Source organism: Wohlfahrtiimonas sp. XWW7, assembly GCF_056716055.1.
In genome coordinates this window covers 555,001-612,671 of the sequence record NZ_CP168032.1, presented here as the reverse complement: position 1 = coordinate 612,671, position 57,671 = coordinate 555,001, and the positions used below count along the sequence as shown (strand labels likewise).

Annotated in this window: 53 protein-coding genes (2 of these 53 only partly in view); 23 read left to right on the top strand and 30 right to left on the bottom strand. The window is 38.4% G+C overall.

Annotated features, from left to right (window positions below; translation table 11 throughout):
• The 6 genes from nusA to ACA100_RS02990 all read left to right on the top strand — a co-directional run.
• A protein-coding gene (gene nusA, locus ACA100_RS03015) for a transcription termination factor NusA (protein ID WP_481078531.1) crosses the window boundary here: on the top strand, positions 1-114 show its end. The gene continues 1,377 nt to the left of window position 1, outside the view; 114 of the gene's 1,491 nt are visible here — the last part of the coding sequence; its start codon lies beyond the left edge, outside the window; it ends in the stop codon at positions 112-114.
• Positions 115-125: 11 nt separating this feature from the next.
• On the top strand, positions 126-2,813 hold the full coding sequence (gene infB, locus ACA100_RS03010; protein WP_481078530.1) for a translation initiation factor IF-2: 2,688 nt from the start codon (positions 126-128) through the stop codon (positions 2,811-2,813).
• A gap of 12 nt (positions 2,814-2,825) precedes the next feature.
• Positions 2,826-3,203, top strand: a complete 378-nt coding sequence (gene rbfA / locus ACA100_RS03005; protein WP_481078529.1) for a 30S ribosome-binding factor RbfA — start codon at positions 2,826-2,828, stop codon at positions 3,201-3,203.
• A complete protein-coding gene (gene truB, locus ACA100_RS03000) occupies positions 3,196-4,110 on the top strand; it encodes a tRNA pseudouridine(55) synthase TruB (RefSeq protein ID WP_481078528.1) in 915 nt (304 codons plus the stop codon). The genes rbfA and truB overlap by 8 nt, the downstream gene beginning before the upstream one ends.
• Before the next feature lie 73 nt (positions 4,111-4,183).
• Complete coding sequence (locus ACA100_RS02995; RefSeq protein WP_481078527.1) at positions 4,184-4,462, top strand: hypothetical protein; 279 nt, start codon at positions 4,184-4,186, stop codon at positions 4,460-4,462.
• A 21-nt stretch (positions 4,463-4,483) separates the two neighbouring features.
• Positions 4,484-4,888 (top strand): hypothetical protein, encoded by a 405-nt coding sequence (locus ACA100_RS02990; protein WP_481078526.1) that lies wholly within the window; start codon positions 4,484-4,486, stop codon positions 4,886-4,888.
• Positions 4,889-4,938: 50 nt separating this feature from the next.
• Here ACA100_RS02990 and ACA100_RS02985 read toward each other — a convergent pair whose 3' ends face one another.
• From ACA100_RS02985 to ACA100_RS02915, 15 genes are all read right to left on the bottom strand, one after another.
• Entirely contained in the window at positions 4,939-5,514 is a 576-nt protein-coding gene (locus ACA100_RS02985; protein ID WP_481078525.1) for a GNAT family N-acetyltransferase, read from the bottom strand.
• A gap of 81 nt (positions 5,515-5,595) precedes the next feature.
• Entirely contained in the window at positions 5,596-6,882 is a 1,287-nt protein-coding gene (eno, locus tag ACA100_RS02980) for a phosphopyruvate hydratase (protein WP_481078524.1), read from the bottom strand.
• Between the two features lie 81 nt (positions 6,883-6,963).
• Positions 6,964-7,971 (bottom strand): aspartate carbamoyltransferase, encoded by a 1,008-nt coding sequence (gene pyrB / locus ACA100_RS02975; RefSeq protein ID WP_481078523.1) that lies wholly within the window; start codon positions 7,969-7,971, stop codon positions 6,964-6,966.
• Between the two features lie 71 nt (positions 7,972-8,042).
• A complete protein-coding gene (locus tag ACA100_RS02970; protein ID WP_481078522.1) occupies positions 8,043-9,323 on the bottom strand; it encodes a citrate synthase in 1,281 nt (426 codons plus the stop codon).
• Positions 9,324-9,477: 154 nt separating this feature from the next.
• On the bottom strand, positions 9,478-9,720 hold the full coding sequence (locus tag ACA100_RS02965) for a type B 50S ribosomal protein L31 (protein WP_077926535.1): 243 nt from the start codon (positions 9,718-9,720) through the stop codon (positions 9,478-9,480).
• 100 nt (positions 9,721-9,820) lie between these two features.
• Entirely contained in the window at positions 9,821-11,080 is a 1,260-nt protein-coding gene (gene rho, locus ACA100_RS02960) for a transcription termination factor Rho (RefSeq protein WP_481078521.1), read from the bottom strand.
• A gap of 161 nt (positions 11,081-11,241) precedes the next feature.
• Positions 11,242-11,901, bottom strand: coding sequence for a DedA family protein (locus ACA100_RS02955; protein ID WP_481078520.1), 660 nt, complete (start codon positions 11,899-11,901; stop codon positions 11,242-11,244).
• Positions 11,902-11,903: 2 nt separating this feature from the next.
• Positions 11,904-12,587, bottom strand: coding sequence for a lipoprotein-releasing ABC transporter ATP-binding protein LolD (gene lolD / locus ACA100_RS02950; RefSeq protein ID WP_481078519.1), 684 nt, complete (start codon positions 12,585-12,587; stop codon positions 11,904-11,906).
• On the bottom strand, positions 12,580-13,833 hold the full coding sequence (locus tag ACA100_RS02945; RefSeq protein WP_481078518.1) for a lipoprotein-releasing ABC transporter permease subunit: 1,254 nt from the start codon (positions 13,831-13,833) through the stop codon (positions 12,580-12,582). Before ACA100_RS02945 ends, lolD begins: the two co-directional genes overlap by 8 nt.
• Complete coding sequence (locus tag ACA100_RS02940; protein WP_481078517.1) at positions 13,826-15,091, bottom strand: lipoprotein-releasing ABC transporter permease subunit; 1,266 nt, start codon at positions 15,089-15,091, stop codon at positions 13,826-13,828. The genes ACA100_RS02945 and ACA100_RS02940 overlap by 8 nt, the downstream gene beginning before the upstream one ends.
• Positions 15,092-15,673 (bottom strand): SMC-Scp complex subunit ScpB, encoded by a 582-nt coding sequence (gene scpB / locus ACA100_RS02935; protein ID WP_481078516.1) that lies wholly within the window; start codon positions 15,671-15,673, stop codon positions 15,092-15,094.
• Positions 15,670-16,701, bottom strand: a complete 1,032-nt coding sequence (holA, locus tag ACA100_RS02930; protein WP_481078515.1) for a DNA polymerase III subunit delta — start codon at positions 16,699-16,701, stop codon at positions 15,670-15,672. Before holA ends, scpB begins: the two co-directional genes overlap by 4 nt.
• Before the next feature lie 65 nt (positions 16,702-16,766).
• On the bottom strand, positions 16,767-17,234 hold the full coding sequence (gene secB / locus ACA100_RS02925) for a protein-export chaperone SecB (protein WP_481078514.1): 468 nt from the start codon (positions 17,232-17,234) through the stop codon (positions 16,767-16,769).
• Positions 17,235-17,276: 42 nt separating this feature from the next.
• Positions 17,277-17,528 (bottom strand): glutaredoxin 3, encoded by a 252-nt coding sequence (gene grxC / locus ACA100_RS02920; protein ID WP_481078513.1) that lies wholly within the window; start codon positions 17,526-17,528, stop codon positions 17,277-17,279.
• A 9-nt stretch (positions 17,529-17,537) separates the two neighbouring features.
• A complete protein-coding gene (locus tag ACA100_RS02915; protein WP_481078512.1) occupies positions 17,538-17,960 on the bottom strand; it encodes a rhodanese-like domain-containing protein in 423 nt (140 codons plus the stop codon).
• A 156-nt stretch (positions 17,961-18,116) separates the two neighbouring features.
• Between ACA100_RS02915 and ACA100_RS02910 the strand changes: the two genes are divergently transcribed.
• Positions 18,117-22,097: a tetratricopeptide repeat protein gene (locus tag ACA100_RS02910; protein WP_481078511.1), complete on the top strand. Its 3,981-nt coding sequence runs from the start codon at positions 18,117-18,119 to the stop codon at positions 22,095-22,097.
• Positions 22,098-22,153: 56 nt separating this feature from the next.
• Here the strand turns inward: ACA100_RS02910 and ACA100_RS02905 are convergent, their stop codons facing one another.
• From ACA100_RS02905 to ACA100_RS02895, 3 genes are all read right to left on the bottom strand, one after another.
• A complete protein-coding gene (locus tag ACA100_RS02905) occupies positions 22,154-23,341 on the bottom strand; it encodes an amidohydrolase (RefSeq protein WP_481078510.1) in 1,188 nt (395 codons plus the stop codon).
• Between the two features lie 27 nt (positions 23,342-23,368).
• Positions 23,369-24,901 (bottom strand): AbgT family transporter, encoded by a 1,533-nt coding sequence (locus ACA100_RS02900; protein WP_481078509.1) that lies wholly within the window; start codon positions 24,899-24,901, stop codon positions 23,369-23,371.
• 159 nt (positions 24,902-25,060) lie between these two features.
• Positions 25,061-25,912 carry a DMT family transporter gene (locus tag ACA100_RS02895; RefSeq protein ID WP_481078508.1) on the bottom strand — a complete coding sequence of 284 codons (852 nt, stop codon included), beginning with the start codon at positions 25,910-25,912 and terminating at the stop codon, positions 25,061-25,063.
• 93 nt (positions 25,913-26,005) lie between these two features.
• Between ACA100_RS02895 and ACA100_RS02890 the strand changes: the two genes are divergently transcribed.
• From ACA100_RS02890 to ACA100_RS02875, 4 genes are all read left to right on the top strand, one after another.
• A complete protein-coding gene (locus ACA100_RS02890) occupies positions 26,006-26,641 on the top strand; it encodes a pentapeptide repeat-containing protein (RefSeq protein ID WP_481078507.1) in 636 nt (211 codons plus the stop codon).
• Between the two features lie 158 nt (positions 26,642-26,799).
• Entirely contained in the window at positions 26,800-28,140 is a 1,341-nt protein-coding gene (gene gdhA, locus ACA100_RS02885) for an NADP-specific glutamate dehydrogenase (protein WP_481078506.1), read from the top strand.
• 117 nt (positions 28,141-28,257) lie between these two features.
• Positions 28,258-28,719, top strand: a complete 462-nt coding sequence (locus ACA100_RS02880) for a hypothetical protein (RefSeq protein WP_481078505.1) — start codon at positions 28,258-28,260, stop codon at positions 28,717-28,719.
• A 50-nt stretch (positions 28,720-28,769) separates the two neighbouring features.
• Complete coding sequence (locus ACA100_RS02875) at positions 28,770-29,510, top strand: alpha/beta hydrolase (protein WP_481078504.1); 741 nt, start codon at positions 28,770-28,772, stop codon at positions 29,508-29,510.
• Here the strand turns inward: ACA100_RS02875 and ACA100_RS02870 are convergent, their stop codons facing one another.
• The gene (locus ACA100_RS02870) at positions 29,511-30,461 is read right to left on the bottom strand and encodes a DMT family transporter (protein ID WP_481078503.1); all 951 of its coding nucleotides are present in this window, start codon (positions 30,459-30,461) and stop codon (positions 29,511-29,513) included. It abuts the gene before it with no gap.
• 213 nt (positions 30,462-30,674) lie between these two features.
• Here ACA100_RS02870 and ACA100_RS02865 point away from each other — a divergent pair, with 213 nt between their 5' ends.
• Positions 30,675-32,063 (top strand): toxin-antitoxin system YwqK family antitoxin, encoded by a 1,389-nt coding sequence (locus tag ACA100_RS02865; RefSeq protein ID WP_481078502.1) that lies wholly within the window; start codon positions 30,675-30,677, stop codon positions 32,061-32,063.
• 56 nt (positions 32,064-32,119) lie between these two features.
• Here ACA100_RS02865 and ACA100_RS02860 read toward each other — a convergent pair whose 3' ends face one another.
• The 7 genes from ACA100_RS02860 to ACA100_RS02830 all read right to left on the bottom strand — a co-directional run bounded on the left by ACA100_RS02860 (position 32,120) and on the right by ACA100_RS02830 (position 39,982).
• Entirely contained in the window at positions 32,120-33,337 is a 1,218-nt protein-coding gene (locus ACA100_RS02860; protein WP_481078501.1) for an aminotransferase class V-fold PLP-dependent enzyme, read from the bottom strand.
• A gap of 14 nt (positions 33,338-33,351) precedes the next feature.
• On the bottom strand, positions 33,352-34,443 hold the full coding sequence (locus ACA100_RS02855; protein WP_481078500.1) for a SufB/SufD family protein: 1,092 nt from the start codon (positions 34,441-34,443) through the stop codon (positions 33,352-33,354).
• Positions 34,444-34,453: 10 nt separating this feature from the next.
• Complete coding sequence (gene sufC / locus ACA100_RS02850; protein ID WP_481078499.1) at positions 34,454-35,221, bottom strand: Fe-S cluster assembly ATPase SufC; 768 nt, start codon at positions 35,219-35,221, stop codon at positions 34,454-34,456.
• Between the two features lie 25 nt (positions 35,222-35,246).
• Positions 35,247-36,695, bottom strand: a complete 1,449-nt coding sequence (sufB, locus tag ACA100_RS02845) for a Fe-S cluster assembly protein SufB (RefSeq protein ID WP_481078498.1) — start codon at positions 36,693-36,695, stop codon at positions 35,247-35,249.
• 10 nt (positions 36,696-36,705) lie between these two features.
• Positions 36,706-37,158 carry an SUF system Fe-S cluster assembly regulator gene (locus ACA100_RS02840; RefSeq protein ID WP_481078497.1) on the bottom strand — a complete coding sequence of 151 codons (453 nt, stop codon included), beginning with the start codon at positions 37,156-37,158 and terminating at the stop codon, positions 36,706-36,708.
• A gap of 219 nt (positions 37,159-37,377) precedes the next feature.
• Positions 37,378-39,579 carry a bifunctional 23S rRNA (guanine(2069)-N(7))-methyltransferase RlmK/23S rRNA (guanine(2445)-N(2))-methyltransferase RlmL gene (rlmKL, locus tag ACA100_RS02835; RefSeq protein ID WP_481078496.1) on the bottom strand — a complete coding sequence of 734 codons (2,202 nt, stop codon included), beginning with the start codon at positions 39,577-39,579 and terminating at the stop codon, positions 37,378-37,380.
• Positions 39,580-39,667: 88 nt separating this feature from the next.
• Positions 39,668-39,982: a hypothetical protein gene (locus tag ACA100_RS02830; protein ID WP_481078495.1), complete on the bottom strand. Its 315-nt coding sequence runs from the start codon at positions 39,980-39,982 to the stop codon at positions 39,668-39,670.
• Between the two features lie 49 nt (positions 39,983-40,031).
• On the opposite strand from ACA100_RS02830, the gene ACA100_RS02825 reads away from it, so the two are divergent.
• The 3 genes from ACA100_RS02825 to mfd are packed head-to-tail and all read left to right on the top strand — an operon-like array spanning position 40,032 to position 45,081.
• Positions 40,032-40,415 carry a carboxymuconolactone decarboxylase family protein gene (locus ACA100_RS02825; RefSeq protein ID WP_481078494.1) on the top strand — a complete coding sequence of 128 codons (384 nt, stop codon included), beginning with the start codon at positions 40,032-40,034 and terminating at the stop codon, positions 40,413-40,415.
• A 28-nt stretch (positions 40,416-40,443) separates the two neighbouring features.
• The gene (locus tag ACA100_RS02820) at positions 40,444-41,667 is read left to right on the top strand and encodes a hypothetical protein (RefSeq protein ID WP_481078493.1); all 1,224 of its coding nucleotides are present in this window, start codon (positions 40,444-40,446) and stop codon (positions 41,665-41,667) included.
• Positions 41,668-41,709: 42 nt separating this feature from the next.
• On the top strand, positions 41,710-45,081 hold the full coding sequence (mfd, locus tag ACA100_RS02815) for a transcription-repair coupling factor (RefSeq protein ID WP_481078492.1): 3,372 nt from the start codon (positions 41,710-41,712) through the stop codon (positions 45,079-45,081).
• A 20-nt stretch (positions 45,082-45,101) separates the two neighbouring features.
• On the opposite strand, the gene ACA100_RS02810 is transcribed toward mfd, so the two are convergent.
• Positions 45,102-45,968: a hypothetical protein gene (locus tag ACA100_RS02810; protein WP_481078491.1), complete on the bottom strand. Its 867-nt coding sequence runs from the start codon at positions 45,966-45,968 to the stop codon at positions 45,102-45,104.
• Between the two features lie 177 nt (positions 45,969-46,145).
• Between ACA100_RS02810 and fbaA the strand changes: the two genes are divergently transcribed.
• From fbaA to rlmB, 3 genes are all read left to right on the top strand, one after another.
• Complete coding sequence (gene fbaA / locus ACA100_RS02805) at positions 46,146-47,222, top strand: class II fructose-bisphosphate aldolase (protein WP_481078490.1); 1,077 nt, start codon at positions 46,146-46,148, stop codon at positions 47,220-47,222.
• 26 nt (positions 47,223-47,248) lie between these two features.
• Positions 47,249-47,572, top strand: coding sequence for a hypothetical protein (locus ACA100_RS02800; protein WP_481078489.1), 324 nt, complete (start codon positions 47,249-47,251; stop codon positions 47,570-47,572).
• A 71-nt stretch (positions 47,573-47,643) separates the two neighbouring features.
• The gene (gene rlmB / locus ACA100_RS02795) at positions 47,644-48,396 is read left to right on the top strand and encodes a 23S rRNA (guanosine(2251)-2'-O)-methyltransferase RlmB (protein WP_481078488.1); all 753 of its coding nucleotides are present in this window, start codon (positions 47,644-47,646) and stop codon (positions 48,394-48,396) included.
• A gap of 61 nt (positions 48,397-48,457) precedes the next feature.
• Here the strand turns inward: rlmB and ACA100_RS02790 are convergent, their stop codons facing one another.
• Both ACA100_RS02790 and ACA100_RS02785 read right to left on the bottom strand, forming a co-directional pair.
• Positions 48,458-48,718: a hypothetical protein gene (locus ACA100_RS02790; protein ID WP_481078487.1), complete on the bottom strand. Its 261-nt coding sequence runs from the start codon at positions 48,716-48,718 to the stop codon at positions 48,458-48,460.
• Positions 48,719-48,760: 42 nt separating this feature from the next.
• The gene (locus ACA100_RS02785) at positions 48,761-49,696 is read right to left on the bottom strand and encodes a 2-hydroxyacid dehydrogenase (protein WP_481078486.1); all 936 of its coding nucleotides are present in this window, start codon (positions 49,694-49,696) and stop codon (positions 48,761-48,763) included.
• Between the two features lie 225 nt (positions 49,697-49,921).
• Between ACA100_RS02785 and ACA100_RS02780 the strand changes: the two genes are divergently transcribed.
• The 3 genes from ACA100_RS02780 to ACA100_RS02770 are packed head-to-tail and all read left to right on the top strand — an operon-like array spanning position 49,922 to position 55,050.
• Entirely contained in the window at positions 49,922-53,254 is a 3,333-nt protein-coding gene (locus ACA100_RS02780; protein ID WP_481078485.1) for a FimV/HubP family polar landmark protein, read from the top strand.
• A gap of 60 nt (positions 53,255-53,314) precedes the next feature.
• Complete coding sequence (gene epmA / locus ACA100_RS02775; RefSeq protein WP_481078484.1) at positions 53,315-54,265, top strand: EF-P lysine aminoacylase EpmA; 951 nt, start codon at positions 53,315-53,317, stop codon at positions 54,263-54,265.
• Between the two features lie 35 nt (positions 54,266-54,300).
• Positions 54,301-55,050: an SDR family NAD(P)-dependent oxidoreductase gene (locus ACA100_RS02770; protein WP_481078483.1), complete on the top strand. Its 750-nt coding sequence runs from the start codon at positions 54,301-54,303 to the stop codon at positions 55,048-55,050.
• A 78-nt stretch (positions 55,051-55,128) separates the two neighbouring features.
• Here ACA100_RS02770 and alr read toward each other — a convergent pair whose 3' ends face one another.
• A complete protein-coding gene (gene alr, locus ACA100_RS02765) occupies positions 55,129-56,199 on the bottom strand; it encodes an alanine racemase (protein ID WP_481078482.1) in 1,071 nt (356 codons plus the stop codon).
• A gap of 153 nt (positions 56,200-56,352) precedes the next feature.
• Here alr and ygfZ point away from each other — a divergent pair, with 153 nt between their 5' ends.
• Together ygfZ and ACA100_RS02755 are read left to right on the top strand one after the other, a co-directional pair.
• Positions 56,353-57,033, top strand: a complete 681-nt coding sequence (gene ygfZ / locus ACA100_RS02760) for a CAF17-like 4Fe-4S cluster assembly/insertion protein YgfZ (RefSeq protein ID WP_481078481.1) — start codon at positions 56,353-56,355, stop codon at positions 57,031-57,033.
• A 24-nt stretch (positions 57,034-57,057) separates the two neighbouring features.
• A protein-coding gene (locus ACA100_RS02755; protein WP_481078480.1) for a 6-phosphofructokinase crosses the window boundary here: on the top strand, positions 57,058-57,671 show its 5' portion. 415 nt of this gene lie beyond the right edge of the window; the window shows 614 of its 1,029 coding nt (coding positions 1-614); its start codon is at positions 57,058-57,060; its stop codon lies beyond the right edge, outside the window.

Here is a 57,671-nt window from a genome sequence, read left to right as displayed (position 1 = left end):
TCTCTAGATGATTTAGCTGAATTAGCAGCGGATGAATTATCAGAGATGGCGTCAATGGACGAAGAACGTGCAAGCCAATACATCATGACAGCAAGAAAAAGTTGGTTTGAATAGGGGGTGAAAATATGACAGACAAGAATGAAGACAAGGCACCAAGCAAAATCACATTGAAACGCAAAACTCATACTGAGTTGAAAGTTTCAAGTGCGCCTGGCCAAACAAAAACTGTATCCGTTGAAGTGCGTAAGAAAAGAACGTATGTAAAACGTGAAACATCTCCTGTTGAATCAGATTTAGATAATAATGCAATGGAAGATATGGATGTTGAAGTAGAAGCATCTACGGAAGCACCTGAAGTTGTAGAAAAAACAGTTAAAGTTGAGCCAGAGATCACTATTGAAAAAACAGTTGCCCAAGAAGTAAAAACTAAAGCACCTGCTAAAAAAGATAATGGTCCTGATAAAGCTCAGCAAGAGCGTTTACGCGTTGCTAAAGCACGTGCTGAAGCTGAAGAACGTGCAGCTCAAGAGGTTATTGAGCGTCGTAAACAGCAAGAAGAGCGTAAACAACACGAAGAAATTCAGAAAATTGCGGATGCAGCAAGAATGGCAAGTGAAAGTACAGTTTCTAAGGTTCAAATTAGTTTTAATAATACTGATAAGACTGAAGAAAAACCTAAGAAAAAGCCTTCTGGTAATCAACAGAAGTCTAATCAAAAACCTAGAAATAATGATTCACGCAGTGATAATCGCTCAGCTAAAAAAGATGACAGACGTCCATCTAATAATGCGGGTGATAAAAGAGAAAAACCTGCAACAGTGGCTCCTGCAGAACCTGTTGTATCAACAGAACGTAAAGCGCCGCGTAAAACAGGTGCTCGTGATCTAGATGATTTGCGTGAAGATGGTAAAAAATCAGCGGGCAAGCGTGGTAAAGAAAAAGGTCGTGCAAACTTTGCTGATTATGATGAAGAAGGCAGTAGCCGCCGTGGTGGTAAAAAGCGTAAAGCAACACCACAGCAAGGCAAGCATGGTTTTACAAAGCCTGTTGCACCACAGAAAAGTGAAGTCATCTTAGGTGAAACGGTGACAGTTGCAGACTTGGCACATAAGATGTCAGTGAAAGCTGCTGAAGTGATCAAAACATTGATGAAAATGGGTTCAATGGTCACAATCAACCAAGTATTGGATCAAGATACTGCAGCAATTGTTGTGGAAGAAATGGGTCATACTTACAAAGTTGTGAGTGAGAATGTTCTTGAAGATGAATTGATGAAAGGTTTCAACGAAAGTGATTTAGTTCCTGTGACTCGTCCACCTGTTGTTACAATCATGGGTCACGTTGACCATGGTAAGACTTCATTATTGGATTACTTGCGTAAGGCTCACGTTGTACAAGGTGAAGCTGGTGGTATTACTCAGCACATTGGTGCTTATCACGTAACAACACCAAAAGGCGTGATTACATTCTTAGATACACCTGGACATAGCGCATTTACTGCAATGCGTGCACGTGGTGCAAAAGTTACGGATATCGTGGTATTGGTTGTTGCATCAGATGATGGTGTAATGCCACAAACAATTGAAGCAATTCAACATGCGAGAGCGGCGGGCGTTCCTATTATCGTTGCTGTTACTAAAATCGATAAGCCAACTGCTGATCGTGATCGCATTATGTCTGAATTGTCACAACAAGGCATTATTTCTGAAGATTGGGGCGGTGAGAATTTATTCGCATTTGTTTCATCAAAATCAGGTGAAGGCGTTGATCATCTATTGGATCAAATTTTAGTACAAGCTGAAGTTTTAGAATTAACAGCGGTTGGTGAAGGTCCTGCGCGTGGTGCGGTTGTTGAATCTCGTTTGGATCGTGGACGTGGTGCAGTTGCAACAGTTCTGGTTCAATCAGGTTTGCTGAAGAAAGGTGATGTTGTTTTAGCAGGTTTTGAATATGGTAAAGTACGTGCTTTGATCAATGAAAAAGGCGAACAAGTACCTGAAGCAGGTCCATCTATCCCAGTTGAAGTGTTAGGTTTATCTGGCGTACCAAATGCAGGTGATGAAGTTACGGTTGTTGCTGATGAACGTAAAGCGCGTGAAATTGCACTGTTCCGCCAAGGTAAATTCCGTGAAGTGAAATTGGCAAGACAGCAGAAATCTAAGTTAGAGAACTTATTTGCTAATATCAATGAAGGTTCTATGAATGTTGTGAATGTTGTATTGAAAGCAGACGTTCAAGGTTCTGTAGAAGCATTGATTAATGCATTGGAAGAGTTGTCAACAGATGAAGTTTCTGTAAAAGTTGTTTCAAGCGGTGTTGGCGGTATCAACGAATCAGATGCAAACTTAGCGGTTGCTTCTGAAGCGATTGTGATCGGCTTTAACGTTCGTGCAGATAACTCAGCGAAGAAAATCATTGAAGATGAAGGTTTAGCATTACATTACTACAGCATCATTTATGATGTGATCGATGAAATTAAAACTGCATTGATTGGTAAGTTGGCACCTGAATTCAAAGAATCCATCATTGGCGTTGCGGAAGTTCGTGATGTATTTAGATCTCCGAAGATTGGTGCGATTGCAGGCTGTATGGTAACTGAAGGCTTGATCAAGCGTAATAATCCAATTCGTGTATTGCGTGATAATATTGTAATCTACGAAGGTGCTTTAGAATCATTGCGTCGCTTTAAAGATGACGTTTCAGAAGTTCGTAGCGGTATGGAATGTGGTATTGGCGTTAAGAACTACAATGATGTTAAAGTAGGCGATCAAATCGAAGTTTATGAGCGTGTTCAAGTGGAACGCACTCTTTAAAAGGAGCTAAACATGGCTAATATCTCAAGAACTCGTCGTATTGATGAGCAATTGAAACAAGAATTGTCTATGTTGATCCGTAAGGAAATCGGTGACTCACGTATTATGATGATCTCCATCACTCTTGTGAGAGTGGTGAGAGATCTCTCTCAAGCTAAAGTTTTAGTAACGTATTTAGGACCGACAGAAGAGCGTAAAGAAATGATTACGCTTTTGAATGAACATGCCCCAATATTCCAAAGAATGTTGGGCAAGGTTTTAAAACTCCGTAAAATTCCTAAATTTGAGTTTGAATATGATGAGCAATTAGAAAAAGGTAATGAATTATCTGCTCTAATTACTGAGGCAATTCAAGAAGACGAAGCAAAAAATAAAGATCACGATGAGTAAACAAGCTAAAATCAAGCGCCGTCCTTTGGATGGCGTTTTACTTTTGGATAAACCAAAAGGTATATCAAGTAATGATATTTTACAGAAAGTAAAATGGCTATATAAAGCGGAAAAAGCTGGCCATGCAGGAACTTTAGATCCTATGGCAACAGGGTTATTACCCATCTGTTTTGGTGAAGCGAGCAAGTTTAACCATCAGTTATTGAATAACCGTAAAACTTATGAATTTACTTGCCTATTAGGCGCCTCAACTAATACTGGTGATGCAGAAGGTAGCATGGTTAAAGAGGCTACTATCCCAACTTTATCCACAGAGATATTAACAGAAGCTTTGCAGAAATTTGTGGGGAATATTCAGCAAGTGCCACCAATGGTATCAGCACTACATCACGAAGGTAAACGATTATATGAGTTGGCTCGTGAAGGTATTGAGGTAGAGCGTCCAGCACGAGATATTACAATTTATCAGCTTAATTTAATTAGCTTTAATGATGTGAGTTTTACTGCAGAAGTGACTTGTTCTAAAGGTACTTATGTTAGAGTGCTCGCTGAAGATATTGCAAAGTCATTGGGAACAGTGGGGCATTTAACAATGTTGAGACGAACAGAAGTTGCACCATATTTTAAACCCAATTTAATCACTATGATGATATTAGAGAAAGCATTAGAAGAGGGTAATGCTGATGATTTATTGTTGGTGGTAGATAGCGCTATTGCTGATTATCCCATTTTAGAATTCAGTGAAGAGGATACTTTACGTTTAAAGAATGGACAAAAAATTGCATTGCCATATCAGCTAGATGAACAGTTTTATCGTCTATATGCATATGATCAAACATTTTTGGGTTTGGGTGAACGACATTTACCTCATGTTATTAAGCCTAGTCGATTGATTCAAATTAAATGACTTGAGAGTATTATTTGTTATAATCACTGAATTAATATATTGAAAAAATAACCTAAAAATAGAGGAATTTTATATGTATAAGCAGCTATTCATTGTTGGCCTATTGTCTTTTGGCATTGCGCCAGCATTTGCACAAAGTAGCGATTCAACAATTAATAAATGTGATAATGGGAAAGATCCTATTGTTTATACAGAATTTGATTGTCCTGAAGGCTTTGAAATTGTAACAGAAGGTTGGTTGAGTGAAACTAACATGACCAGTGCAGAAAAGTTTGGTGATGAAACACGTACATTGGAACCTGAAGCTTCGCAAAACAATGATAAAAAAGTGAGAAAGCCAGTTTTAGAGTAAGTATAAAACACGAGGTGGTGAATGAATCGTTATGTTGGATTATTGATTGCAGGGGGATTGTTAATATTACAATCGATGGCTTTGGCTCAAGTTCCGATGTTAGATTCATCCACAACTATGATGCCAAAATCCAAAGCTTTGAATAAATGTATTGATGAGAATAATAGAATAATTTATACACAGTTTGAGTGTGCGGAAACGGCAACAAAGGCAGATGAAAAATGGGTTGATCAAACAAACATAACGTTTTCAACACCAGATCAAAAAGATGTCTTATCTAATGGGCAGCTCAATCCACAGTTAGATCCTAATCAAAGTGGTGTAGATATGCTTAAAAACTCTATGAAGGATAAGTCTTTAATGGAGTTATTTGACCAAGGCATTAAGACGTTGATGATGAGACAAGATGCTTTAGATTCTTTGTGATTATTTTGACATAAAAACCAATGTTTCATGTGAAACATTGGTTTTTGATTTTATTTTTGATGATTTAACCATGAATCTTTTGAGAGTTCATATAGAACATGTTCAGCCAAAGGATGATCTTTTGCTAATCTTGGATGATTAAAATGTTGAGCATTTTTAACCATATTTAATCTTGCCATTAAAGCTTGTGATGGAAGATTTGTCACAGTAGTGAAGGCAATAATTTTATCTAAATTTAATTTCGTGAAACCAAATTTGAGTGCTTCTCGAGCTGCTTCTTGTGCCAAACCCTGATGCCAAAACTCTTTGCGTAAACGCCAGCTAATCTCTACACAAGGATTAAAATAAAAATCATCCTTAGGAATATTTAAACCAACAAAACCAATCACTTCTTGTGTGGCTTTGAGTTCACATGCCCACAGTCCCCAACCATTTTGGTTCATTCTTTCTTGAATGCCTTTAAGAAAATCTTGAGCTTCAGCTTCAGATAACACTGAAGGGAAGAATTTCATCACATCGGGATCAGAAACCATTTGATATAAGCTTGATAAATTAGAATCTTGCCATTCACGCATAATTAAGCGATCTGTGGATAAAACTTGGATAAGTTTATGAGTATCATTCATAATTGAGCCTTAATTGATGCAATAAAAAAGTGATGGATATAATCCATCACTTAGTTTTCAGATGATTGTTAGAAATTTAAACTAGAATTTTACTGCTTTAAATGCAGCTTTTCCTGCATAGATTGCATTGCTACCCAATTCTTCTTCGATGCAGATCAAACGATTGTATTTTTCAACACGGTCAGAACGGCACAATGAGCCTGTTTTCAACTGTGTGCTTAATGCAGCTGCTGCTAAATCAGCAATTGTTACATCTGATGTTTCGCCTGAACGGTGAGATACAACAGATGTATAGTTCGCATCATCAGCCATTTTAATTGCTTCTAATGTTTCAGTTAAAGTACCGATTTGGTTGAACTTGATTAAGATTGAGTTAGCAATGTTTTTATCAATGCCTTCTTTCAAAATCTTAGTATTCGTTACGAACAAATCATCACCCACTAATTGGATTTTATCGCCCAATTTTTCAGTTAATACTTTCCAACCAGCCCAGTCAGCTTCATCCATACCATCTTCAATTGTGATGATAGGATAACGAGCAACCCAATCAGCTAAGAAATCAGCAAACTCTTCAGATGTAAAAGATTTACCTTCTGATTCTAAAACGTATTGACCATCTTTATAGAATTCAGATGATGCAACGTCTAAACCTAGGAATACATCTTTACCAGGTGTATAACCTGCATCTTTGATTGCAGTCATGATGACTTCTAAAGCTTCTTCGTTAGAAGACAAGTTAGGTGCAAAACCACCTTCATCACCCACAGTTGTTGCTAAACCACGAGCATTCAATACATTTTTCAATTCATGGAAAATTTCAGCGCCCCAGCGTACAGCTTCTTTGAAAGAAGGCGCGCCTACTGGCAATATCATGAACTCTTGAACGTCTACTGAGTTATCAGCATGAGAGCCACCGTTTAAGATGTTCATCATTGGTACAGGCAATACATATTGTGTTGTATCGTTTAAATGACGATATAAAGGGATACCTTTTTCGTTTGCAGCAGCATGAGCAACTGCTAATGAAACGCCTAATAATGCATTAGCACCTAAACGAGCTTTATTGTCTGTACCATCTAATGCGATCAATTTAGCATCCAATGCTTTTTGATCAGCGGCATCCATACCACGAACTGCAGTTAAAATTTCGCCATTTACATTTTCACATGCTTTCAATACGCCTTTACCACCATAACGTGATTTATCACCATCACGTAATTCGATCGCTTCTCTTGCACCTGTTGATGCACCACTTGGTACGGCTGCAATACCTTTAACACCAGATTCCAAAGTCGCTTCTACCCAAACTGTTGGATTTCCACGTGAATCAATGATTTCTCTAGCAACTAAATGTTTAATGGCTGACATAATTCTCTCCTAAAGGATGCAATAAATGAAAATGTAAATCCTAATTATAGCTGATAATCTCAGAACCGTTAACCTTTGAAATTAAGGAACGAACCAACCTGCTGGTTTAATTGTATTTTCAATACCTTCATCTACGCCTAGCACCATTGCAAATAATGCCATTCTTGCAGGCACGCCCGCATCTGATTGGCGGAAGATTGCTAAACGTGGATCATTGTCTAAATCATTGCTTAGATCATTTGCATTTTCACGGCTATCACGAGGTAATGGGTGCATAATGATGGCATCTTTCAATGCATACTGATCAATCATGGATTGATTAATACGGAAGCTTAATTCTGGCTTACGAGTTTCTTCGCCTTCCGTGAAACGCTCTTTTTGAATACGTGTTGCATAGATCACATCATTGTTGTGAATACCGTGTTTCAACTGATCTGTTTCGATCACAGTATGACCACGTTCACGTGCAAACTCAGTGATGTATTCAGGCATTTTTAAGAAATCAGGAGATGCAAAAGTGAAAGTGATGTTTTTGTATAAAGACATCAATTTAACCAAAGAGTGAACTGTACGGCCGTAACGTAAATCACCAATCATAGCGATGCGGCAATTATCCATAGTTTTACCATTCAATTTAAATTCGTTATGAATTGTATAAGCATCTAATAAGGCTTGCGTAGGATGTTCACCTGCGCCATTACCGCCATTAATCACAGGGATATCTGTCGATTGTGCCATTTTATAAATAGCTTGCTCTTCAGGGTGACGAACCACTAATACGTCGAAGTAACCAGAAATCACACGTGCTGTATCTTCGATAGATTCACCCTTAACAATTGAGGAGAATGAAACACCTGTTGTACTCGAAACTTTACCGCCTAAACGCATGAAAGCAGCGTCAAAGCTTAAGCGTGTACGAGTACTCGCTTCAAAGAATAAGCTGCCCATTACAGCACCTTCAAGTACATTTGTATAGGCTTTACCTGCTGCAACTGGTTGTAAAATATCTGCCAAAGAGAACAATTTATTCAATGTGTGAAGATCGAATTGTTCGCATGATAGTACAGATTGGCCTAGTAGAGTGTTCATAATTTTCCTTTTAAATCTGAATGGTTCCAAAAAAAACCGCCATATCTGGCGGTTTATTAAAATCAAATTAATTACATGTTTCGGAGTGTGTGTCCGATGTAACGTTGTCTTGGACGAGAGATCTTCATCTTAGGATCTGCGATCATCTCATTCCAGTGTGTAATCCAGCCCACTGTACGCGCTAATGCGAACAATGGCGTGAACATTTGTGTTGGGAAGCCCAGTGCTTTATAGATGATTCCTGAGTAGAAGTCTACATTCGGATACAATTTACGCTCGATGAAGTATTCATCTTGCAATGCAACTTCTTCTAAACGTTTTGCAACTTCCATTAATGGGTCGTTACCATATTTAGCCAATACCTGATCTGCAATGCCTTTGATTAATTTAGCACGTGGATCAAAGTTTTTATAAACACGGTGACCAAAGCCCATCAAGCGGAATGGATCTTCTTTATCTTTTGCTTTTGCAACGAATTTAGCAACATTCTCAACTGAACCAATTTCAGCTAACATAGTTAATACGGCTTCATTTGCACCACCATGTGATGCACCCCATAAAGATGAGATACCCGCAGAGATTGCAGCATAAGGATTCGCACCTGAAGAACCTGCCATACGCACTGTAGATGTTGAAGCATTTTGCTCATGGTCAGCATGTAAAATGAACAATACATCCATCGCCTTTTCAGCAATTGGATCAATTTCATAAGGCGCACATGGCGAACTGAACATCATGTTCATGAAGTTACCAGCATATGATAATGAATTCGTTGGGTAAACTAATGGCATACCAATCGAATGTTTATAAGCAGCAGCGACTAATGTTGGCATTTTTGAGATCAGGCGATGCGCTGTGATCATACGATGCTCAGGGTTATGAATATCTAATTTATCATGATAGAAGCCCGCCATAGATGCTACTGTACCCGCTAGAATAGCCATTGGGTGAGAGTCATATCTAAAGCCTTGCAGGAATACTTTTAGATTTTCATGCATTAGGCTATGCGTCATGATGATGTTTTCAAACTCTTTTGATTCAGTTAACGTTGGTAATTCACCGTTAAAAATCAAATAACAAACATCAAGATAGCTTGATCTTTCTGCTAATTGCTCAATAGGATAACCACGGTAAAGTAGCTCACCTTTATCGCCATCTAAATAAGTGATAGCACTTTCACAGCTTGCTGTTGAAACGAAACCAGGATCGTAGCTGAATAAATTTAAAGTACGATTCATTGTTGCAATATCAACAACATCATCACCATATACCGATTCCAAAATTGGGAATTCCCCTTGTTTTTGTGTACGGTTATCAATATAGGTAACACTATTTCTATTAGTAGTTGTCATTTTGTCCTCCTTTGTGATCTTTATAAGATCTATCCAATAAATATGTTATGGCTAATAACACACGGAACTAATATAAACGAGCTTGAGCAACTTAGCAAAATTCAAATGTTCAAAAAAAAAGCATCTACAATAGATGCTTTTTAATTTGAATCGATTAACGACCGTATTTCTTACGGAAGCGATCAACACGACCTTCTGTATCCACGATATTTTGTTTACCAGTGAAGAAAGGGTGTGATTGTGAAGAAACTTCGATTTTGTAAAGAGGGTATTCGTTACCATCTGTCCAAACAATAGTGTCTTTCGTTGAAATTGTTGAGCGCGTTAAAACCGCGAAATCGCTTGAGCTGTCTTGGAAAACAACTGGGCGATAGTTAGGATGACCTTCTGCTTTCATAATAAAATCCAGTAATAAGTAAAAAACAACGGCTGATAATAAGCCTACTTAGTTCAAATTAGCACGATATTCTAACAAAAAGATATTTTTTGCGCAATACTTAGCGTTTCATTGCATCAAAAAATGCTTGATTTGTCTTCGTTTCTTTGAGTCGTTCTAAAACGAACTCCATTGATTGGATCTCATCCATAGGATATAAAATCTTACGGAGAATCCACATTTTCGCCAAATCGTCAGGATCTGTTAAGAGTTCTTCTTTACGCGTACCAGAACGATTAATATCAATTGCAGGGAAAATACGTTTTTCAGATACCGAGCGATCTAAATGAAGTTCAGAGTTCCCTGTACCTTTAAACTCTTCATAAATAACTTCATCCATTTTTGAGCCAGTATCCACTAATGCTGTTGCGATGATGGTTAAACTACCGCCATTTTCAATGTTACGTGCTGCACCGAAGAAGCGCTTAGGACGATGTAATGCATTGGCATCGACACCACCTGATAATACTTTGCCCGATGAAGGTACAACAGCATTATAAGCACGAGCTAAACGTGTGATTGAGTCTAATAGGATCACAACATCACGGCCATGTTCTACTAAGCGGCGTGCTTTTTCGATCACCATTTCTGCCACTTGTACATGACGAACAGCTGGTTCATCGAATGTTGATGCGATCACATCACCATTTCTTAATAGACGTTTCATCTCTGTCACTTCTTCAGGACGTTCATCGATCAATAATACGATGAGATAACATTCTGGGAAGTTTGTTTCAATAGATTGTGCAATGTTCTGCAACATTACTGTTTTACCCGTTTTGGGAGGTGCAACGATTAAACTACGTTGGCCTTTACCAATTGGAGAAACCATATCGATTAAACGTGCTGTAATATCTTCACTTGAACCATTACCGCGTTCCATCTTTAATAATTCATTAGGATGGATGGGTGTTAAGTTTTCAAATGCAACTTTACGCACAGAGTTTTCCACAGGCTCGTAGTTGATCGTGTCAACTTTTGCCAATGAAAAATATTTTTCATTATCCTTAGGTGGACGAATTTTACCTGAAACAGTGTCACCTGTTCTTAGGTTAAACTTACGAATTTGTGATGGGCTGATGTAAACATCATCAGGTCCTGCCATATAAGAGCTGTCTGCACCACGAAGAAAGCCATAGCCATCATTTAAAATTTCAAGAACGCCATCGCCAGAGATCTCTTCACCATTTTTTGCATGTGCTTTTAAAATAGAGAAAATGAGATCGTGTTTTTTAGCACGCGCTAAACCTTCTAACTGCATTTCTTGAGCAATACGAATCAGCTCTGCAGCGGGCATTTGTTTTAATTCAGTTAAGTTCATAGATTAATTCTAGATTTAAATAAAGGATAATTAATACGACTTAGCTACCGATTAAGCCAAGTAAGATTACATTAGATGATTGATTCAGTCGGAAAGATTGACCGTTATTTGTTTGTGCCGCAAATTCTATAAGTTTTACAGATATTTTGCAAATAATCTGATCAAATTTCCGAATCTTTTTTACGGCGTTCCATCCAAGCTTTTCCGATTTCATAAACCATTGGTAAAATTGAAATAAAGATAATGCCTAATACAATGGCCGAAAAATGATCTTTGATCCAAGGGATGTTACCAAAAATGTAACCTGCACCTAGCATGGAAATCATCCATAAAAATGCGCCAAACACATTATATGTTGCGAATGTTTTATAAGTCATTTTACTTGCGCCAGCCACAAATGGTGCAAATGTACGAACAATTGGCACAAAACGAGCAATCACAATTGTTTTACTGCCATATTTTTCATAAAAATTATGTGTTTTTTCTAAATATTTTAATTTAAATATTTTCGCATCTTTTTTAAATACTTTTAATCCCACATAATGTCCAATCTGATAATTGAGTGCATCGCCTAAAATCGCCGCGATTAATAATGTGAAAAATAATATATAAATATCCAATAAACCCATGGCAGCTAAAGCACCTGCTGCAAATAAGAGTGAATCACCTGGTAGAATCGGCGTGACCACTAAGCCTGTTTCGCAGAAAATAATGGCAATTAAGATAATGTAAATCCAAACGCCGTAATTTGCGACAGCTGCTTGTAAATGTTGATCAAGGTTTAAAAACAGGTCGATGAATTGCATGAAAAATTCGGTCATGATTATTGTTCCTGAAGGAGTTGATGATTATCTAAACGAAAACGGTGATCCATTTTGTGTGCCAATTCTAGATCATGTGTCACAACCACAAGTGCAGTTCCGATCTCTTCATTGATTTCACACATTAGTTCAAAAATGGCTCGAGCATTTTCAGCATCTAAATTACCCGTTGGTTCATCCGCTAAAACTGCGAGTGGTTTTGTCACCAATGCTCGCGCAATTGCAACACGCTGGCGTTCACCACCTGATAATGCTGAAGGTTTATGATCAATGCGGTGAGATAATCCTACGCGAACCAACATCTCTTTGGCACGTTTTTGTGCTTCTTTAACATTCATGCCACCAATCACACAAGGAATTGCAACATTATCTAGTGCTGTAAATTCAGGTAATAAATGGTGAAATTGATAAATGAAGCCTAAGTATTGATTGCGCCAAATGCCACGCTCTTTTTCAGAGCCTTTGCTGAATGCTTTACCATTCAGTAATACTTCGCCTGATGTTGGTTGATCTAAGCCAGATAATGTGTGCAATAACGTACTTTTACCAGAACCTGATGCACCAATAATCGCAATGCGATCTTTAGGATGAATTGTGAAATTCAGGTTTTCAAAGACTTTGACTTCATTTTTATGGTCAAAATAGGATTTTGCTAGGTTAGATGCGACTAAAATGGGATTACTCATAACGTAAAGCCTCAGCTGGTTGCGTTTTAGCAGCTTTCCAAGCAGGATAAAGCGTTGCTAAACTTGCCAATAAAAATGCCATTAGGGCGATCATACAAATATCGTCCCAACGAATAATGGTTGGAATATGGGATAGAGGATAAACACTAGGCTCAAAAACGGTATAGCCCAATAAAGATTCAACCCAATGGATAAGATTATTCACATTAAATGTGATCAATAAGCCCAATGAAGTGCCGATTAAAACGCCCCAAAAACCGATTACAATGCCTTGAACCATAAATATAGCCATGATGGATTTAGGCGCTAAACCTAATGTGCGCAGTATTGCAATTTCAGATCGCTTATCATTCACAACCATCACTAATGTTGAAACCACATTAAAAACTGCAACGGCAATGATCAGGCTCATAATGACAAAAATTGTACGCTTTTCTGTTTCAATCATATTGGCTAAAGTGGCAAATTGATCCACCCAGCTATAAATCATCACAGAGTTATCCTCAAGGTTATCCACAATGTCCATCGCTGTTGCGCGTGCAATATTAATGTCATGCAATTTTAAGCGAATGCCTTGCGCCTCATTTTCAGGCACTTTGAACACTTGATTCGCTTCATTAATGTGAATAATTGCAGTATTGGCATCGTATTCATACATGCCAACGCTGAAGATATCCACAACAGTGAATCCTTTCACTCGAGGAATGACAGCCTCTGAATTTTCAGCAACTTCAGGTGTGACTAATGTTACATAATCACCAATGTTCACATCCAATAATGTCGCTAAATCTTTACCTAAAATGATGCCTGCTTCTTGTTGATTCAGCACATCGAAATGACTGATGATTTTTGAAACATTCGATTGATAGAGAGGATCAATGCCCTCGATGCGAACAGGGCGCATTAAACCATTGGCGCTCATTAATCCTTCACCATTGGTAAAAGGTGCACCTGCGACAACATTGTCATGGTTCGCAGCTTTGTTATACATTAATTGCCAATCGTCAAAATAACCACTGTTGGGGCGCTTTGTGATTTTAAGGTCATAAGCGATGGATTGACTGACTTCTGTAATGCCTTGTTGGAAACCATTCATGACAGACAATACAACGATGATCGCTGTTAATCCCAATGCAATGCCACCAATGGAAATGAATGAGATGAACGAAATAAAATTATTTTTACGTTGTGCTGCTGTATAGCGAAGGCCGATGGATAAACTTAAGGGCTTAAATAGTTTAATCATAACGTAGCGCCTCCGCGGGTTGAGTTCTGGAAGCTTTCCAAGCGGGATAAAGTGTTGCAATGCTTGCTAAACCAAAGGCTATTAAAGCCACCACATAAATATCGCTCCATACAACGATGGATGGAATTTCCATCACATAGAAAGCATTGCCCACATTGCCACCAAAAATTCCTTCAAAAAAATTAATGATAGGATTGACGTTTAAAGCAATTAATAAACCTAATAAAATGCCGATGATTGCACCAAAAAAGCCAATGAACACACCTTGAACCATGAATATCAGCATGATTTGGGCAGGCGACATACCTAAAGTGCGTAAAATTGCAATTTCAGGACGTTTTTCTGTCACAACCATCACTAATGTCGAAACTACATTAAAGACAGCCACTGCAATGATTAAGCTCATGATCGTGAACATTGTGAGTTTTTCAATTTCGATCATTTTGAAGAGAGTTTTAAATTCTTCAATCCATGTCATTGTGCTGTATTCATCACCCAATTTGGCTTGAACTTGATCTGCTGTTTCACGTGCGACAAAAGGATCATCCAATTTTAAACGAAAGCCTGAAACACTATTTTTAGGAATTTGATAGATTCGACCGCTGTCTTTGTAATTCATTAAAGCCATTACAGAATCGTATTCATACAAACCTAATTGAAAAATGCCCACAACTTTTAAGCGCTTCATTCGCGGAATTGCACCCGCTGCTGTGATCTGAATTTTTGGTGTGATCAATGTGACATAATCGCCAACATTTAAGCCTAAATTCATGGCTAAATCAGAACCCAAAATGGTGCCAAATTCACCTTCTTCTAAAATAGAAAAATCGGTATTAGAGATAAAATCCGCAGTAATGCGATCACTGATAGAAGAGACAGACTGCTCATACTCAGGATCAACGCCTTGAATTTTTGCGGGAAAAAATTGTCCATTGGCTGCCATTAAACCTTCACCATTATTAAATGGTGCAGCGGCTAAAATGTTGGGATTATCTTTAATATCTGAATAGGATTGTTGCCAGTTTTCCACAAAGCCTTGTGGATTACTATTGCGAATGGAAACATCATAAGCCATTGCAAGATTGCGTTGGCGGACTTCATTTTGGAAACCATTCATGACAGATAAGACAACAATCATCGTCATCATACCAAGGGCGATTCCGCCAATGGAGATAAAAGAGATGAAGGAGATAAAATTTTTCTTTCGTTTAGCGCGCGTATAACGCAAACCAATGAAGAGCGTTAAGGGACGAAACATTTAAGCTTCCTCAGTTGTGTTGAAGGATAATCCCATCTGTTCAACAGTTTTATCGAGTTTTTCTAATTCAATCAATGGCGGTAATTCACTCAATTGTTTGAGGTTGAAATCGTCTAAGAATTGTTTAGTTGTGCCATATAAGTTTGGTCGGCCAGGCACTTCGCGTTGGCCAAGCACTTTGATCCATTCGCGTTCTTGTAATGTTTTCATGATATTGCTGCTCACAGAAACGCCACGAATTTCTTCAATATCACCGCGACTAATGGGCTGACGATAAGCGATCAATGCCAATGTTTCCAAAAGTGCGCGGCTATAACGCTGTGGTTTCTCTTCATATAAACGAGAAACCCATTGTGCATATTGTTGTGGCACTTGTATGCGATAACCCGAAGCCACTTCCACTAATTCAACACCGCGACCTTCTAATTTATATTTTAAAATTTGTAAGGCTTCTTTGATATCGTCGGTGCTTGGTTGTTCATGAACATCAAAAAGTGTTTGAATATCACTGATTTTAAGCGGCGTTTGCGCAGCGCTTAAAATTGCTTCTAATAGGATATTTAACGGCGGTAAAGCATTCATAGTTTAATCTCGGCACTTAAAGGAAGAAGTCTTTTGCCTGCAAAGGCAAAGGCTGTACGCATAATAGCATTCCAAGGATTTTCGTTCAGTTGGCCTTTGATGGCATGATCAATCTGTACAACCATGCTGCTTAAATTGCGCAAACGATTGGGATTCATACGGTTTAAAGCCAAGCGATAGAGAGGCTTTTGATTTTGCCAAACATCATTCAATGCCATTTCGATGGTGGCTCCAGAATCCATTTTTGCATACATACGTTGCAGTGTTGCGATCTCTTTTTGTAAAACCCAATTGACTAAAGTCGGCACATCGCCTTCGGATCGTAAGCCTTGAATAATACGATAAATGCGGGAAATATCGCCTGTTAATAGCGCTGAACTTAAATCAAATGCTACAAAGTTAGAATTCTCTGAACTGAGCTCGGCGATCATTTCATTGGAAATCTGTTGATGTCCATATAAAAAGGATAACTGTGTTAATAACTGTTCAATCGCAAGAAAGTTACCTTCATTGTGTGCAGCAATAAACGCTACAGATTCTTGTGATAAGTTCACATGTAATTCACGTGCACGGTTTTGAATCCAGTTAGGCAATTTTGTGTGATCAGGTGGATAAATCGTGATTAAGCAACCGTTTCTCTCAACCATTGATAGCGTTTTATTCTTTAATGTATTGCTATCAAGTTTGGGCATTGTGATGAGATAAAAAAGATCAGGATTCGTTTTATCTAAACATTCATGCAATATTTTGAATGTTTTGGCATCAGGTTTGTTGGCAAATTTGAGCTGAATGAGTTTCTGTGTTGAAAATAATGAAAGGCTTTGGCCTGTATTGATAATATCTGACCAATCAAATTTATTATCCACATCAAAAATTTCACGTTCATATTCACCTGAATTCATGACTGCATCTTTGATCTTTTGCTCAGTATTGAGCACTAATGCAGGTTCATCCCCTGCGATAATGCAATAGGGAAGTTTAATAATCTTGGGTAATTCTTTGGTGACAAAGTCTTGAGCAATCCGCATAGTTTTCCATTCTCGTTATAAAGAAAAACCCTCCGAAAGAGGGTTTTTACGGAATGCATATTATATTATGCATTGCCTTCAGTTTGCATTTGTTCTAAACGTTGTGCGTAGAGCAAATCGAAGTTAACAGGTGCCAATGTTAATGGTGGGAAACCTGCTTTTAGGATCATTGCATCTAATGTTTCACGTGCATATGGGAACAAGATGTTAGGGCAGAATGCACCTTCCATGTGACCACGTTGCTCTTCATTGAAACCTTCGATTGTGAAAATGCCTGCTTGTTCGATTTCTACCAAGTACAAAATTTCTTCGCCAACTTTAGCTGTGACAGTTAAACGTAATGCAACTTCTGTTACGTTTTCTTCTACTTGTGCAGCGATGTTTGCTAATTGCACAGAGATTTCTGGTGCAGTTTCGTTTTTAAAACATGCTGGTGCGTTTGGAACTTCTACAGATACATTCTTGCTGTATAACTTGTGGATGTTAAAAACTGGACCAGTTTCGTTCGTTTCGTTTGCTGCATTTTCAGACATAATGTTTCCTTTAGTTATTGTAATGAATGACAGTGAATAAAATTATTTTTCTAACAACGGATCTAATCCACCTTTTGCATCTAATGCTAAAAGGTCATCACAGCCACCGATGTGTTGGTCATTAATGAAAATTTGTGGAACAGTATCACGACCAGAGCGCTTTTTACTTTCATCCCATAATTTTGCATCTTGATTCACATCGTAAATGGTTACATCAGCATCTTTCTTTTTCAAAAGATCCAATGCGCGTTTGCAGTATGGGCAAGAAGGTAAATAATACATTTCAACTGACATAGTGAACTCCTATTTCTTCGATGATTCAACTGGTAAATTTGTTTGTAACCAAGCATTTAATCCGCCTTGAAGCGAGAATAAATTTAAGCTTGGGTTCTCTTTGCGTAGCTTTTCAACTTTTTCTGTTGAATTGGCGCCAGAATCACAGTAAAGCACAATGACTTTATCTTTAAAGCGCGAACCATCAACTAATTTTGTTGCAAGTTGATCGGATGGCACATGAACAGCACTTGGAATGTGCGATTTTTTAAAAGTATCTGCATCGCGCATGTCAACAAAAACTGCTTCATCATTGTTGGATAATTGTAATGCTTTAGCTGAAGAGATCACGAAAGCTTTCTGTTTAACGGTTTTAATTTCATTCATAATGATCAAAATGAATACAACAGCTAAACCTGCAAACCAGATCCATTCAGCGCGAAAAAATTCCATAAAAGTCATAGTGATGATATATCCCTTGAGATCATACAAAAATCGTAAAACCGCTATTCTATCAGTAAATCTATCATAATTGTTATTCATATTTTATGACAATCATGCTATTTATTCACATCGTTGATCATTCTATTTTGAGCCCAAAGGAATTCTATGAAGCTTCCCTTATATCCGCGTAGCGCACTAGCGCTCTCTTTATTATGTTTCTCATCAGTGGCAATGGCAGATGTGGATAAAGCTTGGGATGCTTTTGATCAAGCGAACCTTTCAGAGAGTTTTGCTGAGTTTAAAATATCCGCAGAGAAGCATGAAAAAGATGCGGCTTTCATCTATGGCTCACTGTTATTGAATCGATCTTTTTCTGAGCATCATCAAAAACAAGGGCGAGCATGGTTACAAAAAGCAGCTGATCAAGGTGATGCAAGGGCTGCTTATAATCTAGCTTATGATATTTTTCAAGAGATTAAAGATAGTAGCTGGAATGATGATCATTCTCATGAGACTTCTGTATTGTCTATGCAATTGCAGCAATATATGCACATAGCTTTGGATGCGAATTTACCAGAAGCTTATTCATTCATGATAGAGCAAGGATATTTCCATCAAAAAATATTAGGGATTCAAGATTTTAAGGAGATCGCTCGATATATTCAAAAAGCCCATGAGATTCAACCTACATCGCAGACGTATTTTAATTTAGGTGTAGTGTCCCTACAAGGACCAAAACTTTCTGATCATTTACCTTATGAGCCACACAAGGCAGCTGAATATTTTGAGAAGGCTTACCAAAAAGGTGAGAATAATGCCGTCTATATTTTAAGAGATTTATATGATGGTGATTACGAAGGTTTTGCTAAAAATAAAAAGAAATATAATGATTATTCAAAAATTTACTACGAAAATTTCGCGGAGCTCAATCACAACAATGTATTGTTTGAATCTCAAGAGATATCACCGCTTAAAGCCCGTTTGGATCAAACTGAAGAACAAGTGTTGAGTAACCTTAAAAAACAATCGGAACATAATAGCGATGCTGCTAGAATTCTGGGCGCTTTTAGCAAAGATAAGGATAATGCACGAGAGTATTTTCAAAAAGCCATAGATTTAGGGGATGAAAGCGCGGTGATTGCGCTTTATTATTCAAGCAATGATCTTTATTCTTATGACGATCAACAACTGAATGATATTAAACAATTGGCAGATTCAGGTAATTTAGATGCCAATATATTATTGAGCGATATTTTCTATGGAGAAGAAGCTTTGCCTTATTTAACTGTGGCAGCAGACTTAGGCCATGCAGATTCGATGTTAAAACTTGGGCAATATTATGGTAATGAAGCCAGTTATGATCCCACGGCGATGAAAAAGGCGCTGGCTCGGTATAACCAATTGATCGAACAGTTCCCGCAAAATCATCAGGCTTATGCAGAAAAAGCATGGCTTTTATATAAAGATGTCAATTATCGTGAACGCACATGGCCAGAAATATTGGCAGGTTTTGAACAAGCTGTCGCTTTAAGTCCGAATGATACAGATATATTGATGCGTTTTGCTTATATTTATAATGATGATCACTCGCACAATGATCATCAAAAAGCTTTGGCATTGTATGAACAAGTGGCACAATTATCTAATGATCCATTGCTTGTGAATACAGCACGTTTATACCAAGCGCAATTATTGAAATATGGCAAAGGCAATGTGATCAAAGATGAAGTGGCTGCCAATGCATTATATGCTCAAAGCATCGAAGAATTTCCTGAAGATCCCGAAGCTTCATATGAATTGGCGGATAGCTATCATTATGGCAAAGGCATCGAAAAAAATATTGATCAAGCCATCCAATTATATCGAATAACAACTCTAACAGATGCGGAGTTACCTTTAGGATTATTGTTGACGCAAAGTCCTGATGAAACATTGCAATCAGAAGGTTTAAGCTTAATCACGAATATTGCGAGCTACCAAAAAACTGATGCTGAAGTTGAGACGCTATTGTTGTCTTTTAAAGATCGATCGCCTGCTGTGCAAGATTGGTTATTAAAAATGGCCATTGAAGAGCCTTATCGATTGAGTTTTGATGCTGTTGCTGTGAATAAAGATGGTTGTGATGCAGATATCATTGCATTGTGTGTGAATCATGCACGCTGGATGATGATACACAATAAAGATATTGAAACGGCTGTACAAATGCTCAATGAGGCAGCTTCAAAAGGTGATAGCAGGGCAATTCAATTACTGTTGGAGCACAATAGACTGCAAGGCAATGAATCGGCAAGAGAAGCTCTATTGTTACAATTAGTGAAGGCTAAGCCCAGTGATGAAAATTATCAGGCCATCGCTGAATGGTATTTGTTGCGTTTAGATTATGATGAAGCTGAAAAGTGGTATCAGAAAATCCAAGCGCTTTCGACACAAGCAGATTATGATCTTGCTCGCATTCAAGATGAAAGAGAGTATCTCAACGATATGATTGTGCAAGCACAAACTAAGGATCCTGAAGCGGTTCAGAAGCTCTTTTTATTCTATAAATATAATAAACGCCGGGATCTTGCTGTGGATGTTTTAGAAAAATGGGGCGATTTAGATAATGAAACAGTTTTGAGCGAGTGGATTGACCAATTGGATCAGATCAATGAGCCTGTGCAAACGGCAAAGGCAACTGAGCAGACTGTACGTGCTGTATTGACGACACAGAAGTTTGATTTTTTAAAGTTATATCAGCGCTATATGGATGGCATAGATCCTAATATCACTCGCACACAACTACAAGATTGGCTGAATCAATATGCTGTGATTAACCCTAAGGATGCGGAGAGTTATCAACATAATATGACGTATTTTGATGATCTTGTGGTACAAAGCAAAAGCGAAGATCAAGCACTGAAAATAAGTGCGTTAGAAAATTTGCTTTATGCTTATCAAAATGGTGCGAATACGCCGAAAAAGCAGGCGGAGCTTTTGAAAATTCACGCAGAATTGGCTGAGCTTGGTGATCATAGTTCTGCTTATCAAATGGGTGAATATTATCGTAAAGGTGAAAGCGTTGCCCATAATTGGGAGAAAGCAGTGCATTATTATCGACTTTTACCAGAAGATAGTTATTATTCTGCTCAGGAATATATAGAGTTTTACGATGATGTAGTTGTACCAGCGAGCAAAGGAGATCTTAAAGCTGGGTTTGAATTGGGACAATATTATTTAAAAGATTATGCTTATAAAGATCAACCTGCACTTCGTGAATCGGGTTATGATGCAGTGTTGAAAGCGGCTGATCATAATATTGTGGAGGCTCAATATTATTTAAGCACACGTTATGATTATCGTGGAACTTCAAGTTATGAGCGTGATCAATGGTTACAAAAAGCGGCTAAAAATGGTCACAAAGAGGCACAAATATCATTGGCTCAACGATTGGAAGCACAAGCGCCATTGTCTGATGAACAAGTTGCTGAAATTATTCGATTATATGAGCAAGCAGCGAAAACAGAGAAGGATGCACAATTAAAATTATTGGCATTTTATTATTCGCAAAATCGCGCTGAAGATGGTGCCAAAATTTTGGCGCAACTATCGCCACAGGATCAAGAGTATCAACATACAAGCATTGCGCTATGGTATCAATATGGTTATAAATTATTACCTGTGGATATTCATAAGGCAGTTGAGTTTTATCAAAAATCATACCAAAGCGGTGATTTAAAATCAGGTCTGAGCATTGTGGATATTTATCTCAATGATGCACTGATGAATAAAGAAGCGGATGCGATGATTCTACTTGAAGAAATCTTGGAAAAATCGTATCAATCAGATGATATTTATGTCATTGATAATGCAATGCCAATGATCAGTTATGCAATTAAAGGCACAAAAGGGTTTAGCAATGATCCCAAAACTCAGCAGTTTGGCATACAGTGGGCGGAGAAGATGCTGACCAAAGGCGATCAATATGCTGCTATGTTATTGGGTGAATATTATCAAACACAAGGCGATATTCCTAAAGCATATTTCTATTTAAAATTGGTGGATAGCTGGGCTGCTAGTGATTTGATGAGTGAAATGAGCGAAGAAGAAATTTTGCAACAAAATAAAAAAGTTCGAGCATACCAACAAAAATTGGGTTGGCGTTATTAACAAGAAAAGCAGAGCGAAGGCTCTGCTTTTTTTATGCTTTCTATGATTGATAAGGTCTATTTAAAATATGTTGGGTATTGTTCCACAACATTGATTAACAACTGTAAACCATACATCATGCCATCTTCATCAATACCAAATTTAGGGTGATGATGAGGATAATCAAAGCCTAATTTTGGATTGCCACCGCCCACAAACACAAATGTTGACGGCACAATGGATGCAAATGCACTGAAATCTTCACCACCTAACATGCATTTCTCAGCGATGATCGTGGCATCTTTAACTTCATTAGCAATGGCACGGACAAAAGCTGTTTTTTCAGGGTTATTGTAAGTTACGCCATAACCTAAAGTGTAATCAATTTCGCATGTAGCACCGTAATCTTCACACGTTGAATTTGCCATTTTGATGATGGTATTTTTAAATAGATGGCGCATCTCTTCACTAGAAGAGCGCACGCTTCCACCTAAATAACAGACATCAGGAATGACGTTAATGGCAGCTTGGCGACCTGCTTGAAAATAAGTATTGCTGATCACGCCTGCTTCTTGTGGTGCAATCATACGAGAAACAATGGTTTGTAGTTTTTGTACAATCGTTGCCCCAATTACAACAGGATCGATGGATGTATTGGGTTGGGAAGCATGCCCGCCTTTGCCTTGAATTTTGATGACATAAGCATCTGTATTTGAGCTTGCAGGCCCATCTTTGACATCAATTGTGCCGATGGGCAAACCAGACCAAATATGTTGGCCATAAATGAAGTCTAGGTCATTGAATAATCCAGTGGCAACCATCTCTTGTGCACCACCAGGCAATAACTCTTCTGCATGTTGGAAGATTGCCCAAACTTCACCTGTTAAGCTATCAAAATGATCGTCAAAATAGTGGCAGGCTGTCATTAACATGCTTGTGTGGATATCGTGACCACAAGCATGCATCACGCCTTCATTTTTAGATTTAAACGCTAATTCATCACGTTCTTCTAAAATCGCAAGTGCATCAATGTCCGCGCGTAAACCGATTTTCGGGCCAGTTTTACCTGTGACAAATTTCACTAAAACACTTGTGCCGACAGGTTTAATGATTTCTGCATGCTTTAATTGGCTCATCTTTTCAATGATGTATTTTTGAGTTTCTATTTCTTTAAAAGATAACTCAGGGTGAGCATGTAGATAACGGCGGTATTCTAGCAATTGTGTTTGGTATGCAGCGAGTGCATCTCGATGAATGATGTCCATAATCTTCTCCTAAGCAAAGGTAATGTTTTAATTAAAAGCACTTGCATCAATGTGAATCGGTCCACCTGGTCCGACTGGAATGCCTAACCAGTACCAGATTAAGACAAAAATAGTCCATGCAATCCCCAATGCAAATGTATAAGGGAATAGATTGGAGATGAGCGTGCCTAATCCCATATCTTTATCATATTTACGTGCATAAGATAGTAATAATGGTAGATAAGCCATCATCGGTGTGATTGGATTTGTGATGGAATCACCCACACGATAGATCGCTTGTGTAAAGGCAGGGTGATAACCTAAGAATAAAAACATTGGCACAAAGATTGGTGCTAATAATGCCCATTTTGCAGAAGCACTGCCGATGAATACATTGATGATTGCGGTTAGGAAGATGAAGCCAATAATTAATACAATGCCACTTTGTCCTTCTAATAAGCCTGCGCCTTTGATTGCAATGATTAAACCTAAATTACTCCATGCAAAAAGTGCGATCATCTGTGCAGAGAAAAATACAATGACAATGAATCCGCTCATGCCCGCCATTGATTCGTTCATCATATGTACGATGTCTTTGGATGATTTCGCTTTTTTTGTCACAACGGCATAGACTAAACCAGGCACAAAGAAGACAATCGCCATGACAACAGCAACGCCTTGAATGAGCGGTCCATCAATGATGTTACCTGTTTCAGGATTGCGTAAAAAGCTAGACTCTGGGATGACAGCTAATACTGTTGCGATTAAAAGTGCCACAACGCTGTAGTTTGCATATTTTAAGCCGCGTTTTTCGACATCTGTAAGATCTGTTAAATGATCGTCTTCTGTTTGTCCTGAATATGTACCAAGGCGCGGAATGATCACTTTATGTGTGACAAATAAGACAACAAAGAGCAATAAGAACATGGATACAGTCATAAAATACCAGTTCATGGCAATGTTGACAGGCACATCAGCACCAATCGTTTTTAAACCTGCTTCTGTGAAGGATAATGCTAAAGCATCTGCCATACCGATGATGGCATTGGCAGCAAATGCGCCTAGCGCAGAAGCATAAGCCATCACTAAGCCAGCAATTGGGTGATAACCTAAACGTAAAAAGATCATCGCGGCGATTGGTGGCACTACAATTTGGGATGCATCACCAGCAACAGTACCGAGCATTGCAACTAAGATCAATACAGGCATTATGATTTTAAAAGGTGCTTTTTCAACAGCTGAAATCATCAGCGCTTTAAAATAACCACTGTGCTCGGCAACGCCGATTCCAAACATCACGACTAATACAACCCCCAAAGCAGGGAAGCCCGTGAAGTTACTCGTGGCTTTGGTGATAATCTGCGTTAAGCCGTCCAATGTTAATAAATTAACAACATGGATGGTTTGTTTGGTCACAGGGTTATAAGCTGTTACATCCAATGCGCTTAATAAGCCTGATGCGAGAATAGTGATCACACATAATCCGATGAAGATCATCACGGGATCGGGAAGTTTATTGCCCCAATACTCGATTTTATCTAGAAATCGAGTAAATAGGGTCGGTTTAGCCATTGTTGCCATATTACATATCCGCCTTACTCTTATTTAAAATATTTATTGCTCTGTGCATAGAGCATTCAAAGATTATTAACAGAAAAAAGAAAGGAGGTAAATCGATCCCATTGCAAATGTAAGCAATTTGTCGATTTTTTCTTATAATTTAAGAATAATTATCAATACTCATCGGCGTTTTAGTACAACTAATAAGCCTGCGGCAATGATGATGGCAGCCCCAAACCAGCCCCAAAATCCTAGCTTTTCATTCCAGAAAAAGTGCGATAAAACGGCGCCAAATACAGCACTTAAATAATAGAAAGGGGCAAGTAAGGAAGCATCCGTTAATTGATTGGCTTTTGTGATCCAGATCTGACCCACTGAGCCAAAAGTCCCCATTAATAAGATCATCAGCCAAATGCGATAATCTGTGGGCATTGTGAATTCTGTGAATAATGCCATGCCAATGGCGAATACAACGCCAGTTAATGAGAAGTAGAAAACAATTTCTGAGCCGCTTGCGACACTACTAATGCGTTTAATGGCAACCATTGCCATGGCAACAAATACGCCAGCGATGATGGGCAAAAATGAATACATGGAAAATTGTGGTTTATCGACGCCTGCTAAAATCCATGAGCCGATGATGGCAAGAATAAAACTTGGAATCAGAATCCAAGAGAGTTTTTCCTTCAACCAAATGGCGGCCAATATGGGGACAAATAATGGTGTGAGTGATCGTAAAACAGAAGCATCAGATAAAGGTAGCAATGCTAAAGAAAGGAAGATAAAGATCATCCCGATCTGCCCAGATAATGAACGCAGTGCATGTAAAGGTAATCGTTTTAATGAGTTTTTAAATTCACCCGAACGTAAGAAGAGCGGCGCAACCCAAATCAGTGTGATGAGGTTACGAAAGAATATAATGGTGGCTGTGGATAAATCTGTACTCAGCCATTTGATCACACTATCCATACCTGCGAATGCTAATTGGGATATAACGACAAAGAATATGCCGAGTAAGGCGGTTGGGTTCATGGGATCATCCGATTTGCTGAGTGAAAACTAGGATTAGTATAATGTTATTTTGACCAATAGCTAGTAAGAGAATAACAGTACGGGAAAATGGCGATGAAGAAACCTGAACTATTGATGGATAACTTAGAAGAAGCACTCTTTTTGGAAGGTTTACAGTCGGATGAGCCGATGTTGGAATCTATTCATGTTAGAGATGATGTTGTGCGTCACTTAACATTGGGTAAATTAATCATGGATAAAAGTATGATCACAGAGTCGATTTTACAATCCAATGATTTTTCCAAAGCAGAACTGACGGATTGTATTTTTTCCCATTGTGATCTCTCCAATACAAATTTTTCAGGGGCAATTTTATATCGTTGTGAGTTTGTGAATTGCAAAATGGTGGGGACTATTTTTGCGGATGCTTATTTGAATCATGTACTGTTTAAATCCTGTCATATGGAAATGGTCAATTTCACCAATGGTAATTTAAAGTTTGTGAGAGTAGCAGAGTGTAATTTGACGAATGCCGATATGATTGATTGTCAATTGAAAAATTTCCAAGTTAATCATACTAATTTACAAAATATCAATTTAATAGGCACTTTATTAAAACAGGTGGATATTAGTACTTGTGACTTCACGCAGCTAGTGGTCAGCCCTAAAACGATAGAGCACTGTTTAGTGAATGAGCAGCAAGCCATCGGTTTTGCAAAAGGGTTATTGAAAGTCAAAATAGCGACATAACTGTTTGTAAAATTCATTATTTTTGTCGAAATTGTGATTAAATCTTCAATGTGAGATCAGGATCAAGATTTTTTAATGATTATTTTTTTTAATTATCCCTGATAAAAAAAATATTTTATAAAAAATTAGTAACACATTTTTTATAAGGGTAAAAGATCATGGTTAACACAAAACTGGAAAGCATCTTGTCTCAACTTCTCAAAAGAGACCCTAATCAACCTGAATTTCAGCAAGCAGTTTATGAAGTATTCAATAGTTTGAAGCCTTTCTTGGAAAAACATCCTCAATATCTAGATCAAGCTTTATTAGAGCGAATGATTGAACCTGAGCGCGTTATTATGTTTCGTGTGCCTTGGGTGGATGATCAAGGTCATGTACAAGTGAATCGCGGCTATCGCGTACAAATGTCTTCGGCTTTAGGGCCATACAAGGGCGGCTTACGTTTTCACTGCTCTGTGAATTTAAGTATTTTAAAATTTTTAGCATTTGAACAAGTTTTTAAAAATGCTCTGACACGTTTACCAATGGGCGGCGGTAAAGGTGGTTCTGACTTTAATCCTAAAGGTAAAAGTGATGCTGAAGTGATGCGTTTTTGCCAATCATTTATGACGGAATTGTATCGCCACATTGGCGCAGATGTAGATGTGCCTGCAGGTGATATTGGTGTAGGTGGACGAGAAATTGGCTTTTTATATGGGCAATATAAACGAATCACCAATCAATCTACTTCAGTGATTACAGGCAAAACATTACCATTGGGCGGTAGTTTAATTCGCCCAGAAGCAACGGGTTATGGTTTAGTGTACTTCGTGTTACATATGTTGGCGCGTAAGAACTTAACAATGGAAGGATCATCCGTTTCTATTTCTGGTTCTGGTAATGTTGCGCAATATGCTGCTAAAAAAGCGATTGAATTGGGTGCGAAAGTTTTAACAATGTCTGATTCTAATGGTTATGTGCTCTTTGAAAAAGGCATGACAATGGCACAGCTAGAAGCATTGATTGAGCATAAAGAAGTAAAACGAGGCAGAATTTCTGAATTTGCAGCACAAGAAGGCTTACAATTTTTTGCGGATCAAACACCTTGGGCTGTACCTGTGAAAGTGGCATTGCCTTGTGCAACGCAAAATGAAATTAACTTAGTAGATGCAAAAACATTGGTGCAAAATGGTTGTGTTTGTATTGCAGAAGGTTCCAATATGAGTATGGATCTTGAGGCAACCACTTATATTTTATCCACAGATGTATTGTATGCACCAGGTAAAGCAACCAATGCAGGTGGTGTTTCTGTTTCAGGTTTAGAGATGAGCCAAAATGCGATGCGCATTTCATGGTCGGCAGAAGAGGTAGATCAACGCTTGTGTGACATTATGGAAAATATCCATGAAACTTGTGTGGAATATGGTTTACAAGGTGATCGCATTAATTATCTTGATGGTGCGAACATTGCAGGTTTTAAAAGAGTCGCAGATGCAATGATTTCATCGGGCATTGTTTAATGACTTAGCTGATAAATTATAAACCTAGCATTGACTAGGTTTATAATCTTTTGGTCTTAAAAAAGATTGTGGCATAATATCCAAAATTACATAAATTAACAAAATGGATGACCAACAATGAAAATAATAAAAATAACTTTAATCTTATCTATGATGTTTGGCTTTTCAGCCGCATGCGAATCTGAAACTCAAGTGGCAAGTTATAACTTTGGTTGCCCTTTCAGCGGTGAAGGGTTTGAGCAAACATATCATAAGAATGATTTGGTGAAATATGAGAAGCATTTATCTGGCGGTATATTTGATACAGTAGAAGTTTATCTGATTAATGATCATCTAGAAGGCTTAGATTTTACCTCAGAGCGATCACTAACGAATGAGGAACGAGGATATATACTGGATGCGATTCATAAAAAATATGGCAAAACAGAATATCTAATTTATGGCACCTATTCTAGAGATATTGATAAGGGTTTATTGGTAACTGTAAGCTTTATGCCAGATTCAGTGCATAATGATGGCAAAGCATCACTGCTGTATATTTCTAAAGTTTTAATGCAGAGATTGGACGCTCAACAGTAAATGATGCTGTAAGATAAAGAGATTCTACTAATCTGATTTAGGAGTTAAGCATGGCTGATGTTTTAAAAAATGCAGAACCATTTTTCTTTAAAGGTAATGATGTGGGTGTTTTGCTCATTCACGGTTTCACAGGTACAACGCAAAGTATGTCTTTGGTGGGCGAAGCCTTGGCTAAAGCGGGTTATACAGTGTTAGCACCTCGTTTAACAGGACATGGCACAACGCCAGAAGATATGGCAAAAGCAAGCTATAAAGATTGGATCAATGATGTAGAAACAGCTCTGGCTGAATTGAAGCAACATACTCATAAAATCTTTGTGATGGGTTTATCCATGGGCGGTGCTTTAACGTGCTATTTAGGAGAAAATCATCCTGAATTATTGGGCATTATGCCGATCAATGCGGCGATTGATATGCCAGCTCTCAAAGATATTTATGATGCAAATTATGGCAAAGAAGAATTCATCGCAGGGATTGGTTCAGATATTAAAAAGCCAGATGTGATCGAGCTTGCTTATGAAAGAACGCCCATTAAATCTATGGGCGATATCATTGCATTAATGGCGATGGTTCGTGTGGATTTACCGAAGATCACAGTGCCCACTTTGATTTTTTCATCCAATATTGATCATGTTGTGCCACCGAGCAATTCACCTGAAATTTTGGATCGCATCAGTAGCACAAATAAGAAATTGGTGGCTTTGCCTGAAAGTTATCATGTGGCAACATTGGATAATGATTTGCCTTTGATTGTGGAAGAAGCCATCGCATTCATTGAGGCGAATAAGTAATTATTTTGCGCGTTTTTGTGTGAGTGATCGGATCAGCGTTTCGCCGATCACCATAAACATCGCACCAAATACCACAATGAATACGCCGATGTAGCCCAAGAAATTAAGGTTTGGGTTTTCAAATGTTGTCGGCCACATTAGCGCAAGTATCAGGGAAAATACCAATGTGAATAATGGCGTAAATGTGATCATGGCGCTCACTTTAGAAACTTCCCAAAGGCGCATTGCTTCAGCCAAAGCGCCATAACCTAACACTGTATTTAAGCCACAATAAGCGAGCAATATGAGCTTGATGTTGGATAATGTTAACACTGTGGAAAAGTTCACAAAGGGCAATAAAAATACCATGCCAAGTGCATTGAGAATCAATAAAATTTGTAGCGAGCTGAAATCTCGTAGGACAACTTTTTGTGCCAATGCGAAAAATACCCAAGATAATGCACCCAATAATGCTAAAACCACACCGAGGGAATAATCATTGAATGAGGCGATCATTTCGATGAGGTTTTTGTTGAAGAACATTAGTAATCCCGTGACTAAAATAATCACGCCCAATAATTGTGTGCGGGATAGATGTTCTTTAAACACAATGACGCCCGCGAATAATAAACCAACGCTGGAGAGTTGAATGACGATCTGTACGACAGTTGGTGTTGTATAAACGAGGGCTTCACTGAGTAATATAAAGTTGCCCACAATCCCAAGCGTTAAGATGGATAATAAGATCAGTGATTTGGGTTTTTGTTGAATTTTACGAAAGGGTAGATCCTTTTTAACGGCAAGAATCGGTAATAAAATGATGAATGCGATTAAAAAACGATACCAAACTAAAGTCGGTGCATCGAGATCTTCCATCACTTCTTTGAGTGCAATTGGTACACTTCCCCAGATAAATGCAGTGAAAATAGACAAAATAAAACCAAGCTTGGCATTTTTGAGGGAAGTTGTCATGGCGAGCGCTCAACGAATAGATAAATGGATAAATCCATTATACGAGCGAATGATTAAGTGTCAGCAATAAAATTTCTACTGAGCTGAGTAGAAATGTTCATTGCGTTAGTTGTTAGTCGCAGGTGATTTACTAAAGAGTAAACATAATTTAAATATTATCGCTATAATTATAAAAAAATATTAAACAATAATAGATTATTGGTGAGGAAGAAAATGTTAAAGAAAACTCTTATTGCCCTTGGACTAGTTGGTATTACGGGGAGTGGATATTGGGGGTATGTAAGTTATAGAGATTATCAAAAGCAAGAATATATTCGTTTATTGAAAGAGAGAGATGAAAGCATTGCTCGTATGATTATAGAACAGAGAGAAAATCTTATTAAACAAGAGCAAGATAAAATTAGAGAAGAGGAAGAAGAGGTTGCTAGGCAATTACGCATTGCTAATGGTAATCCTATTATTGAAGAAAAAACTACTTATTATCCAGGCTCACAAAAAAAGAAAGCTCAATTTACTTTATTAGAAGGTAAAGTTGAGGGAATAAAAACGATGTGGTATCTCAATGGTAATAAAGAAATAGAAACTAATTATAAGAATGGTTTGAAAAATGGTGTAGAGACAAAATGGTTTGAAGATGGGCAAAAAAAGTCAGAAATTTCATATAAAGATGATTTAAAAGATGGGTTGAGTACATATTGGGATGAGAATGGTGATAAGTCATCTGAAACAGAATATAAAGATAATAAAAATCATGGAAAAGATTTGGATTATGACAAAGGTGTACTAGTCGAAGAAAAATATTATGTGGAGGGAAAACTTCATGGTATTTATCGCATTTATAATAAATATAGTAAAACTGTAGATGCTTTTTATCAGAATGGTTTGCGAGAAGGTGCTTATCTTGAGTTGTATAACAAAAATATAGTAGAAGATTCTTTTTATAAATCAGGTAAACCACATGGTGTTTATAAGACTAGGTATCCTAACGGTGATCCAGAAGAGGAATATTATTATGTAGATGGTCTTTTGAATGGAGATAATTATTCTTGGGATGGTGATGAGGGATATTTTGTTGTTAAATCGAGAGGTGATAGTGCAAATCGATCAAAATATCATGAAATATATGATATGAATCGTTTGATTAAAGTGAGTAGTACTTATTCGACGGGAGAGCCGCGTTCTTTAGAAGAATATATCCCTGAAGAAGATCGGATTAAAGTAACGCAGTGGTATAAAGATGGTTCTATTAGCATGGAAGCTTATAAGCGTCAGGTTGAAAATAAATACGGTGATGAGCCTGCCTTTGTATTTGTAGATTTCGTGAGATTTTATGCACAAAATGGGCAGTTATTATTAGAAGCATTTTATAATGATCAGGGTGAAAAATCAGGAAAATGTACTAAATGGATTGTGGGAAATAGTACTTATCCTTCAGATATTATTGAATATGATGATACGGGTATGAAAGGTTGGCGTTACAACTATAAACTTATAAGAGGATATGCTAGTTGTGAGTTATCGGATGACGATGTGAAAAAAATTTTTGGTACGAAATTTGGTAAATTTATCCCATACTCACATGTTTCTAATATTCATGATTAATACTAAAACCCCAATCATTGATTGGGGTTTTTAATATTTGGGATTGTTTAAGATGTTTAGCTAAACATCTCAATGATTTTCTTTAAGCCATCGATCAATTGATCAACTTCAGCTTTAGTGTTGTACATGCCAAATGAAACACGTGCAGTTGCAGGAACGCCAAAGCGTTTCATAATTGGCTGTGCGCAGTGATGCCCAACACGAATCGCAACGCCGAAATGATCTAACATTGTGCCGATATCATGTGGATGAACGCCTTTAACCACAAATGAAATCACGCCCACTTTGTTTTGAGCTGTACCAATCAAACGCACTTCAGGCAATTTTGATAACTCAGCTGTTGCGTAATCCAATAACTCTTTTTCGTGTGCTTTAATGAAATCAAAGCCAATTTCTTGCACAAAGCGAATGGCGGTTTCAAAAGCAATCACGCCTGCAATATTTGGTGTGCCTGCTTCAAATTTATTTGGTAATGGCGCGAATGTCGTTTTTTCAAACGTCACTTCGTCAATCATATCGCCACCTGTTTGGTAAGGCGGCATGGCATTCAATAAATCTTTTTTGCCATATACAACGCCAACGCCCGTTGGGCCATATAATTTATGGGCTGAGAAAACGTAGAAATCGAGATCCAATTCTTTGACATTCAATGGCTCATGAACAATGCCTTGTGCGCCATCCACTAGAATTTTTGCACCCACTTCGTGAGCTTTTTTTGCGATGGTTGGAATGTCATTGATTGTACCAAGTGCATTGGAAATTTGCGTAACCGCTACGATTTTAACGGTGGAATCTAAGTTGGCATGGAAAAAGTCCATATCCAAGCTACCATCATCCAATACAGGTACAACGATGAGTTGTGATCCTTTTGCTTGGCAAATCATCTGCCAAGGTACGATGTTCGCGTGATGCTCCATTTCTGTGATCATCACTTTATCACCGCGATCAAGTAGCATTCCGCCTAAACTGTGAGCCACTAAGTTAATGCTTTCTGTTGTGCCTTTTGTGAAAATAATTTCACGCGGATCATGGCTACCAATTAACTCGCACACAACTTTACGAACATTCTCGTAACGCTCTGTGGATTCTTGACTGAAAAAGTACACGCCACGATGAATGTTGGCGTAGTACTTTTCATACACTTCTTTCTCTGCATTGATCACACACAACGGCTTTTGTGCCGAGGCACCCGTATCTAAAAATGCTAATGGTTTACCATGAACAGTTTCATTTAAAATAGGGAAGGCTTGGCGAATTGTGTCGATCTTTGACATGAGAAATCCTTTAATTAAGCAGGGCGAACGCGTGTTAAGTCATTTTCTAATTGATGAAGCATCCAATCTTTTACGATCTCATTGTCGATCATTCCTAAGAATTCCGCAGTGTAAGATAATAAAAGCATTGCTTGTGCTTCAGGTAACTCAATACCACGAGAACGTAGGTAAAAGAGTGATTCAGGTTCCAAGAAACCTACAGTTGCACCATGTGTACAACGAACATCATCGGCATAGATTTCTAAGCGAGGAATTGTCATTGCGCGTGCTTTGTCACTTAACAAGATTGAACGAGTCAACTGGTTTGCATCTGTTTTCTGTGCATCTTGGTGAACGTGAATCATACCGTCAAATAGAGCATTGGCTTTATCTGTTAATAGATTTTTGATGTTCTGTTCACTTGTACAGTTAGGTACTTCGTGATGAAGCGTCATCACATTTTCCAGTGATTGTTGATCTTTACCTAAGTTTAACGCGATGAAGTTAGTGTGTGCTTCTTCGCCTTTCAAATGAACCACTAGATCTGAACGAACAACATTGCCGCCTGTTTGATAATGTAAGATTGTGCTTGCACTTTCTGCTGCTTGTTCACATTCAAAATCATAGAAACTTGAAGATTGTTCAGGATTCAAGCTCACTTTCAACCAGTTCATTGTGGCAGCATTACCAACTTTTGTGGAAACTTTTGGTTGTGATAAATATTCACCTTCACCAGCTTCAATAAATATTACTGAGAGCTTAGATTCATCGCCCACTTCCACAGAAATGTTGAGTGATGCAGTATGCGCAGCATCACTTGAGTTTGTGTAGTTATAGATCACAAATGGTGTTAAAACTTCAGTGTTTGGAATCACTTTGATTTGAACTTTGCCTTTTTCAAGTGTTACTAAAACACCTTCAGGCACTAAGCTTTCATCAAACCATTGTGGATTCACTTCACCATTTACAACTGTTAATACAAAGCACTTTTCAGGCATCGTATGTTGTGTTGGCATGAACTGTGGATTAGAAATAACGTCGCCTTTCCACTCAGTCGATAAAACTCGTTTTAAAGGCGTTTCTCTCCAACGTTCTAATCGGATGTTATCCGTTAATGTCTGTAGCATGTTGAATTCCTTATTCTTTACGAGAACCGCCTGCGTTGTCACCACGGTAAGAGATATAACCATTTTTCTCAAGATCGAGTGCCAATGATTTATCGCCAGTTGCCACCAATTCGCCATCCACTAATACGTGAACAACATCAGGAGAAACATAGTTCAACAAACGCTGATAGTGAGTGATCAACAAGAAAGAACGGCTTTCATCACGCAATGTATTGATACCATCTGAAATTACTTTTAACGCATCGATGTCCAAACCTGAGTCAGTTTCATCTAAAATCACAGTTGTTGGTTCCAATACCAACATTTGTAGGATTTCATTACGTTTTTTCTCACCGCCAGAGAAGCCTTCATTCACGAAGCGCTTTAAGAAAGCAGGATCCATTTTTACTTTTTTCATGCGATCTTGTAAGAAATCATAGAATTCTAATGCATCCATCTCTTCTTGACCGCGAGCTTTACGAATGCTGTTCACAGCGCTTTTCAAGAAGTACATGTTATTAACACCTGGCAATTCAGCAGGATGTTGGAATCCCAAGAACAAACCTTTTTGTGCGCGTTCTTCAGGATCTAATTCTAAGATGTTCACGCCATCTAAAAGGATTTCACCTTCTAAAACATCGTAACCATCTTTACCTGCGATGATATTTGCTAAAGTACTTTTACCAGAACCATTTGGTCCCATGATTGCATGAATTTCGCCATCTTTAACCGTTAATGATACGCCTTTTAGGATTACGTGATCTTCAACCGCTACTTTTAAATTTTTAATTTCTAACATTGTTTTGTTCCCAATAATGATCTAATTAACCAACGCTGCCTTCGAGTTTGAGCTCAATGAGTTTCTGTGCTTCTACTGCGAACTCCATTGGCAACTCTTGGAAAACTTCTTTACAGAATCCGTTAACAATTAAGCTAATCGCATCTTCTTGTGATAAACCTCGTTGCTGACAGTAGAACAACTGCTCTTCAGAGATTTTCGATGTCGATGCTTCGTGCTCAACTTTGGATTGTGAGTTACGCACATCAATGTAAGGGAATGTGTGCGCACCGCAACGATCGCCCATCAACATAGAATCACATTGTGAATAGTTGTGTGCACCTGTTGCGCTTGGGTTGATACGAACCAAGCCACGATAGATATTTTGAGCAACGCCTGCTGAAATACCTTTAGAAATAATCGTTGAACGTGTATTTTTACCAATGTGGATCATCTTCGTGCCTGTATCTGCTTGTTGGCAATCACGCGCAACAGCAACAGAGTAGAATTCGCCCACTGAATCATCGCCTTTTAAAATACAGCTTGGGTATTTCCAAGTGATGGCAGAGCCTGTTTCCACTTGCGTCCAAGAGATTTTAGAGCGATCACCTTGGCAGATTCCGCGCTTAGTTACGAAGTTATAAATACCGCCAACGCCATTTTTATCGCCAGGATACCAGTTTTGTACCGTTGAATATTTAATGGTTGCATCTTCCATGGCAACCAACTCAACCACTGCTGCGTGCAATTGGTTTTCATCACGCTGTGGCGCTGTACAACCTTCTAAGTAAGATACATAGCTTTGATCATCAGCAACGATCAATGTACGTTCAAATTGTCCTGTATTTGCCGCATTGATACGGAAATATGTGGATAATTCCATTGGGCAACGAACGCCTTTAGGAATGTAAACAAATGAACCATCTGTAAATACCGCAGCATTCAAAGCAGCAAAGAAGTTATCTTTAAAAGAAACCACTGTGCCTAAATATTTTTGAACAAGCTCAGGATATTCTTGAACTGCTTCACTGAATGAACAGAAGATGATGCCTTGTTCCAACAATTTACCTTTGTAGCTTGTGGCAACAGAAACAGAGTCAAATACCGCATCAACTGCAACACCTGCTAAAATTTCTTGCTCTTCTAAAGGAATACCTAAGCGCTCATATGTGCGCAATAATTCTGGATCCACTTCATCTAAGCTTTTTGGCGCTTCTTCTTGTAATTCTGACAATGATTTTGGTGCAGAATAGTAAGAGATTGCTTGATAATCAATTGGATCGATTTGCAAATGTGCCCAATCAGGCATTTCCATTTCAAGCCATGCTGCGTAAGCTTTCAAACGATAATCTAATAACCACTGTGGTTCTTTTTTCATCGCTGAAATTTTACGAATCACATCTTCATCTAAACCTGGTGGCAAGGTTTCCTGTGGAATGTCCGTTACGAAGCCGTATGCGTACTCTTCCTCAGTTAATTTCTGAATTTGTTCCATAAATAACTCTCTAAACAGTAACTTTTGTAATGGGAATGTTGATTTCGCCTCGTGCGCCTTTTTTGGGCAATGCCGCAAGAGATGCAAGAGATATGTTGGAAAATTCTCGATGGAGGATTCTATTAATTAACGCCCAATGTGGTGTTAACTCGCAATTGTGCGAACGCTCGCACATTGAATGATCACTGACACAATCATTGATGGACATAGGTCCTTCAATCGCGACAATAATTTCAAGCAATGTAATCGTTTCTGGTGTTTTTTCCAGAAGATATCCGCCCTGAGAGCCTCGGATGGAGGTTAATAAATTCTCTTTGGTGAGAATTTTTAAAATCTTACTCGTAAACGCTGGGCTTAAGTGACAATCTGTCGCAATCTGCGATGCACTTTGTGCCAATTCATGCTTTGCTAAGTGAGTCATGATGAGCAGAGCATAATCTGTTTCACGTGTGATTTTTAACATTTGAAATTTACAATTTCCCGCATAAAGATTAGGTGGCAATAATATAGCACCGTTTTCGTTCTATTTACATATCATATTTATTTATCAGGCTGATATAAGAATATTTACCTTATGTTAACTATTCTCATTAACTCTGAGTTAACGCATATTATCTAACGGCTGAATTTATAAACTTCTCCTGAACATAAAAATGTTCAGGAAAAAAATTTTAAAATAGTTTTAGTTTGCGAGATGTTTGATCATAAAACATTGGCGAATCTTAGGATCGCGAGCAAAATCTAATGGTAATGTTTCGCGTGAAACATCTTTCACATCAAAATTTTCTAAGATTTCAGGATCCATTTTGAAGTTACGCAAGTTAGTGGAGAAGATTAATAAACCATCTTTTGCCAAAATTTCCATAGAATCTTCAATGAGGCGCACATGATCGCGCTGAATATCTAATACATCCGTCATGCGTTTTGAGTTGGAGAATGATGGCGGATCCATAAAGATTAAGTCATAACGAGCATCACGCTTTTGCATTAATGGCAATTCACTCACATGAGTTGCCATATTTTTAAGCCATTCTAAAACATCTTTTTGAATGAACTCATATTGTTTGCCCGATAAACCATTCAATGCAAAATTATTTTCAGCCCATTTCAAATAGGTTTTGGACATATCCACAGTTGTCACCGCTTTAGCGCCACCAATAGCAGCTAAAACACTCGCGCTACCTGTATATGCAAAGAGATTTAAGAAGTTTGTGCCGCGTGATTTTTCTTTGATCATCTTACGCACATTACGGTGATCCAAGAATAAACCTGTATCTAAGTAATTAACTAAATTTACCCACAATTTTGCGCCTGTTTCTTCCACAGAGAAAAACTCACCGCGAGATTCTTCTTTCTCGTATTGATTTGTGCCTTTTTGACGTTCACGCAATTTGAAATGAATGTTTTTAGCATCAATGTCTGAGAATACTAAAGGTACGATCGCCTGAATCTTCTCTAAGCGCTTAGCTGCTTTATCTGCATCAATACTTTTCGGCGCTTTGAATTCGTAAATGACCAATGATTGATCATAGCGGTCAATCGCGACATTGAATTCAGGTAAGTCGGAATCGTATGTGCGATAACACATCACATCATTCTGCTTTGCCCATTTTTCCCATTTCTTTTTATTCTTGGTTAAGCGGTTGAAGAAATCTTCGCCGCCTTCTGACATTAACTCTTCAAGATTGCGCTTCTCTTGGCGACTATCTGCCGCTTTACGATCCACAAAGTATTGTTCTTCAATGGCAAATTGAAGGTAAACACATTCCAATGGACCATTGTAGAATTTGTTGACTTTACGAGCGCGCAGGCCCATTTGTTTGCCAAGTTCAACTTCTGACGTGATAATGCCCGCCTCAAAGCCAATGTAAGGACGTAACCAATCACCCAATTCCATATACGTTGGTTTCAACTCTTCTTTTTCACCCAAACGCTCACCATAAGGCGGGTTTGTCACGATTAAGCCCTTTTCACCTAAATTGTCAGGCTTTTTGAAATGTTGGAACATTTGATGAGAGAACGACATGTTTTTCAAAACGCCAGCTCTATCCGCATTGGCTTTTGTAATACCAATCATGCGAGCGTTGCGTTCTACGCCGTACAACTTGCCTTGATATTGATCTTTACCCACTTCTGCGCGATGCTTGGCAAATTTTACACATTCATTCCAAATGTGTTGATCGTGTAAACGCCAATTTTCAAAGCCAAAAGTAGGACGAAATAAACCAGGTGCAATGTCACGTGCCATCAATGCTGCTTCAATTAAGATCGTACCTGCACCACATAATGGATCAATAAAATCTTGGTGTTCTTTAGCTTTTTCAGGCCATTTAGAGCGATACAATAATGCTGCTGCCAAGTTTTCTTTGATCGGTGCAGCACCTTGTTCAGTACGGAAGCCGCGCTTATGTAAAGGCTCCCCACTTAAATCTAAATATAATGTGTAGCTTGTATCTTGGATGTGCACATAGAAACGCAAATCAGGATCATCTTTATCCACAGAAGGGCGACCGCCAGTTGTCATATCGAAATAATCAACAATGGCATCTTTCACGCGTTGTGCAGCATATTGTGTATGAATGTGTTGAGCACGCTTTGTTGTCACTTGAATCACAAATGTGTGACTGTCTGACATGTGTGTTGACCAAGGAAAGCCTGATAATTGGCGATGCAGACCGTCCAAATCTTTCATGCTACCCGCTTTCAATTGGAGTAAAACACGTGAACCGCAGCGCGTCCACAATAGTGCTTGATAAGCCTCTTTTAGCCCACCTTCAAAGCGTACGCCAGTTGCATCGCTTGTAGATTCGATGCCTAAAGCTGCTAATTCATCGATAACATAAGGCGCTAAACCTTGCGCGCAAGTAATAAAAAAAGAGGACATTGATCAATCACCATGAAATTTTTACATATAACGGATCATTATAGCGAAAAAATGCGCAATTTGTCCGATTTAGTTCTGGAGATTCATGTTAATTATTTGTGGGGATTAAGGTGAATATTAATTGAATTTGTTCTATTAAGTATTGGACATCTGGATCATCCCAAAGTATTAACGTCGCTAATAAAATCCAAAATGTTGGTGATATGATCAAGCCAACAATGGATAGAATGATAGCAAAAACACTTATAATCGTAGCATCATTTGAGTGATGTTTGAGAGATGTGTATAAACCCATGGAACCCAATATGATCCCGAATGGTGCAAATAATATGCCAAAGGTATAAATGCTCAAAATGGCGGAGATTAATCCTATGATAGCTGATACCATGCCTTTATTATTCATTCTTTGCCCAACGTCATTGGTGTAAATTTATCAAGGAGATAATCATAATATGCAAGATGATGATCAAGCAAATAAAGTCTTTCAACATTTTACAACAGGTACGCCGCATCATTTAACTTCTACCATGTCGGACATCGCGCCTGACATTGGTCAATATATTAAAGAATTCGTGTTTGGTAAGATTTATGCGCGTGATACTTTATCTGATGAAGAGAAAACACTTACAACCATTGTGACTCTAATGGCAATGGGCGGTTGTGAAGCGGAACTGAATAATCATGTTAATGTTGCGTTGAATGTTGGTGTTCAGCCACAAAAGATTGTCAATGTATTGATTCAAGCGTTACCATACGCAGGCTTTCCTCGTGTGATCAATGCAGTACAAGTAGCAAAAGCAGTATTCATTGAACGCGGTGTCGATTATCAACCATAAATCAATAAACTCAATATTGGGAATAATAATGAAAAAAACAATTTTAGCTGTGTGTTTAATGACCGTATCTACTTATTCATGGGCACAAATAGATGCGATTTCTGTGGCAGAAGCACAACAGAAGATCTCAGAATTACAGCCTAATCCAAGTATTAGAGACATTGTTCAGGCGCACTCGAATAGCGAACCATTATTGATTGAGTTTAAAAAAGTTTCTTCATTGAATTATAAAAGCCTATTGAGCAATCAGTTACATAATTGGCTGGAAACGCATACGAACAGAGCGCTTGGCTCGATCATTCAGCCGCAAATGCTGAAAAATGTGACGGGCATTGGTACTTATCAATGGCAGGAGCCTTATGGTTATGATTGGTTGGCAGAGCAACAATCTGTGATGAAATATAACGCAGCCGACAAAGAGATGCTGTTTATGGATCTTCCCATGGAAAATGTGCGCCTTTTTGTCCATTTAGTGCCAGAAGAATTGACGGTATATTTCAGTTTGAAAGAAGAAAACTTGGATGCAATTACGCCAAAACTCAATGAGTATTTTACTGAAAGCCTTTCAGAAGATGGCAATGTTTTGAGTAACGGTACAGAAACAATATTGTTGTCCAATTGTTATGATGGAAAATGTTCAATGGAATATACCGTGAAGGATTTCATGTCTCCTGCGGAATTTAAACAAGCATTCCAGCAAACTTTTTTCACCAATATTGATGCAGTTGCAACAGGGATTTCATTTCATCATGATAATGAGCGATTAGCTTCTGTGACATTGATTGTTGCACCTAAAGATTTGGAAAAAGCACAAGATTCCATCGTGACACATTATGGGCCAGCTAATTACGCAAATATTAATGATGGTAAAGAGTCTTGGGTTTCTTCAGAAGGTGCAATCCGAACTTATGCAATAGGCAAAAATGCTTATGTTGAATTCACGAATTATGCTGATGCAAATCATTCAACCAATCATAGCGGTTTATTAGCATGTTACGATCAAAATGCACTTCAATCTGATTTTGAAAAATCATTGAAAGGTTATGAAGCATTAAGTCACTATGCATGCAGCGTATCTGCTGTCGAAGGCATTGAAGATAAGCAATGGGCAGGATTCTGTCAGACGCAACAGGCAACTTATACGGTCATTAAGAACTTAGGCATCAATAATATTATGATTGGCTTGCATGAAAGTGCGATGGATCAAAAACAGATTGAGCAGTTGATCCAAAGTTGTTCTCAAGCTAAGTAACGCATACAATCGAGATTACATTTTTATCAATGATCTGAAATTATGTCCAAACAAAAACCATTTGTGATTGCCTCTGAATCCATTCCAACGACTCATAAAACGGTGGAATGGCAACAGCAGAATAGCGCTTCGTTTGCATTTACGTTGAGCAATTCAGCCAAGAATAGCCAACAAAAGATTGTGACGATTGTTGAAAACATGCAGCAAGCAGAGAATTTATTGCAAGACTTGGCTTTCTTTGGACATCAGGCTACGATCTTCCCTGATACTGAAACGTTGCCTTACGATAGTTTCTCACCGCAGTTGAACATCATTTCAGAGCGCTTAGCAACCTTGGCAAGATTGCGCCAAGGTGCGATCAATACATTGATCGTAACGATCCCAACTTTAATGCAGCATTTAGCGCCATTACAGTTTTTGGATGGTCATGTTTTAGTGCTAAAACCCAATGATATTGTGGATCGTGATCAATGGCGCTTGGGTTTGGAAGCATCAGGTTATCAAAACGTGAAGCAAGTGATGGAGCCTGGGGAATTTGCAATTCGCGGTGCGATCATTGATCTATTCCCTATGGGGATTACAACGCCGATTCGGATAGATCTCTTTGATGATGAAGTGGAAAGCATTCGTACGTTTGATCTTGAAACGCAGCGTACGATCGAAACGATACCTGAATTATCCATATTGCCTGCGCGTGAATTCGATACAAGCCCCAAAGCAATAGAGCTGTTCCAACAGAAATTTAAAAACAGTTTTGAAGTGGATACAACGAAATGTAATCTTTATAAGGATATTGTGAGTGGCAACTTGCCCGCGGGCGTTGAGAACTATCTGCCATTGTTTTTTGATGATACAGCGACTTTATTTGATTATTTGGGCGAGCAAACAACATTCATCACTTATCCTGATTTATATAAAAGTGCAGAAAGTTTTCAAAAGCTCATTGATACAAGATATGAGCGCTATCGCCATGATATTGAGCGCCCGTTATTATCGCCTACAAGGCTATACATTAACTTTAATGGTTTAGAGAAAATCTTAGCGAATAAGGCAAAGATTACTCTGAGCTTTTCAGGCGATGCGCCTGTGGTTCGCCAGATCAATCAAGTGGAAGCTTGGCTGAAAGATAATGATAAAAGCGCGTTAATCCTCACAACAGAAACAACAGGGCGCAGGGAAATTTTATTAGAGCGCTTAAAGGAACTATCTTTATCGCCTGCTGTGCGTGATCAATTTGCTGATATTGTCAAAGCACCTGAACATTTTACGTTGTTAACAGGTGCGCTGAGTAATAGCTTCAGTTATCAGAATCAATTCGCGTTAGTCACAGAAAATAGTTTGCTTGGTATTCCCATCCCAACAACGCGTAAGAAACAGCAGAAGACTGTGGATGTTAAATCCATGCTTACGAGCATTGATCACTTAAAAGAAGGTGATCCAATCGTGCATTTGAAACATGGCGTAGGGCGCTATGTGGGCTTGGATAGCATTGATGATAACGAATTGCTGGTGATTGAATATAAAGGCAACTCGAAGTTGTATATTCCGATCACAGATCTGAATGATCTTTCTTTATATACAGGTGGATCGAAAGAGAGCGCACCTTGGCACAAATTAGGCTCAGATCAATGGGAAAAAATCTGCAAAAAAGCTTCTGAAAAGATTCATGATACAGCCGCAGAATTATTAGATATCTATTCACGCCGAGAGCTACAAGAAGCACGCGGTATGGAGCTCTTGCCTGAATATGATCAATTTTCCGCAAGCTTCCCATTTCAAACAACGCCAGATCAGCAACGGGCGATTGATGATGTATTAAAAGATTTAACCGTTGGCAAAATGGATCGCATCATTTGTGGTGATGTGGGCTTTGGTAAAACGGAAGTGGCGATGCGTGGCGCTTTCATGGCTGTGATGAATGGCTATCAAGTGGCTTTGTTGGCACCCACAACTTTATTGGCAGAGCAACATGTGCAGGATTTCATGGATCGCTTTGCCGATTGGCCCGTAAAAATTGCTGGTTTGTCACGATTTAGATCCTCGAAAGAAACCAAAGAAACATTAGAGCTATTGTCAGAAGGTAAGATTGATATTGTCATTGGTACGCACAAGTTGTTATCGAAAGATGTGAAGTTTAAAAACTTGGGCTTAGTGATCATCGATGAAGAGCATCGCTTTGGTGTGAAACATAAAGAACAGTTGAAATCACTGCGCACAGAAGTGAACTTGCTGACAATGACAGCAACGCCGATTCCGCGAACATTGAATATGGGTTTATCAGGTTTGCGTGAATTATCCATCATCGCAACACCACCAATGGAAAGAATTGCAGTCAAAACATTCGTCAACGAATGGAATGAAGAGCTGATGATCGAAGCCATGAATCGTGAGTTGAAACGTGGTGGACAAATGTATGTATTGCACAATGAAGTGGAAACCATTGGATTAATGCAAGATACATTAGAGCGCTTAATGCCTGAAATTAAAGTGGGCATTGCACATGGTCAGATGAAAGAAGCAGAGCTTGAAAAAGTGATGTTGGATTTCTATCATCATCGTATTCAAGTATTACTCTGTACAACAATTGTGGAATCAGGGATTGATGTGCCGAATGCCAATACAATGATCATCAACAGAGCGGATAAATTAGGCTTAGCACAGTTACATCAATTGCGTGGGCGCGTTGGGCGATCTCATCACCGTGCTTATTGTTATTTGATTGTGCCACCTGAAAAACAGATGACGAAAGATGCTGTGAAACGTATCGAGGCATTAACAGAAACGGAAATCTTGGGCGCAGGCTTTATGATTGCGAACCACGACTTAGAGATTCGTGGTGCAGGTGAATTATTGGGCGATTCGCAAAGCGGTCAGATCACAGAAATGGGTTTCTCGCTCTATATGGAATTGCTGACACGCGCAGTTGAAGCGATTAAGCGTGGAGAAACATTGGATGTGAATCAACCATTCAAGCAAGGCATGGAAGTTTCCATCGGTGTGCCTGCATTAATTCCTGAAGATTATATTGGTGATATTCCAACGCGTTTATCATTGTATAAACGTATCGCAAGTGCGGAAAGTTTGGATGATTTGAATAATATTCATATCGAAATGATTGATCGCTTTGGCTTATTGCCTGATCAAACGAAGCGCTTATTCAAAATCGCAGAGATTAAATTGAAATCAGCGATGATGAATTTAGAGAAGATCGAAGCAACAGCTGATGGTGTTCGCATAATCTTTGGCTCTAAACCTCATATCAATCTAAAAGCAATGATCGATTTAATTCAGCAGAAACCGACTTTCTATCAACTCCAAGGGCAAGAGGTTTTACGTTACAAATTGCCAATGGAAAATGAAGAAGTGCGCATTAATAGTATTTTGAAATTGATTGAGGAATTAAAACCAGTTTAGGTCTTAATTCCTAAGTTGAGTTATTCAAAAGTAACAACACTATCCTCAATCGTTTCAGGATTGAGGAAGTTGATTTCTTGAACAGTGAAGAAGCGTGGCTGGATAATTGTATCTTCGCCCTTTTTGATGGCTTGATAGCCCACGCACTTTCTAAAATCACAGCCTTCTAAATAAATGGAATCTTGACCAACACGGATATGTTCAGGCATTGTGAGATAGGCGCCTGAAAGCATAATTTTCTCTTTTTCTTTGGCATGATATTCACCCAACTTACTTGCCACAAATTCCATTAACAAAATGAATAATATAAATATTATGAATAAATAAGTAATACCAATCAGAATAAATGATACATCGTGTAAGACGGCTTTTTCCTTTTTTTGCAAGAGCATGCGACGAGGCAATAGTTTGCTAATGTAATGTAACCCATTGTGGAAATGATTGGTAAATACGAAAGGGATAAAAAATGCGTAGAGAATGATGATTAAAACTTGGGTGCTGACAGCAATGCCTGGCAAACTAAATACAAACGGGCTCAACAATGTAAAGGTGGCAATGAATACAGGCCATGAAAATTCTTGGGATGAGATTTTTTCAATGCTGTGACGGAACATAAATACACCAGCAACAATAAAGCCAATCGCAAAAAATAATAAAGTAATGAGTAAAATCACTAAGGTTTTATTCTGCACGACATCGAGCCACAGAGAAGATTCTAAGGGAATAAAGGGCAAATGGAATGTATCAAAATATGCCATTTTATAAGCATAAATGGCGATGTTAAATAAAAACAATCCTGCGGCAGGAATGATTAATATGGCAACTGCTTTGAGTGCATTCATAATATCTGAATGAATTTTGCGTGGGTTTTCTAAGTAATCACTCATGTTTTTAACCTTATTTTATTGTGATAACTGATTCATTGATGGCGTTATTATAGGTAAGCTGTAGAAAATAACACTATAGAACATGATCCTTTAGAATATCATTTTAGAAAGGGAAAAAATATTGTTCCTTGTGGTAGAATACGGCGAGAAATTATCTGTAATTTAGGAGATCCAGCAATGGCTAAAATTTTAGACGCAGTGAAACCAGGTGTTTTATTTGGTGATGATGTACAGAAAGTATTTGAAATCGCGAAAGCAGAAGGTTTTGCATTACCAGCAGTGAACGTTGTGAACACAGAATCAGTGAACGGTGTTTTAGAAGCAGCTGCAAAAGCAAACTCACCTGTGATTATTCAGTTCTCTAATGGTGGTGGTCAGTTTTTTGTCGGTAAAGGTTTAAAATTAGAAGGTCAGCAAGCTGCTATTTTGGGCACAATTGCAGGCGCGAAATATGTTCATACAGTCGCAGAAACTTATGGCGTTCCTGTTATCCTACATACAGATCACGCTGCGAAGAAATTATTACCATGGATCGATGGTTTGTTGGATGCTGGCGAACAATTCTTTAAAGAAACAGGTAAGCCATTATTCTCATCTCATATGATCGATTTATCTGAAGAAACTTTAGAAGAAAATATCGAAATCTCAGCGAAATACTTAGAGCGTATGGCTAAAATGGGTATGACGTTGGAAATCGAATTGGGTTGTACTGGCGGTGAAGAAGATGGCGTGGATAACACAGACATCGATAACTCATTGCTATACACGCAGCCAGAAGATGTTGCTTATGCTTATGAAAAATTGGTAGCAATCAGCCCACGTTTCACAATTGCAGCTTCTTTTGGTAACGTTCATGGTGTTTATAAGCCTGGTAATGTACGTTTGACGCCAGTAATTTTGGATAACTCACAGAAATACGTTTCTGAGAAATTTAACTTGCCAGCAAAAAGTTTGGATTTCGTATTCCACGGTGGTTCAGGTTCTGATTTGCAAGATATTCGTGATGCAATCTCTTTTGGTGTGATTAAAATGAATATCGATACAGATACTCAGTGGGCAACGTGGGAAGGCGTATTAGGTTATTACAACGAAAATAAAGATTACTTACAAGGTCAATTGGGTAATCCTGAAGGCGAAGAAAAACCAAATAAGAAATATTATGATCCACGTGCTTGGTTGCGTGCAGGTCAAGTATCTTTAGCGAACCGCGTATTAGCAGCATTTGAAGATTTGAATGCGATGAATCGCAACTAAGAACATCTTGAATAGAAGAGGCTACGATGGATAGTGATAATAATATAATAATGAAACACTCCAAAGTTGGTATTGCATCAATCATTTGTATGAGTGTTGCAATAGTTTTATTAGTAGTGGGTTTTATTTTTGCGGGCATAGGAGAGGTGAATCATAATGAGGGGCTGCTGATGGTTGGTGGTTTGTTCATTTTATTATGCCTTTTAGTCGCTTGTGGTGGCGTCGTAACGGGAATTATAGGATGTTGCCTGAGCAATTGTAAAAAGGTGCTTGCAATCGTTGGTCTCTCAGTTAATGCATGTTTATTTTTGTTGGTCGTAATTTTAATGGTAATAGGGTCGGCAATGTAGTTTTGACTCTATTGAGAGAAAAACCGCACTCGGTGCGGTTTTTTGCATCTTAATAATATAAAGGTAGCTTTATGAGTAATACAACGATATGGATTCACGGTTTCCATGCCGTGGAAGCAGCTTTTGATGAAGGATCTGTGGTTCAAATTTGGCTGAATGATCAGCGTTTAGATAAACGTGCTCAAGCATTTTTGGCAAAATTAAAAGACCAAAAAGTGCCTGTGAATATGGTTAATCAAAAGATGTTGGAATCCAAAACAGGTGAAGAAGCGCGTCATCAAGGCATTGCCGCTGAAGTGCGTGTGATGGCAGCGAAGAATGAAAATTTCTTATTTGAATTATTAGAAGAGCAATCATCGCCATTGTTATTGATATTGGATGGTGTGACCGATCCACATAATGTGGGTGCATGTTTGCGTAGTGCTGAGGCATTTGGTGTACATGCAGTGATTGCACCAAAAGATCGCGCATGTGGTTTAACACCAGTTGTACGAAAAATATCGAGTGGTAGTTCTGAGCGTGTACCATTTGTTGAAGTGACAAACTTGGCGCGTACGATTGATGATTTGAAAGCACGTGGCGTTTGGTTAGCGGGTTTAGCGGGAGAAGCAACTGAGACTATTTATGAAGCCAACTTAACAGGTGCTATGGCAATCATTATGGGATCAGAAGGTGAAGGCATGCGCCGTTTGACGAAGGAAGCTTGTGATTTCTTGTTGAAAATTCCCATGGAAGGCAAAATCGAGAGCTTAAATGTTTCTGTTGCAACAGGTGCTGTATTATCTGAAAGTCATCGTCAGCGTTTTCATAAGCGTAAGAAGTAGTTAATAAAACAAAACCGCCATCAGGCGGTTTTGTTTTGAGAATTTAGATTTAAGAACAAGTTTAGTCTGGAACAGTTCTTTGGTAATCTTCAGCTTTTTTACGTGATTCAACATCTGATCTTAGGCGATCTGTATGTGGTCTAAAAGCAATGGCACCAATAAAACCTGTAAAAAATAACAAGAAGCCCAATGGACCAATCATCGTTACAAAGTACATGCCAAGATCCTGATTACCCCAAAAAATCAGTGGAAAACCCACTAAAACACCAATCGCAGTTAATACGATGCCGAGATAAAAAATAACAGTATTGAATTTAAGCATGATGACCTCGCCGTTTCTTAATTCCCCAAATTATAACATAAGTTAATAACCGCGGTTTAAGTCCACAAGATTATTGGGTAATTGACCTTCGCGAACAAGTTTAAAGTTTTCAGCGACTTGCTGACTTGCTGAGATTGGATTGGTCATCGCTGCAATGTGTGGTGTGATTTCAATGGCAGATTCATGCCAAAAAGGGTGATCATTAGGTAAAGGTTCGGTTTCAAACACATCTAACAATGCACCGCTTAAATGTTCAGATTGGATTGCATCTAGTAAATCTTCTTCATTCACATGACCGCCGCGCGCAGGATTAATTAAATACGCACCTTTGGGTAACAATGCAAAAGTCTCTTGATTAAGAATATGACGAGTTTCTTCAGTTAATGGCAATAAACAAACCAAAATATTGCATTGTTTTAAAAATTCAGGGAGCTGATCTTTACCATGATAATAGGCGATATCGCAATTAGGTTTGGATGCACTATTTTTCCAGCCGATGACATTAAAGCCATAATTTTTTAATTCATTGGCAACGTAAGCGCCTAACTCTCCTAATCCCAAAACACCGACAGTTAAATTTTCTTTGAATGGGCGGCGCTTCATTTTCCAAAGATTCTGAGCTTGAAATTGATTGTAATATTGAATGTTTCGATAAGCTTTTAATGCACCATATAAAGAATATTCTGCCATTTGTTCGCGCATATCATGATCAATAATGCGCGCGATCATCGCATCTCTAGGAATGCTAGGACATTCCACTAAATGATCAATGCCCATACCTGTAGATTGAACAAATTTTAAATTAGGAAGTTTTTTAAATTGTTCATCATCAGGCTTCCAAGCGAGAACGGTTGTAATCTCAGATAAATCTCCTGGATTATCTAGTGTGCGTATGTCAAAAGTAGGATCAATAGTATGTAAGTTTTTGATCCAATGATCAAAATTGGGAAGTGTTTTGCTTAAACATAAAATGGCCATATCAAACTCCTTAAATTTAAAGATGGGATTGTTATTGTTATTAGGATTATAATGAACGAGTATATACGAAAACGCATAAAGTATAAGATTAACGCCTCGAGCTCTAATATTGCTTTTTTTATAACAGTTTTTTAAAATTTTCGTTAGAATATAAGTAGTTTTGCGATTTTAAAGCTCGCTCCATATCTTTTAGGACGAATTCAGACTGAGTACTCGGAACATATTATGATAAGAAAAAATATACTAGCAATTGCATTATTAGGCGTTTTTGGGGTATCTCACGCTGCGGATGTTGAGAACTTAAGAACCCTATCATATCTGAACGAGCCATTACGCTTGCAAGCTGACGTTGTTGGAGAAGGAGAAATCATTCTTGCAGCGCCAACGGAATATTTGAGATTAAATCACCCCATTCCGAGCTATGATTTATCCATTAACGTTGTTGAACAAAATGGACAAAAACAAGTTGTATTGACAACGACAGAAGAGATTGGTTCACCAGCTTTGACATTATTGTTAGAGAGCCGTGATGAGAATGATCGCAGACAATTATTTGAATTGCCGATCATTTTAGATTTTAAGCCAGAGCCTGTTGCAGAAGTTACACAGGCTGATGATGCACCCGAATCTGAAATTGTTATTGATGGTGTTACTGTAGATTCACCTGCTGTTTCAGAAGAAGGGCCGCAGAAGGTAGAATTGGACGAAGTGCCTGTAGTTGCTCAAGAAGAGCCTAAAAAATCTACCCAAGTAGAAAAAACTGACGCTAAACCTGTTGCAAAGACAGAGCAGGTAGTGAAAGACAAAACTGTGGCGAAAGCACCTGCAAAAGCTGTGCCAGCTAAGGCTAAGAATACAAATTCTGAATTAGTTAAACGTTATTCTGTTGCGAAGGGTGAAACATTGTGGAGCATTGCGAATAAAGTTCGTCCTGCTAATGTCACGCCACAAAAGATGATCGAGATCATCAAAGCGAATAATCCTTCAGCGTTCACTGCTAAAGGTGTTTTACGTGCGGATGTTACATTATTAATTCCAACAGAAACTCAAAAAGTTCAGCATCAATTCGTATCATCAGGCAATGATAATAAAGATGTACGCATTGGTTTTATTTATGAGTTACCAGAGCCACCTGTACAAGAAACAGCAGAACCTGTTGCTGTTGTTGCAGAAGGTTCGGAGGATGTTACTGTTAAAGTTGTGCATCCTGTAACAGAGAATGCAGAGCCTGTGATGCAAGATACAACCATTGCGCCTGCTAATGATCAACCTGTAGATTCTGTAGATGTTGTTGAACCTGTAGTTACAGAGCCAGTTCAAGAGCCAGCACCTGTACAGCCAGTAGTAAAACCTGAGCCAACGGAAGCTGTTAAACCAGTAGCTACAGAAGCGCCAAAGCCTGTAGAACCACCGAAGAAGCCCCGTCCTGTATATGTGATGCCTGAACCAGAGCCTGAGCCAAGTATTATTGAATTAATTTTTGATAATATTATTTATGTTGGTGCTGGAGCTTTAGTTTTAATTTTAGGTTTGTTGGCAGTTGTGATGCGCCGTCGTAAGAAAGGCGAGGATCCTACACCAAAGCAACCTAAAGAAAAGAAAGCTAAGAAAGAAAAGGTCGTTAAAGAATCAAAAGAGAAAAAAGGTTTCAGTTTCTTTGGTAAGAAAAAAGATAAAGCAGAAGATGAGCCTAAGGAGAAAAAATCCAAGAAAGGTTTATTGAGTAAAAATAAAGTTGCTTTGCCAGTAGAAGCGGAAGCTACTGTGGAGGTTCAATCAACTCCAGTTGAAACGCCTATAGCAAGTCAACCTGTCGCTAAAGCAGCATCAATTGCGACGGCAGCTGCAACAACAGTTGCTGTGGCGGCAGTTGCAACACAACCAACGGAAGTTGAAGATTCAACTAAGATTGACAGCTTAGATTTTGATTTATCATTCACTGATTCAACACCAGTGACTGCTGTATCTGAACCTGCAAAAACTGATGAAGAAGTTGGCGGATTAGATTTTGATTTATCATCTTTAGATTTGGGTACAGCAACAGTTGAACCAGAAGCTGCAAAAGCTGATGAAGAAGTTGGTGGATTAGATTTTGATTTATCATCATTGGATTTAGGTACAACAACAGCTGAGCCAGAAGCTGCAAAAGCTGATGAAGAAGTTGGCGGATTAGATTTTGATTTATCATCATTGGATTTAGGTACAGCAACAGCTGAACCAGAAGCTGCAAAAGCTGATGAAGAAGTTGGCGGATTAGATTTTGATTTATCATCATTGGATTTAGGTACAGCAACAGCTGAACCAGAAGCTGCAAAAGCTGATGAAGAAGTTGGTGGATTAGATTTTGATTTATCATCATTGGATTTAGGTACAGCAACAGCTGAACCAGAAGCTGCAAAAGCTGATGAAGAAGTTGGTGGATTAGATTTTGATTTATCATCTTTAGATTTAGGCACAGCATCTGAAGCAGTATCAGAAGATAAAACTGAAGTTGAAGATTTTGGTGCGCTAGACTTTGATATGACTGATTTTGCTGCGCCAACAACGTCTGCTGAATCAGTTGAAGAGCCTATTGATTTTGGCTCAACATTGGATTTTGATGTTGTTGATACAACAACTGATGAATCGCCAGTTATGCCTGTTGTACAAGAAGCAGATACGCTTGTAGAAGATAGTTTTGGTGAAAATAATCCATTATTTGCATCTCAAGATGGCACAAGTAATGCAATTGATGCAATCGCAAGTGATGAATCCTCTGTGAGTGAGCCTGCTGAATATATCAGCTTCCCTGATTTATTGGATAATGCTGAAGATACATTGGTCAAAGATGACATCGAAGCAGAAAAACCAGTCGATTTTGGTTCATTTTTAGAAGATGAAGAAGCAGGTTTGGCGAATTTGATGGAATCATCCAAGAGTGATAATGCCGATTCTAAGCTAGATTTATCATTTGTTGCCGATACTGGTGAAGATGAAGCTGGGCTCGCTTTCTTGGATTCATTGGATTTATCGGATGAAACTGTATTGGAAGATCCTATTAATAGTTCAGTGAAAGATAATGTTGCAAGAACCGCAGAATCGTTAGAAACAATGAAAGCGCCGCAGGATGTGATGCCAGAGGTTATGACTGAACCTGAATCAGTTGCTGAACATGAGATGTTGGATTTGCCATCATTTGACATGGATGCTCATGCTGAGCCAATTCATACCTCCGATGTTGTTGAAACAGCAATTCCAGAAGTGACGTTGGTGGAACCTGTAATTGAAGCAACGGTTGAGCCAATTGTTGCGGAGCCTACGGTTGAAGAAGTTATTGTTCCTGAGATTGTTCAGGAGCCTGCTTTGAGTGCTCCAATAGCATCTGCACCACAAATGACAGAGTCAGTTGAAGAAGCTTCAGATGCTGACTTTGAATCTGAACAAGTGAAATTGGAATTAGCTGTTGCCTATATGGATTTCGATAAGAGTTTAGCAAAACCATTATTGGATGAAGTTGTGAAAGATGGTAGTCCAAAACAGATCGAAAGAGCACAAGCATTACTCGCTCAAATAAATTAATAATGACTTAATGTGATAAAGCCTAGATAATTATCTAGGCTTTTTTATTGGGAGAAAAATGTGAATCAAATTGTGCAAAAGCGAGCGGCATTTTTAAGATCATTGCGAGAATATTTCTGGACAGAGAATGTGATGGAAGTGGATACGCCAATCATGAGTCAGTTTGGGAATAGCGATCCTGCTTTGTTGAATTTTATGAGTCAATTTAATGGTCCAGGGAAATTATTCAATGCCAAAACATATTTGATCACATCCCCCGAATATCATATGAAGCGCTTGTTGGCACAAGGTTCTGGTTCCATTTATTTTTTAGGCAAAGTATTTCGGGATGGTGAATTGAGCCGAAAACATACGCCAGAATTTACAATGCTTGAATGGTATCGTGTGGATTATGATCTGTTTGATCTCATCAAAGAAGTGATCCAGATTGTGCGTTTAATGTCACAGCAAGATTTAGCGGTGAAAGAATATAGTTATCTCAATCTATTTATGGAAAAGCTTGGCATTAATCCTTTTTTTGTGACAGAAGGTGAATTGAAACATTTGCTAATTCAACATAATATTGATTTAGCTTTTGCACCTAAAACAAAAGATGAATATTTAGATTTGATCATGAGCCACATTTTGGAGCCAAGTTTTGATCCTGATGCGATTACAGTGCTACATAGTTATCCAGCATCGCAAGCATCTTTAGCGAAAATTACGAAAGATTGTGCTGGTCATTCGATTGGAAAACGCTTTGAAATTTATTGGAAAGGTTTAGAACTTGCCAATGGCTATGAGGAATTAACGGATCCTATCGAACAGCGAGCAAGGTTTGAGAAAGAAAATATTCTGCGTCAAGAATATGGTTTAGCACCTGTAGATATTGATGAATTGTTTTTACAAGAAATGGCACAAATGCCAGCATTAGTCAGCGGCGTTGCAATGGGGATTGATCGCCTATTGATGGCAGTTGAAAATGCGCATACTATTAATGATGTAATTTTATTTGCATTTGAAGAGAGCTGAATAAAATCCAATCATCATAATAGGGAGATAATGGAATGAATGTAGTAATTACGGGCGTATCATCAGGTTTTGGTTATGAAATGGCAAAGGTGTTTGCAAAAGCAGGCCATACAGTGATTGGTATTGCGCGCCGTCAAGATCGTTTAGAAGCAATTCGCACAGAGTTGGGTGAATGTTTTCATGGTTTTGAACTAGATGTTTCTGATCGTGTAAAAGCAGAATTTGTTGTGAAAGAGATCATGGCACAATTTGGTCATGTGGATATTTTAGTGAATAACGCAGGCTTAGCATTGGGATTGGAAAGTGCACATGAAGCTAAATTCGATGATTGGCAGACAATGATACAGACAAATGTTTTGGGATTAGTCTCTTTAACGCAACTATTTTTACCTTATATGACTGAGCGCAATGATGGTTATGTTATTAACATGGGATCAACTGCGGGGAATTGGCCATATTCTGGTGGCAATGTTTATGGTGCAACGAAAGCATTTGTGAAGCAATTTAGCTTAAATTTACGTGCAGATCTATTTGGTAAAAATGTTCGTGTGACGAATGTTGAACCAGGTTTATGTGGCGAAACAGAATTTTCTAATATTCGTTTTAAAGGTGATGATGATAAGGCAGCAGCGTTGTATCAAAATGCGCAGCCTGTTACTGGCAAAGATATTGCTGATATTGTGTTCTGGCTTGCTAATCAACCAAAGCACATCAATGTGAACAGAATTGAAGTGATGCCAACAAGCCAAACGTTTGGTGGTTTGAAAGTTCATTACGCTGAGTAATATAAATATTTTGAGATAAATAATAAAGCCATCTTCCTATTTTAAAAAAGATGGCTTAAATTTTTGAATCAAGACAATTTAATCAATCACATGGAAATGAATACGCTTCGCTAAATGCGTGAAAATTGTATAGGGAATTGTATCTGCCCATGTTGCCACATGTTCAATGGGCAATTGCTCACCAAATAGAATGACATCATGCTGCCATTTAGATTCAGGCACATTGCTCAGATCTACCATAAACATATCCATTGCAACTCTGCCAACCAAAGGTGCTTTATAACCATCAATTAATACATAAGCTTCTTTAGAAACTTCTCTTGGATAACCATCTGCATAGCCACATGCAATGACGCCAATTGGCATCTCATGTTTTGCTGTAAAGGTTGCGCCATAACCAACGTGATCACCAATTTTGAGATGATTGACATGAATAATCTTAGAACGTAATTCTAAAATAGGTTTCAAGCCAATGTCTGAGCCTGTTTTGCCATCAAAAGGTGATGCGCCATATAAAGATAATCCTGCGCGTACAATTGATTGAGCAGGTTTATTATCATAGAAAATATGAGCAGAGTTAGAAATGGTTGCTTGGATAGTAGGATCCAACTTCGCCATGATGGATAATTGCTTTTCAGTTTCAGGTGATAGCTTTTCATCTGCTGAAGATAAATGCGTCATCACTTGAATGCTTTTCACATTTGCTGATTCGGATAGTAAACGATGATAATGTGCCAATTGTTCAGCCTGAATGCCCAAGCGATTCATACCGCTGTTTACTTTAATGAAAACATTGATCGGATTGTGTAATTTAGCCTCTAATAAGCCATTCAATTGATATTCATTGCCGATTGCGGGCCAAAAATTAAATTCATCACATAAGTTATATTCATAATGCTCGAAGATGCCTTCGAGTAAAATAATGGGAATATTAGGGCTAATTTCTCGAATAGCTTGCGCTTCTTCGATGGCTGCGACTGCAAAATAATCTGCGTGGTTCTCAATAATTGGTGCAACAAGTTCCACTCGATGACCATATGCATTTGCCTTTAAAACTGTGCATAAGCTGCTTTGTGGTGCTTGTTGTTTTAAAAAGGCGACATTGTGTTGTAATGCACTTTTAGAGAGATAAGCTTTTAAGGGACGCATATAAACCTCAGTTGGCTGTTTGTGTAATATAAAGAGCGCAATGATTATGCTTGGAAAGAATGCAGCATGCAAACGAATAAGTGGAAATTATAAAATAGCCACTATAATAAAGGAGTCAGTTCTCAATAGAACAGTTGATTAAGGAATGAAGCGATGATGGATTTTGCAAAGTTGGTTGTAACAGGTGCAGATGCGCGTAATTTTTTGCATGGGCAATTAACAGCGGATATGGATCACTTAGATTATTTGTATGATCATCCTGAAAATTCAGGCTTGGGCGGTTTATGTAATATCAAAGGTCGATTGGAAGCTGTATTTTGGATTCAGAAGATCGAGAATGGTTTTGATCTTTATTTGCCAAAATGCATTAGTGAAGGTATTGCGACATTACTAAAGCGTTATGTATTTCGTTCAAAAGTGACAATTGAGGTTGTGGATGCCAATGATGAGTTTGCAACAATTGTGCCACAGGATTTTAATATTCCTTGGATCATTGAAGCGACGCAAGGTAAATATGTACCACAAATGGTGAGCTTGGATGTGTTAAAAGGTGTTCATCCTCGTAAAGGTTGCTACATTGGCCAAGAAATTGTGACGCGCTTGCGTGATTTGGGTAAGAATAAAAAACGTTTGGGTAAAATTTCTTTAGGACAAAATGACAATATTAATATTGGTGACACAATTCACACGGATAATAATGTTGTCGCAGGTGAAATTGTTCTAGTACAAGAAAATGAAGCTTTGGCAGTTTTAGTTTTGGCTGAATTGCATCAAACGCTTAAGCTTTCTGATAATATAGAGCTATTGAACGTCTGGAAAGACGATAACGAATAAAATCAATTTTAAGAGGCAAATTGCATGAGTAAGAATATCGGTATTTTAACAGCTGGGGGTGATTGTCAGGGATTGAATGCTGCATTGCGAGCAGTAACATTGGCCGCGCTTAATGAAGGCTGGAAAGTTACTGGTATTCATGACGGCTTCTTGGGGTTGGCGGAAGGTTGTGTCATGCCTTTGGATAAAGCGGCTGTCAGTCCGATCATTGGTTTGGGTGGCACAATTTTGGGTACAGGTCGCGGTGGCGGTCGTGCAAAAGGCACAGAAGAAGCGGTTGAAAATTGTATTCGTAGTTTTGAAGCATTGGGTTTAGATGCTTTAGTATGTTTAGGCGGCGATGGAACACAGCGCTTTTCTTATGAATTATCGAAGAAAGGCATTCCTCTCGTAACATTGCCTAAAACAATTGATAACGATATTGCCCAAACTGATATTACGTTTGGCTATGATACGGCTGTACAAGTTTCCGTAATGGCTTTGGATCGTTTGCGTACAACGGCAGATTCGCACCATCGTTTAATGATTTTGGAAGTGATGGGGCGTGATGCTGGTTGGTTAGCAGCAGGTGCTGCCTTGGCAGGTGGTGCAGATATCTGTTTAGTGCCAGAGATCCCTTATTCTACAACTGCGATTGT

What these genes read in the sequence shown, in the direction of transcription:
- infB (WP_481078530.1), top strand. Translation starts at nt 126, where the DNA reads ATGACAGACAAGAATGAAGACAAGGCACCAAGCAAAATCACATTGAAA.
- rbfA (WP_481078529.1), top strand. Translation starts at nt 2,826, where the DNA reads ATGGCTAATATCTCAAGAACTCGTCGTATTGATGAGCAATTGAAACAA.
- truB (WP_481078528.1), top strand. Translation starts at nt 3,196, where the DNA reads ATGAGTAAACAAGCTAAAATCAAGCGCCGTCCTTTGGATGGCGTTTTA.
- ACA100_RS02995 (WP_481078527.1), top strand. Translation starts at nt 4,184, where the DNA reads ATGTATAAGCAGCTATTCATTGTTGGCCTATTGTCTTTTGGCATTGCG.
- ACA100_RS02990 (WP_481078526.1), top strand. Translation starts at nt 4,484, where the DNA reads ATGAATCGTTATGTTGGATTATTGATTGCAGGGGGATTGTTAATATTA.
- ACA100_RS02985 (WP_481078525.1), bottom strand. Translation starts at nt 5,514, where the DNA reads ATGAATGATACTCATAAACTTATCCAAGTTTTATCCACAGATCGCTTA.
- eno (WP_481078524.1), bottom strand. Translation starts at nt 6,882, where the DNA reads ATGTCAGCCATTAAACATTTAGTTGCTAGAGAAATCATTGATTCACGT.
- pyrB (WP_481078523.1), bottom strand. Translation starts at nt 7,971, where the DNA reads ATGAACACTCTACTAGGCCAATCTGTACTATCATGCGAACAATTCGAT.
- ACA100_RS02970 (WP_481078522.1), bottom strand. Translation starts at nt 9,323, where the DNA reads ATGACAACTACTAATAGAAATAGTGTTACCTATATTGATAACCGTACA.
- ACA100_RS02965 (WP_077926535.1), bottom strand. Translation starts at nt 9,720, where the DNA reads ATGAAAGCAGAAGGTCATCCTAACTATCGCCCAGTTGTTTTCCAAGAC.
- rho (WP_481078521.1), bottom strand. Translation starts at nt 11,080, where the DNA reads ATGAACTTAACTGAATTAAAACAAATGCCCGCTGCAGAGCTGATTCGT.
- ACA100_RS02955 (WP_481078520.1), bottom strand. Translation starts at nt 11,901, where the DNA reads ATGACCGAATTTTTCATGCAATTCATCGACCTGTTTTTAAACCTTGAT.
- lolD (WP_481078519.1), bottom strand. Translation starts at nt 12,587, where the DNA reads ATGAGTAATCCCATTTTAGTCGCATCTAACCTAGCAAAATCCTATTTT.
- ACA100_RS02945 (WP_481078518.1), bottom strand. Translation starts at nt 13,833, where the DNA reads ATGATTAAACTATTTAAGCCCTTAAGTTTATCCATCGGCCTTCGCTAT.
- ACA100_RS02940 (WP_481078517.1), bottom strand. Translation starts at nt 15,091, where the DNA reads ATGTTTCGTCCCTTAACGCTCTTCATTGGTTTGCGTTATACGCGCGCT.
- scpB (WP_481078516.1), bottom strand. Translation starts at nt 15,673, where the DNA reads ATGAATGCTTTACCGCCGTTAAATATCCTATTAGAAGCAATTTTAAGC.
- holA (WP_481078515.1), bottom strand. Translation starts at nt 16,701, where the DNA reads ATGCGGATTGCTCAAGACTTTGTCACCAAAGAATTACCCAAGATTATT.
- secB (WP_481078514.1), bottom strand. Translation starts at nt 17,234, where the DNA reads ATGTCTGAAAATGCAGCAAACGAAACGAACGAAACTGGTCCAGTTTTT.
- grxC (WP_481078513.1), bottom strand. Translation starts at nt 17,528, where the DNA reads ATGTCAGTTGAAATGTATTATTTACCTTCTTGCCCATACTGCAAACGC.
- ACA100_RS02915 (WP_481078512.1), bottom strand. Translation starts at nt 17,960, where the DNA reads ATGGAATTTTTTCGCGCTGAATGGATCTGGTTTGCAGGTTTAGCTGTT.
- ACA100_RS02910 (WP_481078511.1), top strand. Translation starts at nt 18,117, where the DNA reads ATGAAGCTTCCCTTATATCCGCGTAGCGCACTAGCGCTCTCTTTATTA.
- ACA100_RS02905 (WP_481078510.1), bottom strand. Translation starts at nt 23,341, where the DNA reads ATGGACATCATTCATCGAGATGCACTCGCTGCATACCAAACACAATTG.
- ACA100_RS02900 (WP_481078509.1), bottom strand. Translation starts at nt 24,901, where the DNA reads ATGGCAACAATGGCTAAACCGACCCTATTTACTCGATTTCTAGATAAA.
- ACA100_RS02895 (WP_481078508.1), bottom strand. Translation starts at nt 25,912, where the DNA reads ATGAACCCAACCGCCTTACTCGGCATATTCTTTGTCGTTATATCCCAA.
- ACA100_RS02890 (WP_481078507.1), top strand. Translation starts at nt 26,006, where the DNA reads ATGAAGAAACCTGAACTATTGATGGATAACTTAGAAGAAGCACTCTTT.
- gdhA (WP_481078506.1), top strand. Translation starts at nt 26,800, where the DNA reads ATGGTTAACACAAAACTGGAAAGCATCTTGTCTCAACTTCTCAAAAGA.
- ACA100_RS02880 (WP_481078505.1), top strand. Translation starts at nt 28,258, where the DNA reads ATGAAAATAATAAAAATAACTTTAATCTTATCTATGATGTTTGGCTTT.
- ACA100_RS02875 (WP_481078504.1), top strand. Translation starts at nt 28,770, where the DNA reads ATGGCTGATGTTTTAAAAAATGCAGAACCATTTTTCTTTAAAGGTAAT.
- ACA100_RS02870 (WP_481078503.1), bottom strand. Translation starts at nt 30,461, where the DNA reads ATGACAACTTCCCTCAAAAATGCCAAGCTTGGTTTTATTTTGTCTATT.
- ACA100_RS02865 (WP_481078502.1), top strand. Translation starts at nt 30,675, where the DNA reads ATGTTAAAGAAAACTCTTATTGCCCTTGGACTAGTTGGTATTACGGGG.
- ACA100_RS02860 (WP_481078501.1), bottom strand. Translation starts at nt 33,337, where the DNA reads ATGTCAAAGATCGACACAATTCGCCAAGCCTTCCCTATTTTAAATGAA.
- ACA100_RS02855 (WP_481078500.1), bottom strand. Translation starts at nt 34,443, where the DNA reads ATGCTACAGACATTAACGGATAACATCCGATTAGAACGTTGGAGAGAA.
- sufC (WP_481078499.1), bottom strand. Translation starts at nt 35,221, where the DNA reads ATGTTAGAAATTAAAAATTTAAAAGTAGCGGTTGAAGATCACGTAATC.
- sufB (WP_481078498.1), bottom strand. Translation starts at nt 36,695, where the DNA reads ATGGAACAAATTCAGAAATTAACTGAGGAAGAGTACGCATACGGCTTC.
- ACA100_RS02840 (WP_481078497.1), bottom strand. Translation starts at nt 37,158, where the DNA reads ATGTTAAAAATCACACGTGAAACAGATTATGCTCTGCTCATCATGACT.
- rlmKL (WP_481078496.1), bottom strand. Translation starts at nt 39,579, where the DNA reads ATGTCCTCTTTTTTTATTACTTGCGCGCAAGGTTTAGCGCCTTATGTT.
- ACA100_RS02830 (WP_481078495.1), bottom strand. Translation starts at nt 39,982, where the DNA reads ATGAATAATAAAGGCATGGTATCAGCTATCATAGGATTAATCTCCGCC.
- ACA100_RS02825 (WP_481078494.1), top strand. Translation starts at nt 40,032, where the DNA reads ATGCAAGATGATGATCAAGCAAATAAAGTCTTTCAACATTTTACAACA.
- ACA100_RS02820 (WP_481078493.1), top strand. Translation starts at nt 40,444, where the DNA reads ATGAAAAAAACAATTTTAGCTGTGTGTTTAATGACCGTATCTACTTAT.
- mfd (WP_481078492.1), top strand. Translation starts at nt 41,710, where the DNA reads ATGTCCAAACAAAAACCATTTGTGATTGCCTCTGAATCCATTCCAACG.
- ACA100_RS02810 (WP_481078491.1), bottom strand. Translation starts at nt 45,968, where the DNA reads ATGAGTGATTACTTAGAAAACCCACGCAAAATTCATTCAGATATTATG.
- fbaA (WP_481078490.1), top strand. Translation starts at nt 46,146, where the DNA reads ATGGCTAAAATTTTAGACGCAGTGAAACCAGGTGTTTTATTTGGTGAT.
- ACA100_RS02800 (WP_481078489.1), top strand. Translation starts at nt 47,249, where the DNA reads ATGGATAGTGATAATAATATAATAATGAAACACTCCAAAGTTGGTATT.
- rlmB (WP_481078488.1), top strand. Translation starts at nt 47,644, where the DNA reads ATGAGTAATACAACGATATGGATTCACGGTTTCCATGCCGTGGAAGCA.
- ACA100_RS02790 (WP_481078487.1), bottom strand. Translation starts at nt 48,718, where the DNA reads ATGCTTAAATTCAATACTGTTATTTTTTATCTCGGCATCGTATTAACT.
- ACA100_RS02785 (WP_481078486.1), bottom strand. Translation starts at nt 49,696, where the DNA reads ATGGCCATTTTATGTTTAAGCAAAACACTTCCCAATTTTGATCATTGG.
- ACA100_RS02780 (WP_481078485.1), top strand. Translation starts at nt 49,922, where the DNA reads ATGATAAGAAAAAATATACTAGCAATTGCATTATTAGGCGTTTTTGGG.
- ACA100_RS02770 (WP_481078483.1), top strand. Translation starts at nt 54,301, where the DNA reads ATGAATGTAGTAATTACGGGCGTATCATCAGGTTTTGGTTATGAAATG.
- alr (WP_481078482.1), bottom strand. Translation starts at nt 56,199, where the DNA reads ATGCGTCCCTTAAAAGCTTATCTCTCTAAAAGTGCATTACAACACAAT.
- ygfZ (WP_481078481.1), top strand. Translation starts at nt 56,353, where the DNA reads ATGATGGATTTTGCAAAGTTGGTTGTAACAGGTGCAGATGCGCGTAAT.